The sequence below is a fragment of the Bradyrhizobium sp. WSM4873 genome (assembly GCF_055811355.1).
Map to the genome: position 1 here is coordinate 449045 of NZ_JBVVPS010000002.1, position 57671 is coordinate 506715.

At 65.3% G+C, this 57671-nt stretch carries 48 protein-coding genes (2 of these 48 running past the window's edge); 21 read left to right on the forward strand and 27 right to left on the reverse strand.

Going from position 1 to position 57671, the window contains the following annotated elements; genetic code table 11:
- Positions 1-664, reverse strand: the beginning of a protein-coding gene (locus AC0L21_RS06300; RefSeq protein WP_473259306.1) for a DUF1522 domain-containing protein. Its footprint begins 1616 nt before the window's first position; 664 of the gene's 2280 nt are visible here — the first part of the coding sequence; it begins with the start codon at positions 662-664; its stop codon lies off the left edge, out of view.
- Positions 665-988: 324 nt separating this feature from the next.
- On the opposite strand from AC0L21_RS06300, the gene flbT reads away from it, so the two are divergent.
- Complete coding sequence (gene flbT / locus AC0L21_RS06305; RefSeq protein WP_473259308.1) at positions 989-1429, forward strand: flagellar biosynthesis repressor FlbT; 441 nt, start codon at positions 989-991, stop codon at positions 1427-1429.
- A 121-nt stretch (positions 1430-1550) separates the two neighbouring features.
- Here the strand turns inward: flbT and AC0L21_RS06310 are convergent, their stop codons facing one another.
- The 9 genes from AC0L21_RS06310 to AC0L21_RS06350 form a co-directional block, all read right to left on the reverse strand.
- Positions 1551-3047 (reverse strand): pyridoxal phosphate-dependent decarboxylase family protein, encoded by a 1497-nt coding sequence (locus AC0L21_RS06310; protein ID WP_473259311.1) that lies wholly within the window; start codon positions 3045-3047, stop codon positions 1551-1553.
- Positions 3044-4279, reverse strand: coding sequence for an ATP-grasp domain-containing protein (locus AC0L21_RS06315; protein WP_473259314.1), 1236 nt, complete (start codon positions 4277-4279; stop codon positions 3044-3046). Before AC0L21_RS06315 ends, AC0L21_RS06310 begins: the two co-directional genes overlap by 4 nt.
- A gap of 1 nt (position 4280) precedes the next feature.
- On the reverse strand, positions 4281-5930 hold the full coding sequence (locus tag AC0L21_RS06320) for a hypothetical protein (RefSeq protein WP_473259316.1): 1650 nt from the start codon (positions 5928-5930) through the stop codon (positions 4281-4283).
- Positions 5920-6699, reverse strand: coding sequence for a hypothetical protein (locus AC0L21_RS06325; protein ID WP_473259318.1), 780 nt, complete (start codon positions 6697-6699; stop codon positions 5920-5922). The genes AC0L21_RS06320 and AC0L21_RS06325 overlap by 11 nt, the downstream gene beginning before the upstream one ends.
- Before the next feature lie 71 nt (positions 6700-6770).
- The gene (locus AC0L21_RS06330) at positions 6771-9149 is read right to left on the reverse strand and encodes a flagellar hook associated protein (RefSeq protein ID WP_473259320.1); all 2379 of its coding nucleotides are present in this window, start codon (positions 9147-9149) and stop codon (positions 6771-6773) included.
- A 21-nt stretch (positions 9150-9170) separates the two neighbouring features.
- Positions 9171-11054 (reverse strand): flagellar hook-associated protein FlgK, encoded by a 1884-nt coding sequence (flgK, locus tag AC0L21_RS06335; protein WP_473259323.1) that lies wholly within the window; start codon positions 11052-11054, stop codon positions 9171-9173.
- 35 nt (positions 11055-11089) lie between these two features.
- On the reverse strand, positions 11090-13342 hold the full coding sequence (locus AC0L21_RS06340; RefSeq protein WP_473259325.1) for a flagellar hook-basal body complex protein: 2253 nt from the start codon (positions 13340-13342) through the stop codon (positions 11090-11092).
- Positions 13343-13520: 178 nt separating this feature from the next.
- Positions 13521-14033, reverse strand: a complete 513-nt coding sequence (gene msrB / locus AC0L21_RS06345) for a peptide-methionine (R)-S-oxide reductase MsrB (protein ID WP_026233843.1) — start codon at positions 14031-14033, stop codon at positions 13521-13523.
- A gap of 56 nt (positions 14034-14089) precedes the next feature.
- Entirely contained in the window at positions 14090-15601 is a 1512-nt protein-coding gene (locus AC0L21_RS06350) for an NAD(P)/FAD-dependent oxidoreductase (protein WP_473259328.1), read from the reverse strand.
- A 92-nt stretch (positions 15602-15693) separates the two neighbouring features.
- Between AC0L21_RS06350 and AC0L21_RS06355 the strand changes: the two genes are divergently transcribed.
- The 3 genes from AC0L21_RS06355 (at position 15694) to AC0L21_RS06365 (ending at position 17217) form a co-directional block, all read left to right on the forward strand.
- A complete protein-coding gene (locus tag AC0L21_RS06355) occupies positions 15694-16227 on the forward strand; it encodes a SixA phosphatase family protein (protein ID WP_473259331.1) in 534 nt (177 codons plus the stop codon).
- 87 nt (positions 16228-16314) lie between these two features.
- Positions 16315-16740 (forward strand): universal stress protein, encoded by a 426-nt coding sequence (locus AC0L21_RS06360; protein ID WP_007602088.1) that lies wholly within the window; start codon positions 16315-16317, stop codon positions 16738-16740.
- 81 nt (positions 16741-16821) lie between these two features.
- Positions 16822-17217, forward strand: a complete 396-nt coding sequence (locus AC0L21_RS06365) for a hypothetical protein (protein ID WP_473259333.1) — start codon at positions 16822-16824, stop codon at positions 17215-17217.
- Positions 17218-18115: 898 nt separating this feature from the next.
- Here the strand turns inward: AC0L21_RS06365 and AC0L21_RS06370 are convergent.
- A complete protein-coding gene (locus tag AC0L21_RS06370; protein WP_473259335.1) occupies positions 18116-18352 on the reverse strand; it encodes a DUF1127 domain-containing protein in 237 nt (78 codons plus the stop codon).
- 184 nt (positions 18353-18536) lie between these two features.
- Here AC0L21_RS06370 and AC0L21_RS06375 point away from each other — a divergent pair, with 184 nt between their 5' ends.
- Positions 18537-19880 carry an aminotransferase-like domain-containing protein gene (locus tag AC0L21_RS06375; RefSeq protein WP_473259337.1) on the forward strand — a complete coding sequence of 448 codons (1344 nt, stop codon included), beginning with the start codon at positions 18537-18539 and terminating at the stop codon, positions 19878-19880.
- Positions 19881-19961: 81 nt separating this feature from the next.
- Here AC0L21_RS06375 and AC0L21_RS06380 read toward each other — a convergent pair whose 3' ends face one another.
- Both AC0L21_RS06380 and AC0L21_RS06385 read right to left on the reverse strand, forming a co-directional pair.
- Positions 19962-20561, reverse strand: coding sequence for a YdcF family protein (locus tag AC0L21_RS06380; RefSeq protein WP_473259339.1), 600 nt, complete (start codon positions 20559-20561; stop codon positions 19962-19964).
- Between the two features lie 62 nt (positions 20562-20623).
- Positions 20624-21211, reverse strand: coding sequence for a hypothetical protein (locus tag AC0L21_RS06385; protein ID WP_473259457.1), 588 nt, complete (start codon positions 21209-21211; stop codon positions 20624-20626).
- A gap of 79 nt (positions 21212-21290) precedes the next feature.
- Here AC0L21_RS06385 and AC0L21_RS06390 point away from each other — a divergent pair, with 79 nt between their 5' ends.
- Complete coding sequence (locus AC0L21_RS06390) at positions 21291-21725, forward strand: hypothetical protein (RefSeq protein ID WP_027566871.1); 435 nt, start codon at positions 21291-21293, stop codon at positions 21723-21725.
- 2 nt (positions 21726-21727) lie between these two features.
- Here the strand turns inward: AC0L21_RS06390 and AC0L21_RS06395 are convergent, their stop codons facing one another.
- The 3 genes from AC0L21_RS06395 to AC0L21_RS06405 all read right to left on the reverse strand — a co-directional run bounded on the left by AC0L21_RS06395 (position 21728) and on the right by AC0L21_RS06405 (position 26304).
- Complete coding sequence (locus tag AC0L21_RS06395) at positions 21728-24127, reverse strand: bifunctional diguanylate cyclase/phosphodiesterase (RefSeq protein WP_473259342.1); 2400 nt, start codon at positions 24125-24127, stop codon at positions 21728-21730.
- A gap of 112 nt (positions 24128-24239) precedes the next feature.
- Positions 24240-25643, reverse strand: coding sequence for an MFS transporter (locus AC0L21_RS06400; protein ID WP_473259345.1), 1404 nt, complete (start codon positions 25641-25643; stop codon positions 24240-24242).
- 154 nt (positions 25644-25797) lie between these two features.
- The gene (locus AC0L21_RS06405) at positions 25798-26304 is read right to left on the reverse strand and encodes a YciE/YciF ferroxidase family protein (RefSeq protein WP_007612365.1); all 507 of its coding nucleotides are present in this window, start codon (positions 26302-26304) and stop codon (positions 25798-25800) included.
- A 416-nt stretch (positions 26305-26720) separates the two neighbouring features.
- Between AC0L21_RS06405 and AC0L21_RS06410 the strand changes: the two genes are divergently transcribed.
- From AC0L21_RS06410 to garD, 8 genes are all read left to right on the forward strand, one after another.
- Complete coding sequence (locus AC0L21_RS06410; protein WP_018457547.1) at positions 26721-27803, forward strand: lysylphosphatidylglycerol synthase transmembrane domain-containing protein; 1083 nt, start codon at positions 26721-26723, stop codon at positions 27801-27803.
- Positions 27804-27957: 154 nt separating this feature from the next.
- The gene (locus AC0L21_RS06415) at positions 27958-29910 is read left to right on the forward strand and encodes an SGNH/GDSL hydrolase family protein (protein ID WP_473259348.1); all 1953 of its coding nucleotides are present in this window, start codon (positions 27958-27960) and stop codon (positions 29908-29910) included.
- 270 nt (positions 29911-30180) lie between these two features.
- Entirely contained in the window at positions 30181-31533 is a 1353-nt protein-coding gene (locus AC0L21_RS06420; protein ID WP_473259350.1) for an MFS transporter, read from the forward strand.
- 122 nt (positions 31534-31655) lie between these two features.
- Positions 31656-32561 (forward strand): LysR family transcriptional regulator, encoded by a 906-nt coding sequence (locus tag AC0L21_RS06425; protein WP_007602059.1) that lies wholly within the window; start codon positions 31656-31658, stop codon positions 32559-32561.
- A gap of 124 nt (positions 32562-32685) precedes the next feature.
- Positions 32686-33630, forward strand: coding sequence for a 5-dehydro-4-deoxyglucarate dehydratase (gene kdgD, locus AC0L21_RS06430; RefSeq protein WP_473259352.1), 945 nt, complete (start codon positions 32686-32688; stop codon positions 33628-33630).
- A 25-nt stretch (positions 33631-33655) separates the two neighbouring features.
- Complete coding sequence (gene gudD / locus AC0L21_RS06435) at positions 33656-34999, forward strand: glucarate dehydratase (protein WP_473259354.1); 1344 nt, start codon at positions 33656-33658, stop codon at positions 34997-34999.
- Between the two features lie 17 nt (positions 35000-35016).
- Positions 35017-36465, forward strand: a complete 1449-nt coding sequence (locus tag AC0L21_RS06440) for an aldehyde dehydrogenase family protein (RefSeq protein WP_473259356.1) — start codon at positions 35017-35019, stop codon at positions 36463-36465.
- 124 nt (positions 36466-36589) lie between these two features.
- Entirely contained in the window at positions 36590-38131 is a 1542-nt protein-coding gene (gene garD / locus AC0L21_RS06445; protein ID WP_473259359.1) for a galactarate dehydratase, read from the forward strand.
- A gap of 68 nt (positions 38132-38199) precedes the next feature.
- On the opposite strand, the gene AC0L21_RS06450 is transcribed toward garD, so the two are convergent.
- The 3 genes from AC0L21_RS06450 to AC0L21_RS06460 form a co-directional block, all read right to left on the reverse strand.
- A complete protein-coding gene (locus tag AC0L21_RS06450) occupies positions 38200-38556 on the reverse strand; it encodes a hypothetical protein (RefSeq protein ID WP_473259361.1) in 357 nt (118 codons plus the stop codon).
- Positions 38557-38935: 379 nt separating this feature from the next.
- Positions 38936-39538, reverse strand: a complete 603-nt coding sequence (locus AC0L21_RS06455; RefSeq protein ID WP_473259363.1) for a DUF2147 domain-containing protein — start codon at positions 39536-39538, stop codon at positions 38936-38938.
- Positions 39539-39654: 116 nt separating this feature from the next.
- Entirely contained in the window at positions 39655-40683 is a 1029-nt protein-coding gene (locus tag AC0L21_RS06460; protein ID WP_473259365.1) for an NAD(P)/FAD-dependent oxidoreductase, read from the reverse strand.
- A gap of 180 nt (positions 40684-40863) precedes the next feature.
- Between AC0L21_RS06460 and AC0L21_RS06465 the strand changes: the two genes are divergently transcribed.
- Complete coding sequence (locus AC0L21_RS06465) at positions 40864-41331, forward strand: acyl-CoA thioesterase (protein WP_473259367.1); 468 nt, start codon at positions 40864-40866, stop codon at positions 41329-41331.
- 13 nt (positions 41332-41344) lie between these two features.
- On the opposite strand, the gene AC0L21_RS06470 is transcribed toward AC0L21_RS06465, so the two are convergent.
- A complete protein-coding gene (locus AC0L21_RS06470; protein ID WP_045008721.1) occupies positions 41345-41665 on the reverse strand; it encodes a 2Fe-2S iron-sulfur cluster-binding protein in 321 nt (106 codons plus the stop codon).
- 165 nt (positions 41666-41830) lie between these two features.
- Positions 41831-42205, reverse strand: coding sequence for an Hpt domain-containing protein (locus tag AC0L21_RS06475; protein WP_473259370.1), 375 nt, complete (start codon positions 42203-42205; stop codon positions 41831-41833).
- Here AC0L21_RS06475 and AC0L21_RS06480 point away from each other — a divergent pair.
- On the forward strand, positions 42204-42458 hold the full coding sequence (locus tag AC0L21_RS06480) for a hypothetical protein (RefSeq protein ID WP_473259372.1): 255 nt from the start codon (positions 42204-42206) through the stop codon (positions 42456-42458). The genes AC0L21_RS06475 and AC0L21_RS06480 overlap by 2 nt on opposite strands.
- Positions 42459-42601: 143 nt before the next feature.
- Entirely contained in the window at positions 42602-48244 is a 5643-nt protein-coding gene (locus AC0L21_RS06485; protein ID WP_473259374.1) for an apolipoprotein A-IV repeat region-like domain-containing protein, read from the forward strand.
- Between the two features lie 253 nt (positions 48245-48497).
- Here the strand turns inward: AC0L21_RS06485 and AC0L21_RS06490 are convergent, their stop codons facing one another.
- Genes AC0L21_RS06490 through AC0L21_RS06500 form a run of 3 tightly spaced genes read right to left on the reverse strand, consistent with a single transcriptional unit; the run spans position 48498 to position 51302 of the window.
- Positions 48498-49379 (reverse strand): MlaD family protein, encoded by an 882-nt coding sequence (locus AC0L21_RS06490; protein ID WP_473259376.1) that lies wholly within the window; start codon positions 49377-49379, stop codon positions 48498-48500.
- Between the two features lie 16 nt (positions 49380-49395).
- Positions 49396-50166, reverse strand: coding sequence for an ABC transporter ATP-binding protein (locus AC0L21_RS06495; RefSeq protein WP_473259378.1), 771 nt, complete (start codon positions 50164-50166; stop codon positions 49396-49398).
- 2 nt (positions 50167-50168) lie between these two features.
- Complete coding sequence (locus AC0L21_RS06500) at positions 50169-51302, reverse strand: MlaE family ABC transporter permease (RefSeq protein WP_473259380.1); 1134 nt, start codon at positions 51300-51302, stop codon at positions 50169-50171.
- Positions 51303-51445: 143 nt separating this feature from the next.
- Between AC0L21_RS06500 and dgcA the strand changes: the two genes are divergently transcribed.
- Positions 51446-52441, forward strand: a complete 996-nt coding sequence (dgcA, locus tag AC0L21_RS06505; RefSeq protein WP_473259383.1) for an N-acetyl-D-Glu racemase DgcA — start codon at positions 51446-51448, stop codon at positions 52439-52441.
- Here the strand turns inward: dgcA and AC0L21_RS06510 are convergent.
- The gene (locus AC0L21_RS06510; RefSeq protein WP_473259385.1) at positions 52411-53607 is read right to left on the reverse strand and encodes an MFS transporter; all 1197 of its coding nucleotides are present in this window, start codon (positions 53605-53607) and stop codon (positions 52411-52413) included. The genes dgcA and AC0L21_RS06510 overlap by 31 nt on opposite strands.
- Positions 53608-53682: 75 nt before the next feature.
- Between AC0L21_RS06510 and AC0L21_RS06515 the strand changes: the two genes are divergently transcribed.
- Positions 53683-55074: a hypothetical protein gene (locus tag AC0L21_RS06515; RefSeq protein ID WP_473259387.1), complete on the forward strand. Its 1392-nt coding sequence runs from the start codon at positions 53683-53685 to the stop codon at positions 55072-55074.
- A 219-nt stretch (positions 55075-55293) separates the two neighbouring features.
- Here AC0L21_RS06515 and AC0L21_RS06520 read toward each other — a convergent pair whose 3' ends face one another.
- Complete coding sequence (locus AC0L21_RS06520; protein ID WP_007612410.1) at positions 55294-55653, reverse strand: hypothetical protein; 360 nt, start codon at positions 55651-55653, stop codon at positions 55294-55296.
- A gap of 121 nt (positions 55654-55774) precedes the next feature.
- Between AC0L21_RS06520 and AC0L21_RS06525 the strand changes: the two genes are divergently transcribed.
- Positions 55775-56092 (forward strand): antibiotic biosynthesis monooxygenase family protein, encoded by a 318-nt coding sequence (locus tag AC0L21_RS06525; protein WP_473259389.1) that lies wholly within the window; start codon positions 55775-55777, stop codon positions 56090-56092.
- Between the two features lie 30 nt (positions 56093-56122).
- On the opposite strand, the gene AC0L21_RS06530 is transcribed toward AC0L21_RS06525, so the two are convergent.
- Positions 56123-56566: an RbsD/FucU family protein gene (locus tag AC0L21_RS06530; RefSeq protein ID WP_473259392.1), complete on the reverse strand. Its 444-nt coding sequence runs from the start codon at positions 56564-56566 to the stop codon at positions 56123-56125.
- A gap of 164 nt (positions 56567-56730) precedes the next feature.
- Here AC0L21_RS06530 and AC0L21_RS06535 point away from each other — a divergent pair, with 164 nt between their 5' ends.
- Positions 56731-57671 carry the 5' portion of a caspase family protein gene (locus AC0L21_RS06535; RefSeq protein WP_473259394.1) on the forward strand. Its footprint extends 877 nt past the window's final position, so 941 of the gene's 1818 nt are visible here — the first part of the coding sequence; its start codon is at positions 56731-56733; its stop codon lies beyond the right edge, outside the window.

The window sequence follows — 57671 nt, forward strand, 5'->3', positions numbered from 1 at the left end:
CTGTCTTGAAGGTGATCGAGTGACCGTTGACGGTGAAGCTCGAGCCGTCGGTGAACTGCGTGGCGCCAATCAGGCTCAAACCTCCGGTCGCCGCGCCGGCGCCGTCACCGTAGAGCAGCGTGGTCGCGGAGATTGCAGCGGGTGTACCCTGGTTGTCGTTCACAACGCTGCCGGTGACTGCCCCGATGGTGCCGCCGAGAGTGGTGGTGCCGGTCGCCGCCGTTACGCCGCCAGCCGCGCCGGAGAACAGCACGTTGGAGAGCGCGGTCGCGCTGGAATAGGTCGTGGTGCCACGCAGGTCGCTCGAGGTCGCACCCGCGATCGTGGTCGAGACGTTGGACTTGGTCGAATAGCCGACCGTGGTCTGCAGCGCCTGGTTGGCGATCGACTTGGCGCTGTCGAGCAGCTTCTGGAGCGAGGTGATGCCGGTGTTGGCGGCCTGCAGCACCTGCACGCCGTTGGCAATGCCATCGAGCAGATTGTTGATGTCGCTGGCGCGGTTGTCGAGCGACTGGGCCGTGAAGAAGTTGGTGGGGTTGTCGAGCGCCGAGTTCACCTTCTTGCCAGTCGACAGACGGGACTGGGTGGTGGCGAGCAGATCGGCGGTGGACTGGAGGGAGAGCAGGTTCTGGCGAACCGAAGAGGAGAGAACGATACCGGACATACTGTTACCTTTCTGGTAGCTACGCGTCCTGTCTGATCGAAATTGATCAAACGACCGGCGGACGGTTGCGTCCAAGCCTCTAACAATCCGTGAAATGAAACTCCGGGTTTGTCTGCTTCGCGCCCAAAATGCTCTCCCGCAAACTTTCGAACCGCGTCCTCGTCATTACGCAAGATGCTGAAGTTGTTTCATATTTTGGCGCGGTCGCCAATGTTTACGACCCGTTAACCACATTGCGCAAGGATTGGACCCAAATCGGAGCAGGCAGCCGTCATCGACGGGACACGCGCGCCGCTCTTTACAAAAGGTTGATGGAGAACAGGCATGGCCCTTAAAGTCGAGCTCAGGCCGCACGAACGCATCATCGTCGGCAACTGCGTGATAACCAACACCGACCAGCGCGCTCGCCTTCTGATCGACGGCGACAACGTGCCGATCCTGCGCGAGCGCGACATCCTCACGCCGGAGACCGCCGACTCGCCCGCCAAGCTCGTCTATCTGGCGGTCCAGCTCATGTACATCTCGCCGGATCCGCAGACCCAGCACGGCACCTATTTCAGCCTGGTGCGCGACATCGTCACCGCGGTGCCGAGCTCCTGGCCGATCATCGAAGGCATCAACAACAACATCCTCAACGGCGACCTCTATCGCGCGCTCAAAGATGCTCGCAAGCTGATCGCCTATGAAGAGAAGCTGCGCGGCCAGTTTGAGGCCACCCATCCTAAAGCCGAAGCGGACAAGGACGACGTCAGCACCGCCGCCTGACCCCACGCGTTCGCGGGCCCACGCCGCGCGAACGACCGGGCCGGACGAACGGCCAGGCCTCATAAACGACAACGGCCCCGGATCGCCCCGGGGCCGTTGTCGTTTCAGACATGCATCAATGCTATTGCGCCGCGAGCGGCGGCGCTTCAACCTCGATCACTGCCCCGGTCCGTCGCCCGCCGAATTCCAGCACGGACGCGACCAGCGCGTCGATGTCGGTCTCCTCTGTACGGTGATTGACGATCGCGGCGCGGATCGCAAACCTGCCGTCCAGCGCCGTGCTCGACGGCGCCGCGATACCGGACTCCTGGATGTCGGCGACGATCTCGCGATTGACCTCGTCGGCGGCGCGGTAACGGAAGCAGACGATGTTGAGATTGACCGGTGCCAGCAATTCCAGCCGCGGCTCGGCGAGAACGCGCGTCTCCAGATATTTCGCCAGCGCACAGCTTCGCGCGATCACCGCACCGAGCCGATTTGTGCCGAACGTCTTCAGCGTGAACCATGTCTTTAGTGCACGGAAGCCGCGCGACAGATCGGGGCCGAGATCGCAGGGCCAGACCGCGCCCGCTGCAAGCCCCCTCGCCTCGCGACGCAGATAGGCTGCGGGCTGCGCAAAGGCTCGCCGATGCTGCTCGCCGTCGCGCACCAGCAGGAAGCCGGCGTCGTAAGGCACCTGTCCCCATTTGTGGAAGTCGAGCGCAATGGAATCGGCGAGCTCGATTCCGCCGAGCAGCGGCGCGAGCTCGGGTGAGAGGACCGCGAGCGCACCGAAGGCGCCATCGACGTGAAACCAGATTCCTTCTTCGCGGCACAGTTCTGCAATCGCCTTGAGATCGTCGACCGCGCCGATATCGACCGTGCCCGCGGAGGCAACGACGAGGAAGGGCTTGAAGCCGACCTCGCGATCACTCGCGATCTGCGCGCGCAGCGCCGCGACGTCGATGCGATGATCGGCATCCATGCCGATCTTGCGCAGCGCATCGATGCCAAGTCCGGCCATGTCCATCGCTCGTGAAATGCAGCCATGCGCCGCCTGCGAGGTGTAGGCCGTGAGCAGTGCGCCGTCGTTGCCGATGCCGTGCTGCCGCGCCAGCGTGCCGAGCGCAGCAGTTCGCGCCACCAGCACGGCCATCAGATTGGCCATCGACGTGCCCGTGACGAAGATGCCGCTCGCGCTCTCCGGAAAAGCGAACAGCTCACGCATCCATTCAACGATCTGGCGCTCGACCTCGATCGGCATGTGATCGCGTCCGCCGAGATTGGCGTTGAGGCCGGCTGCGAGCATCTCTGCGAGCATGCCGACGGCGGTGCCGCCGCCGTGCACCCAGCCCATGAAACCCGGATGGACGTTCCCGGTCGCATAGGGCGCGACATGTTTGGAGAAGTCGCGATAGACGTCGGCGAGATCGCTCGCCTCGCGCGGCACGTCGGCCTTGAATGCCGCGCGGACGCCGTCAGGAATCGGCTGCCACACCGGACGCGCGCGAACGTTGGCGATGCCGTCGATCGTCTCGTCAAGCATGCGATGGGCGAGCGCGCGAAACTCGCTCCAGTCCTGCGGATCGAGCGAAGTGTGCGTGACGGAGCTTTGCGCGTTGCGGATGATCTCGTTCATGCTGCACTCCCCTCGCCCGCCTTTGCATGCCGCGACAGCATCGCCGTGAACGCGGCAAAGATCTTGCGCATCTGCGGCGGCTTGTAGGGAAACACGGCGGGCGGATCCATGTTGTGCACGACGGCGGTGTTGTCGGCTTCGAACACCAGCAGTTCGCCGTTGTTGTTTTCGGCACAATCGACGATGAAATAGTCGAGGCCGATGCGCTTGCTCATCTCGTCGAGCGCGCTGCGATGACGCGCAGCGAAAGCGCCGTCGAAGTCGAGCATGAATGCGGCTTCTTCGGCTCGCTTCTCCTCGCTGAACGCCATGTAGGCGTTGAGATACCAGATGTCCCAGCGGTCGGCGATCGCCATATGGCAGGCGTAAGGCTTGCCGGCGACCATGGCGAGGCGATACTTGCGATAGAGCCCATCAGGGCTCGCATAGTCGACGAAGCGCGCGACGAAGAAGTTCTGCTCCTCGCGCTCGGCGAGATAGGCTTTGAGCGCCGCGGCATCGTCGACCTTCGCGAGCCCGACGCCGGCATGCGTGCCACGTGGCCGCACGATCATCGGAAAGCGCAGCTCCCCCGTGATGCTCTCGCAGGCGATCTTCCCTTGCGAAAGCTCCAACAATTGCGCGCGCGTCGCGTGTGCGGTCACGGGAATGTCCAGACCGGGGATGCCCGCCAGCAACCGGAACAGTTTGTCGCGATCGAGATTGCCGATCAGCTCTGGACGATTGAGCAGTGGCCGCGGCCAGCGCGGCGCGGCCTGCTCGATGGCGGCGAGTGTCTCACGGCATTCCTCGGAATCGGAGGCGACCACGATGGCGACGTCGTGCTCGGGCAACGTCTCGGGAAGACCGACGCCCTTGATGACGTAGAGCGTCAGCAGCTCGATATCGGAGCCTTCGAGCAGGAATTCGATCGGGGTATTGCCGCCCATGTCGATGTCAGCCGCGAGCGCGAGCACCCGCAGGCGGGGCTTCGGAACCGCGCAAGGAGTACGAAACAATTGATGGAAGGAGAGCACCTCGCTCTGGATCACCAGCCCGGCCTCCTTCTCGCCGAGGAGCTGGGCGATCAGCGACAGATCCAGGCCCTCGCCGGCCTCGGCCGTCCCCTCCGCGATCCGCGCCAGAAGATGTTCGCGTAGCGGATGCAAATCGCCGCCCTCGAAGGCCCGGCGCGTCAACTGCGCAAAGCCGATGCGGTCGGAATAGTTCGGCGTGGAAACGGAATGCTGCATCTCAAACCTCGAACGCGGATTTTTCCCGCATGGCCGCAGCCGCGGCACGGTCAAGCAGCAGTTCGATCTTCGCCAGGACGTGAGCGATACGATCGAGAATGTGCTGCAAATTGTGTTGCGCCTGTGCGGCGTCGGCGGACCAGGCTTCGGTGACGAGCCGCGCGCCCACACAGAGGCGCAGCACGGCCTGCGGCGCATCGTCCGGCCGCTCCAGCCTGACCGGCTGGCCGATCAGACAACGTTGCGCGGCGACCTGCTGGTCCGCCGCGCTGCCGCCGATCTCCTGGTTCATGTCGCGCTCGAGCGCGCGATGAATGGCGCCGGTCTCGGCGATCGAGACAGGCTTGCCCTCGCGCAGCAGCGTGAATGGAAAGATCGTACGTTGCGCGAACTCCTCGTCGTCCGCGGCGCTCGTCTCGATTGCGCTTGGAACGGCACGAAGCGACGGCGACAGCGCGATCATGCTGTCGATGCCGGCTGCAAGCTCGGCCAGCATCCTGGCGCGGAAAGCCCCGGGCACGGCGTAGTAGCTGCCGATCTCCGCAAGCGCCGCCTCCCAGCGCAGCCATTGACCGAAATTCGGCCGGCGCTCGAAGCGCGAGCGCAGTGCCGTCCAGGCCATCGGCCAGTCGCAGCGGCCGGCATAGTCGAAGATGCCGGGCGCAATCGTGCCGATCCGGCCGAGTGACCGCGACAGACCTTTCGGCACCAGCAGCGCACCGCTGAAGGCCGGCCCGCCGAAAAACTTCGAGCCGGTCATCAGCACCATAAAGCCGCGATCGAGATAACAGCGCAGCCGGCGGCGGCCGAGCCGCGCCTGGCAGGCATCGACCACCACCTGAACCTTGCGCGGCCAGCGCCGCGCGATCTCATCGAGGCAGGCAGCACTCGGCGCGCGCCAGCCGAGTTTTGACGAATCCATGATCTGCAACAGAACGCGGCGGCCTTGCGCGAGGCTGTTCTCGACGGCACGCATGACCGCAGCATCTGCATCGGCGTGCATCGCGAGGCCGGACGCGACATCGAGCAGCGGCACCGCGATGCTGTCGCCGGCGAGGCCCGCGACGGCGGCATCCTTGCGCACGACAATGCCATTTGCCGTCATCGCGCTGAAATGATGTCCGCGCGCGGTATGGACCGTGCCGCTGCCGGTCTGGTCGGCGCCGACCACGATCGTCACCGGCGGGGCGCCAAGCACCGCACGCGCCAGGAACAACGCGTGGAGCTGGGAATCCGTACCGGAGGGCGAAAACACGATATCGACACGCGGCGCGAGCTGGAGATGGCTGCGCAATTCCTCGCGCATGTCCTCGCAGCGCGCGTCGAACGCGATCTCGACCTCGTCGAAAAGGCACCTGTGCATCAGTTCTTCGCGTGCCAGAGCGGCGCGGTCATAGGCGGCTTGCGAGATGGTCGAGGCGGTCGAGGAGGCGAAATTCCAGATCTCCGGCTTCGGCGAGGCCGCACAGCCATAGGCGTTGACGCGATCCCTCGGGTCGAGCGCCAGCCGCAGGTCTCCACCAGAGATCAGCAACGTATCCAGCGGCGTGAAGAGATCGCGCAGGCGATAGCGCGAGCCGCCGTCGAAAGCGCGCTCCGTGCCTGACACACAGGAGGCGCCGACGCTCATCCCGGAGGGCTCACGCCGCATCGGCCGCCGCCGGCGCGGCTGCGAATTGCGAAGCGACGTCGCCGCGGAACACCGACGGCCCGACGTGATCGAGCGAGCTCTGGATGTCGGCCCAGATATCGCCGCCGATATCGGTCCAGCGCTTGCAGAAGGCGAAGTCCTCGGAAAGATAGGTGCCAGTGGCGGGGTCGATCATACACTCGAACAGCGCGAAGCGGTTGCGGCTCCCCGCCAGGGTATCGTGAGAATGCTCGCGGAAGAATTGCAGGGCCGCATAGTCCGGATGACGGCACATCGTTTCCAGCACGTGGCGACGGATCATCAGGAAACCGGTCCCGGCGTAGCGAACGCGGGTAAAACCGTTGACCACCACGATGCGGTCGGGGTCCTCGATCTCGAGCACATAGTCGAGCGAGGCGGCCGGCACATCGGCCCGGCCGGCCTCGATCGCCCGCTTCGCCTTGTCCCAGTTGACCCGCTTGATCGGATAGCAGCCGGCAACGACGTCGGCTCCGCACTCGATCAGCCGGAACACCTGCTCGGGCTTGAACCCGATATCGGCGTCGATGAACAGAAAATGCGTCGCCTTGGGATCGTCCAGGAACATCGCGGCCAGATTGGCCCGCGCGCGCGTGATCAGCGCGTCTCCATCGCGCAGCAGCACCGTGAGCTCGAGATTGGGCACGCCATGCACGGCGCGCTGGAGCGCGAAGATCGAGCTCGCATAGATGCTCGACACCTGCCCGCCGAAACAGGGCGTCGCCACCACCAGCTGCATCGTGTCCGACATTGACGGCTCCGCCCCGCTCCAATCCTCACCAAGAGGTAAAGAGGCATGGTTAACGGCGCCTTAACGCATCCTTACAGGAACTTGACGAGCGAGAGCTGCGAGAGGTTCGAAGTCACCTGGTAGGACGCCTGGAGGGCATTCTGGAGCGACAGGATCTCGCTCGCGACTTGGTCCGGCGAGGCCGATTCCGCCTGGTCGATGATGGTCTGGAGCTGCGCCTTGGCCTGGGTCTGGCGCGTGCCTGCGTCCTTCATCGTGTTCTGGGCCATCGCGAGGTCGGTCTGGATGTCCTCGATGCGCTGCTGGCCGGTCTGCTTCGTCAGGGCCTGCGTCACCCGCAGGCTCAGTGCGGCGACCTGCCCGCCCGAATACTGCCCGGTCGGCGAGGTCGAGAACGTCCCGAACACGGCGACCGCCTGCAGCTCCTTGCGGATGGCGTCCTCGTTCGCCTGTGCGCCATACTGCACCGTGACGGAATCGTCGACCCGTGCCATCGCGGTGGAGCGCGGCGAGCCGGGCCCGTCATTGCCCAGGTACCATTGCACGGTGGTGGCCGAGCCGTTCACCAGCGTCGTCGCCGAGCCGAGGGGCGAAGAGCCGACGCGTAGCGGAGCCTTTGCCGCCGTAACCGGGGAGGTCGTGAAGCCGAGCGCCGCGAACGCCGTGCTGTTCGAGCTCGTGATGTTGAGGCTCCCGGGATCGTCCGTGTTGATCGTGATCACGCCGCCATGGATGGTCGACGGCTTCGTGGTGCCGGTGATCTGATCGATCTTGCCAAGGAGAGCTGTGATGTTGTCGGTAATGTTGATCTGGTTTGGGCCATTGGCGCCCGAGGCGACAAAAGTCAGTGTCTGACCGTTCACCGTGATCGTATCGGGGTTAACGACAGGCGGACCCGCCGACCCCGCCTGGAACGCCGCTGAGAGCACTTCCGGGCCGCCAGTGGTCGCAGTGCCGCTCAGCACAGTTGAACCGGTGATCTGAGGCGTCGACGCCACGCTGCCGCGCGTCACGCTGCTGAGACCGAGCGCCGTGGCCGCCGCGCCGCCGGTGACCGCCACGTCGGTGCCCGTGCCGGTCGCGATCTGGATATTGCCGCCGGCGCTCAGAGTCACGTTGGCGGCGGGGATGCCGGCGGCCGTCGCGATTGCATTCAAGATATCAGACACGTTCGCGGCGCTGCCCGAAGCCAATCCGATCGTGGTATTGCCGCTGGCCGTCGCGACCGTGGTGACGGTAGGGTCGAAGGTAATGGTATGGGCGCCGCTCGCGCCGGTGATGGTCAGGGTGGTACCGGTCGGAGCGTTGGCGAGCGCGGTGAGAATGGCTCCATTGAGATGGGGTGTCGCCGAAGGATCGAGCGACGTGGTCGTCGACGCAGCCGCCGGCGCGCTGTCCTGCAACGCGACCGAGCCCGTCCCGGTCGTCGAGGTATAGGAGCGCAGATTGCCGGTGGCCGCCCCATTCGCGGTGGCGGATCCCGCCGTATTGAAGAAGTTGTCGCCGGCGGTGACGGCGGAGGCCGCCACCAGCGAGGTGCCGGCAAGCTTCTTGATCGCGGTGTTTAGCGCGGTATTGAGGTTGGTCGCGGTGTTGTTCGGGTTGACCGGGACGCTTGCATCGATCGCAAAGCTGCCGACGGGCGTCGGCGTCGCGGAGGACGCCGTCAGGTCGATCTGCTCGGTCGAGCCGTCGGGCAGCGTGAACTGCACGCTGAGCTTGTCGCCGTTTTTCGGATTGACGCCGTTGAGGTCGACCGAGAACGACACCGGCGAGCCGCTCGGGCCGGTGACCGTCGCGCCGGTCAACGTCGAGGAGACCGCGGCGATCTTCAGGCCGAACGGCGATACCGCGGCGTCCTCGGAGACCATCACCGAGCTCGGCGTCGGCTGTGGCGTCGCCAGCACCAGCCGGCCCATGCCGTTGGCGCCGAGGTCGGCGGCCTGCCGCTCCGCCATGACGGTCTTGAAGCCCGCCTGCGTCGTGGTGCCGTTGATGATGTCGCCGGCATTCGCGACGGACGGCGTGTTGAACGCGGTTCCGGAGAACAGATAGCGGTTGCCGGACTGCGTGTTGAGAACGCCGATCATCGAGCCGAATTGCGCGGCTGCGGTGTTCTGCGCGACCGTCTGGCCGTTGACGTTGAGATCCTGCGCGGTGTTGGCCGAGCCCGTCTGCACCGTGTTGCGGATCGTGGTCAGCGACTGCAACGCAGTATTGGCGAGGTTGATGCTGACGTTGACGTTGGTCATCGTGTCGGTATAGGCGCCAATGTTGGAGAGCTGCGCGCGCCCGGCGATCGCAAAGCCCTCGTTGGTGCCCATCCCGGAATAGTTCTGCGACAGCTTTCCGGTCGAGAGCTGCGTCGACAGGTCGGTGAGCTGCTGGTTGATGTTGCGGATCTGCGAGCCGAGAACCGACGAAGAATAGTTGATGCTGCTGATCGACATGTTTCAGAGCCCTGTTACTTGTTACACTTGAGCCTGGATCAACGTATTCATCATGCTCTGCACCACCGACATGACATGAGCGTTGGCGGCATAGGCATTCTGGAGCTGGATCAGGTTCGACATCTCCGAGTCCAGATTGACGCTGGCGGTCGAGTTGAACTTGGCCTGCAGCGTCGAGACCACGACGCTCTGGCCCTGCTGGAGCTGGGTCGCCTGGGTCGCGGCATTGCCCTGAACGCTCAGGAACTGCTGGAGATAGTTCGAGACGCTGCCGGTGAAGGGCTGGCTCGCCGAGCCCAGACCGGATTGCGGTGAATAGGAGAACACCGCCGAGGTGAGCTGCGAATAGAGATAGTCCGAGCGCGTGGTGTCGCCGGTGGGCGTCACCGGCGAGGTGTTGTAGACCGACAGCCTGGTCGGGTCGGTGGTGAGCTGCGTGTTCACGGCGATGCGTCCGGCAAGGCCGGTCATCTGCGAACCTGAGGCCGTGATCGCGCCGGTGTAGAGCGCCTGCCCACCATCGGTGAACAGCGGCAGTTGCGGATTGCCCGAGGTCAGCGACGAGATCGTCTTGGTGATCGAGGCCGAATTGACCTTGGCGAGGCCGCTGTTGTCGTCGGTCACCCGCAACGTGGTGGCCGTCGCCGGCGACGGGGCGGCAGCGAATGACAGATGCGAGCCCGAAAGCGCGGTGTTGAGCGCCGAGGCGATCGCGCCCATGCCGCCGGAGAAGTTCACCCCGATCTGCATCGGATTGGCGTTGGTGGGGTTCTGGAGCGGCAGCGCCGCCGGATCGGTCACGTTGACCAGCGTGACCTGTCGCATCGTGTTGGTGGTCGTGTCGGTGTAGCTGAAGTTGACGCTGTTGCCCGGCGCCGCCCCGGCAAGGTCGAGATCGAAGCCGGCCGGCGGGCCGGTCACCGTGCTGCCGGCCGTGGTCTTGTCCGACAACGCGCTCGACATCGTCGCGGCGAGCTGGTCGATCTGGTTCTGCGCCTGCACCAGCGTCTGGTCCCGCAGCTTCAGATCGGCCGCGATCTGGCCCGACGACACCACGTTGTTGGCGACGACGTCGACCGACGATCCGTTCGGGAGCTTGATGTTGAACGCGCCGACGCCGGATTTGGCCGGATCGATGTTGTAGAGCGAGGTCGCCGATAGCGCGCCGGCGGACGCAAAGGTGAATTGCGAGGCCAGCCCGGCGCCGACCAGCTGGATGCCGGTGGTGGTGTAGATGTTGGCCTGGTTGGACCCGTCGGTGGTGACGTGGACGTCGACATATTTCGACAGATTGTTGATGGCCTGGTCGCGCTGGTCCATCAGCGTCGCAGCCGAGGGGTCGTGTTCCGACAGGCCCTGGAGCCTGGAGTTGATGTCGGCGACTTGCTGCATCGCCGCGTTGGCCTGCTGCGCCGAGGTGCTGAGATCCTGCTCCACGTTGGAGCGCAGCGACTGGATGCCCTTGGTGGTGAGGTTGAGCTGCTGCGCCAGCGTCTGCGCGGCGCCGAGCGCAACCGTTTGCGCCGACGACGAGCCCGCGTTGGTCGACAGCGCCTGCAGTGCCGTCGTGAAACTGTTCAGCGCTGTCTCGAGCGTACCGCTGTTGCCGGGCGTGCCATAGACATTCTGAAGCTGCTTCAGGATGTTGGCCATCTGGTCGGCGTAGCCGCTGCCGCCGGTCTCGGTGCGCAGCTGTTTCTGCACATAGGTGTCGAGCTCGCGGCTGACGCCGGTCGTCGTCACCGTCGAGCCGAAGTCGCCGGTGGTGACCTCGATCTGGTTCGGCGTCTGGACGACGTAACCCGGCGTCTGCGAGTTGGCGACGTTCGAGGAAACGATCGAGAGCGCAGCCTGATTGGCACGCAGACCGCTCATCGCACTGGCGAGGGCTGAACTCAAACCCATGTTGACTTGCCGCCTCTGGTTACGTCACGCCCCAATCAGCGCAACACGTTCAAGAGATCCTGAACCATCGTATTCGCCGTCGTGATCACCTTGGTGTTGGCCGAATAGGCCTGCTGGGTCACGATCAGCTTGGTGAATTCGTCGGCGATGTCGGTGTTCGAGCCTTCCAGCGACGAGCCGCTGATCGAACCGGAGGCACCGTCGATGGCAGGGCCGGACTGTTCAGTCGCGGCGTAGGCGCCGCCGTCCTGCGCCTTCAGGTAGTTGGTGCCGTTGAAGTGCGACAACGAGACCTGTGCGAGGTCGAGGTTCTGACCGTTGGAGAAGGTGCCGACCACGAGGCCGTTGTTGTTGACCGCGACCGAGCGGAGCTGACCGGCGGCGTAGCCGTTCTGGGTGATGGTGTTGATGGTGACGGCGCCGCTGGTGCTGGCATATTGCGTCAGTCCGCCCGAGGAGATGTTGAAGGAGACCGAGCCCAGCGACTGGCCGCTGACACTGACGTTGTTGATGGTGATGCCCGAGCCGCTCGGCGAGGTCAGCGAGCCGTCGGCGGCAAAGGTGAAGGCCTGGCCGGTATTGACCCAGCCGACCGTCGTGCCGGTCGCATTCGGATCGGTCTGGTAGAACATGTTCCAGGTATCGGCATGGCCCGCGCCCAGCGAGGCACTGTCGGTCTTGGCCCAGCGTAATTGCAGATTCACCGGCGTGCCGGCCGCGTTGTAGGCGGTCACCGCGCCACCGCTGATCGATTCCTTGGTGAAGGTGGCGATGTCGTTGCCGATCACGCCGCCGGTGCCGGCAACGCCACCACCGTCACGATTCTTGGTGATGGTCGAGGTGAACCCGAGCGCGGCGAAGGCGGCGCTGTTGGAGCTCGCCACCGACAGGTTGGAAGCTGTGCCGGTGTTCAGCGTGATCACGCCGCTGCTGCTGACCGACGACCCCGTTGCACCGGAGAGCGCGTCGATCTTGCCGAGCAGCATCGTGATGTTGTCGGTGACGTTGATTTGGTTCGGGCCTGACGCGCCGGAGGCCATGAAGGTCAGCGGCTGACCATTGACCGTGATGATGTCGCCGGCGGAGAAGCCCGATGTGATCACCTCGGCGCCGCCGGCCGCCGCCGCGCCGCTCAGCACCGTGGCGCCCGAGATCGCGGGCGAGGACAGCACGTTGCCGCCTCGCGTCACGCTGCTGATGCCGAGCGCCGTGGCCGCCTGACCGCTACCGACTGCTACGTCGGTGGTGGTGCCGCTGGAGATCACGATGTTGCCGCTGGCGCTGAGCGTTGCGGTGACGCCGGCACCGCCGGCGGTCTGGATCGCGCTCAGGATGCTGGCCACCGTGGCCGTGGTGCCCGCGCCGAGACCGATCGTGGTGTTGTTGCCGGCGGTCACGACAGTGGTGCCGCCGTTGAAAGTGACCGTGTTGCCGTTGATGGTCAGCACCTGGCCGCTGAGCGCGGTGAGGGTGGTTGAGGCGAGATGCGTACCCACGGAGTTGTCGAGCGAAGTGGTGGTCGATGCCACCGCCGCAGAGTTGTTCTGGAGCGCCGTTGTGCCGGTCGCAGTGGTCGACGAGTATGGCGAGCGGATATTGCCGGTCGCGGCAGCGCCGGACGTTGTGGCGTTTGCATACGGCGGAGGCGGCGTGCCGACCGGCAGCGGGTTGGCCGCGAAGTCCGACGGGTTCAGTCCGCCGGCCGCCAGCAGCGTCTTAGTCGCCGCCGTCGTGCTCGCCACGGTGTTCGGCTGGGTCGGCAGGTTCGCCGCGTACTGGATCGAGGTGGTCGCCTGCGCCGGAATGAAGTTGTTCTGGAATTTCAGGACTGTCGCGACGTTGCCTTGCGGGTTGCCGGTTTTCGGGTCGACCGTGACGCCCATCAGGTAGTAGCCGGCGCCGTTGACCAGATTGCCGTTGGCATTGAGCTGGAAGTCGCCACGCCGCGTGTAATAGGTGACGCCGCTGAACACCGGTGCGTTGTCGACGACGCCCGTCGCCTTCTGGATCGAGAAGAAGCCGTCACCGGTGATCGCCATGTTGGTGGCGACGCTGGAGCCCGAGATCGTGCCCTGCGTGGTGATCGTGGCCTTGGCGTTGGCCGTCACGCCGCCCGCGACCTGCTTGCTCGGGACCGATGAGTCGGGAATGAGATCGACGAAACTGGTGCCGATGCCCTTGTACGCGGTGGTGGATGAGTTCGCGATGTTGCCGGAAATGTTCTGCAGCGCGTAGGACTGCGCCTGCAGGCCACCCACCGAGGTGTTCATTGCATCGAAGATACCCATAACTTTGTCTCCAGATCCGATCTCGGCGGCCGGTCGACCATGGCCGCAGTCGGAGGAGACTGTCGCAAGGGCTATGCCAATGCGGTTTTTGTCATGAAATCAATGACTTAATGAAAAAGCCCCGGTCTGATGACCGGGGCACAATTGCCGGGACCGGCAACAATTGCCGGGACGAAAGCTAGGTTGCGGACGCCGCCGCGGGATGGAAGACCAGCCCGAAACCGTCGATGCAGTAGCGCAATCCGGTCGGCTTGGGACCGTCGTCGAAGACGTGGCCGAGATGGCCGCCGCAGCGCCGGCAATGCACCTCGGTGCGGAGCATGCCGTAGGTCCGGTCCTCGGTCTTGCCGACATTGCCCTCGATCGGCTGGTAGAAGCTCGGCCAGCCCGTGCCGCTCTCGAATTTGGTATCGGAGGCGAACAGCGGCAGGTCGCAGCCGGCGCAGGCGAAGACGCCCTTGCGGTGCTCCTTGAGCAGCGGGCTGGAGCCCGGCCGCTCGGTGCCCTCCTTGCGCAGGATCTCATACTGCTGCGGCGTGAGCTGGGCACGCCATTCGGCGTCCGTCTTCTCGATCTCGAATTTCTGCGCGGCTTTCTCTCCAGCCTCCGCGGGCGATGCTCTGAGCCAGCGGAAGGCCGCAAGGCCGAACAGGCCGGCGACGGTCGTCAACAGGATGCGGCGGTCAAACATCTCATTCTCCATGCGGGAGCGTCTACGCCCTGAGATACGGGCCCTAACGGCTGACGTTACACTTCCGGGCGGGATTTTTCTCGGGTCTCTTGCGCGACGCGGTCCTCGCGCGAGACCGGTTCCGAGGCTGGTTCTGAGGCTCGTTCCGTGCCTTCGGACGCAGTTTTCGGCGGCTGGGCAAGCCGAGGCCTGACGCCTGACGGCGGACGGCGCGGACCGGTGCCGGCGGCCCGGTTGGCTTCGGCGAGGCGCGTCTCGCGCTCTCTGTCCTTGATCCTGGCACGTTCACGATAGCGGGCAAGCGAGCCTGCGGCTGCGGAACTCGCCCTGCCCCAGATTCCGACCAGTTGGCCGGCAACCCGCCCCGTCGTTCCCCCCGCCCAGACCAGCTCGAACGGTGAGAACAGCTTCCAGCGCTCGTCGCCCCACAGGATGCTGCGGGCGATCATCTGCCCGGCCATTGCCGAGGTGTTCATGCCCTGGCGGCCGAACCCGCTGGCCACCCACAGGCCTTTGCGCAACTGGCCGATCTGCGGCATGCCATGCACGGTCTGGCCGGTGGCGCCACCGAACGTATCGGTGATTTCGACATTGCCGAGCTGGGGGAAGATCGACCGGATCCGCCGCCTGACAGCGCCCGCAAAGCGTTGCGGGCGCGCCGCCCAGGTTGTCTCCGGGCTCTCCCACATCAGGCGGTCGCCATCGACGATCCGGAAATGATCGACGCCGTCGGAATCCATCACTGATCCCTTGAAGGCGACGATCTCGTGCACGCGCTCGCCGAGCGGCGCGGTGATGCCGGCATAGCGCCAGACCGGCAGCAGCGTTTCCGACAGGCGCCGCAGGGGCGCACCGAGATGGATGTTGCCTGCGAGCACGATATGGGTGGCGCGCAGCCGCGCCGAGGGCGTGACGATCCGCTTGCGGATGCCGGAATGATCGATGCTGACGACCGGCGTATCCTCGAAGATGCGGGCGCCTGCGCGCCGCGCCAGCGCCGCAAGGCCATGCACATATTTGCGGCCGTCGACCTGGAACGCTCTCGGATAATACACGCCGTGGAAGTAGTGATCGGTCTTGAGCACCTCGCGAACGCGATCGACCTGCCAGCCCTCGGCCTCGGTGTCGAAATCCTCGTTCAGCATCTGCAAGCGGCTGATCAGCCGGTCGCCGGCATCGACGTTGGAGACCTCGAGCACGCCGTCGGTCGGGCCAATTCCGGGCATGTTCTCCTCGGTGGCGTTGGCCCGGACGAACTCGGCGCCCTCTTTCGACAGCGTCCACAATTCCCGCGCGTCCTCGAAGCCGATTCGCTCGATCAGCTCGGCGAGCGGCAGCGCGAAGCCCGGCATCACGGTGCCGAGTTGATTGCCGGAAGCGTTCCAGCCGATGTGGCGGCCCTCGAGCACCGCGACGCTGGCCCCCAGCCGGGCCGCCTCGAGCGCGATGGACAGTCCGGCAAGCCCGGCCCCGATGACGCAGATATCGGCATCGAGGTCGAACGACAGCCGCGCCCGGTCGCGAAATCCGGCTTCTTCCTGGGACACGCTTGTGAAAGTCTCGCTCATGTCGTTTCTTAAAGGACTGAGCGGCCGCTTGTCACCTTGTCCTCGACCGGCGCCTGTAGATTATCCTGGTCGTGTAACGATTCGAGAATGCCATGCGCCGTTTGCTGCTGCTGCGTCACGCCAAGACCGAGACCGACGCGCCGAGCGGCCGTGACCAGGACCGCCGGCTCGACGATCGCGGCCACAAGGATGCCGCCGAGATCGGCGACTGGATGGCCGCCCATCCCCCCTTTCCCGAGGCCGTACTGGTATCGCATGCCGTCCGGGCCCGGCAGACCTGGGACATTGCGTGGGAGACCATGAAGGACCGCGTCGCCGCGCCGCAGGTGGAGGTCCTGCCGGAACTCTACGCCGCCGATCCCGCCCAGATCCTGGAATCCATTCGCACTGCAACCATTCCGGCTGATCCGAAGCAATTGCTGCTGGTCGGCCACAATCCGGGCATGCACGAGATCGCCCTGATGCTGACGGGCAGCGGCGATCCGGCCGCCGCCAAGGCGCTCGCCGACAACCTGCCCACCTCGGGGCTTGCGATCTTCGACTTTGACGTCAAGGATTGGGGTGACGTGGCTTACCGCCGCGGCAAGCTGGTGCTGTTCGTCAGTCCAAGGCTGCTTCGAAGTTAAGGCTGCTTCGAAGTCAAGGCTGCTTCGATCGGGTTGATCGCGCGACGTGCCGGCAAGACGTCCTGACTGGAAGATTTGGAGGCGCAGATGTTCAAGTCCATCCTGGTGCCCATCGACCTCGCCGACACCGACCTGGCCAAGCCGGCGATCGCGACCGCGGCAACGCTGTCGCAGACCTGGAGCGGCGTGGTGCGCCTGCTCAACGTGCTGCCGATGACGCCGGTGATGCTGGCCGAATACGTGCCGGCCGATTTCGACGAACAGCAGCGCCAGACCTCGGAAGAAGCCCTCGCCATCGTCGCGCGCGAGTCCGGCATCGAGCCTTCCCGCATCTCAAGCGTGGTGCGCCAGGGCGGCATCTATCACGAGATCCTGGAGGAAGCGGTGCACATGAAGGCCGAGCTGATCGTGATGACCTCGCACCGGCCGGCGATGCGCACCTATTTCCTCGGCTCCAATGCCGGACATGTCGTGCGCTACGCAAAATGCTCGGTGCTGGTGGTGAGGCACTGAAGGTCGGAGCAATGTCGTGAGCAATGGTGGCGGAGATGGACGTACGAGATCCCGCTCGCGATCGGCGATGACTTATGGGAGGTGCTGGTCGTGCAACTGGCCGCCCTGCTGGACAGGCTGACGGTGCGGAAGGTAATCGCCTTCATCCCTGTCGTGATCCTCATACTGGCTTACTACCACAGGATCCCAATCCCGCCGGAATTGATGCTGGTCGGCGACTTCCTCGCTTATATCGACATCTTCTCGGTGCTGATCCTGGTCGGCGTGCTTAGCCGCGTCACGACGATGCTGTTCGTCGTTAAACAGGCCGTCGCACGTATCGCCAAGTTCGCCGGCAACGTCGCTGCACATTTGCCGCGCCGGGATGTCCGGCATCGGCGCCAACGCGGCGCAGCGACACGACCTCACCGCAAGCCCGAGCGCTCCGAAGACGATCGAGTTCTCGGCGGTGTTTGGGACCAGGCCGCCTTCGCCTGAGCCATATACAAGCTCGTAGCCCGGGTGAGCGAAGCGATACCCGGGACAGCTCGTGTCACAATTCCCGGATTGCGCCTCGCTCCAGCCGGGCTACGAGATCTTGCGTTGCCCGACAGGCAAAACACGCGAGCGATGGGTCAACGCAAAGCGCCTAAAATATTCCACTTTACCGAATTTCGGAAACGGCGTATGTGTCGCCGCAACCCGGCCCAAGGAAGAGGGGCGTATCGCGATCGTCACGAACGCGGGCCGGACAGCGGCGGACGCTGGGCCACACCGGCGCGAACGGCTTCGCAGGGCGGGCAACCGTGAGCGAAGGCGTCGCGCACACGACCGGTGAGGCTCGCGTACGGCAAAACCGTGTCGTCCTGACGCCCGGGGTCTGTGCGTCAAGTCTTGTGGTGATGTGGCGGCCCGACCGGGCACGCAGCATCAGCGATCCATGAGGCGACGGGGGCAATAGTGCATCGCTCCCCGGGGAGAGCACGGCATAAGCCGTCAAACCGCTGCGCAGGGAAGGCCGGACGTTTTGGCTTCACCTGTATGCCGCTGTGCAGATTTTCTTACTGCAACCTCGCACAGTGGACCGCGGGTGCCAGCCGGCGCCCGGTCTTCCCTGCGCCCTCTTTCATTTGGGGGCAAGGCGATGAAGCAAAGCTCGGGCGAAACAAGCCGCGAGGATGCGAAGGTGCGTCTACGATAAAAGCGCAAGCTGAAGGAGCGACAGTGCTACCCACAAACGCCGTCATTGCGAGCGCAGCGAAGCAATCCAGAGTCTTTCCGCGGAGGGATTCTGGATTTGCTTCGCTGCGCTCGCAATGACGATGTCGAAACAGGTGTGCCTGAAAACTCAGTCTGGTGCCCCGGACGCAGCGCGTCCGGGACAAGAGCGAAGCACTTACAGATACCGCGTCAGCTCTGCTTTGGCCTGACCGTAGACCGCGTCCTCGATCTGGCTGCGCGTGATCCCGATGTCGCGCAAGGCGCGGTCATCGAGGTCGTTCAGCGTCTTGACGGCGGAGCGGCGCTCCAGGTGGTCGAACAGCGCATAGGCGCCGTTGGCCAGCTTGCGGAAAAATCCGTCCGACGAGGATGAGCGTAAACTCCGCCCGGCGGTCTGCGAGATCGTGGTCATTGTCCTTCTCCGGCCTGTTGTCCACGCGGCGATGCGGATGCCGTTGGCGCAAGCGCCCGAGCGCCTGCACCTCATTTGCCGTCGGATTGCTCTCGCTCTCCTCGGCTCAATCGTGAAGCTTGATGGAACTTAAATGCTCCAGTACACTACTCGGAGCAAGTAAAACATTGCTCTCGGTGCAATAATGTCCAAGTTCGAATACGTGAAGCTTGCCGATGCCATTGCTCTCGATATCTCTAACGGCACGTTAAGGCCGGGCGATCGGCTGCCGCCGCAGCGCAATTTTGCCTATGACCGTGGCATCGCGGTCTCGACCGCGAGCCGGGTTTATACGGAGTTGCTCCGCCGCGGCCTCGTCGTCGGCGAGGTCGGCCGCGGCACTTTCATCTCCGGCGCCATCAGGCGCGAGGTCGAGGCGCTGAGCGAGCCGCGCGACGCGCGGATCGATTTCGAGGTCAATTATCCGTTATTGCCGCAGCAATGGGCGATGATCGCCAAGAGCCTTGCAGGGCTCGAGCGCGTTGACGCGCTCGAATCCGCACTGCGCGTCTCCACCAGCACCGGCACCAAGAGCGCGCGCAATGCAGCCGCCGCCTATCTCGCGCGCAAAGATTTCGCGCCGCAGGCCGAGCAGATCATCTTCACCGCCAACGGCAAGCAGTCGCTCGCGGCAGCCCTCGCGGCCCTCGTTCCCACCGGCGGCCGCTGCGGCGTCGAGGCGCTGACCTATCCTTACGTCAAGAGCATCGCCGCGCGGCTCGGCGTGACGCTGGTCCCGATACCGATCGACGAATTTGGCGCGCGCCCAGACGCCATCCAGAAGGCGCATCGCGAGGCGCATCTGTCGGCGCTGTATCTCCAGCCCATCATCCAGAACCCGCTCGGCGTCACCATGAACGCGACGCGGCGCGCCGACATCATGCGCGTCGCCGAGAAGCTCGATCTCACCATCATCGAGGATGCCGTCTACGGCTTCCTGGCCGACGACACGCCGCTGGCCGCGCTCGGCCCCGACCGCTGCATCGTGATCGACAGCCTGTCCAAGAAGGTTGCGCCGGGCCTCGCGCTCGGCATCCTGGTCGCGCCGCCGCGATTGCGCGAGGGCGTGATGAGCGCGGTGCGCACCGGCGGCTGGATCGCGTCCGGCCATGCGCTGGCATCCGGACAGCGGCTGATGGCCGACGGCACCGTCGCCGAGCTGACGCGGCTGAAACGCATCGATGCCGCGCGCCGCCAGCAGACTGCGGCAAGGCTGCTCGCCGGCTACCAGCTCTCCGCCGACCCGCGCTCCTATCACCTCTGGCTCATGCTACCGGCACACTGGCGCTCGCAGACCTTCGTCGCCGCGGCAGCCCGGCGCGGCATCGCGCTGACACCGTCCTCGACCTTCGCGATCGCCCATGGCCACGCACCGAACGCAGTGCGGCTCGCACTCGCCCCGCCTTCGTTCGAGCAGCTCGATTCCGGCCTGCGCACGCTCGTGTCGCTGCTCGGCACCAAGGAAGAGGATTTCGACTCGACGGAGTAGCTAAAGCGTTTTCGAGCGAAGTGGATACCGGTTCGCGTCAAGAAAACGCGTCAAACAAGAATCTGATGCCGTTTCCCCCGCTCAGGCCTCCGGCCATTCCGCGATGAAGCCCTTTGCCTTGTAGGGCTCGATCTTGTCCCATTCGTGCAGCATGCGGCGGCAAAATTCGGGATCGGTGTGCCAGAGCGCGCGCGGCGTCGCAAAGCTGTCGACCGTGAGCAGCATCTTCTCGACCTCCGGCCAGTGCCGGTGCAGCGTCATCGGATAACGCCGCGCGGTCCAGGTGTTGCCGAGGCAGATCACATTGCGAACATTGTGCAGCCCGAGCGCCGCGTCAATGATCGGCAGCGAGAGGATCACGTTCTCGCCGGTGTTTTGGGCATGATGTTCCTCGATAATTCGGTCGGCCGGAATGCCCGCCGCGACCATCGCCGCCTTGATGATGGTGCACTCGGATTGCTCCGAGCCCGGCGTCACGCCGCCGCTGACAATCGACCAGCGGAACAAGCCCTCGCGCCACAGCCTCGCGGCAGTATCGGCGCGCAAGCTGACGTCCTCGCGGGTGCCGAACATGAACAGCAGGTCGGCCGGCCGCAGCGGCGTGTCGATCAGATGCGTACGGTTGATCTCGGCGATCTCATCTGCCGAAGGCCTACGCGTGCTGCGATCCATGGCTGACATAACCGCAAGATGCGACACCGACGCAGGGGCGCGAAGTCACATTTGGTTGCCGCCCATTGCAGCTAGGGCAGCAACGCTCCCGGCAGGCGATCGAAGCTGTAGCTCCGCGGCTGGTTACGCCGGACGAAGCCGCCGATCTGCCAGGCGAACAGCGCGGCAAAACCGATGATGAACAGCGCGCCGGCGAATTCGCCGATCGCGAGCGCGCGGACCAGGAGCCCCGTCATCGCCACCGCAAGCACCGCAAGAAAAGCCAGCATTGTCGCGTAGGTCCTGCGGCCAAGGCCCGCGATCAACTCGGCGCGGCCGCCGGCCTGCGCCATGCGCGCGTGCAGCGCGACGATGAAATTGCGAAAGCCATTGTCCTGCGGCGCCATCAAGGCCGCGGTCTGCCAGCTCGTCGACAGGATCGCGATGCGGCCGCCGCCAGTATGGCTGACATCGGCGCGAAAGCGGTGCTGCTGCATCGAGACGGGGCGGAACGACAGCCGGATTGCACCGATCTCGTCGTAACGCCACAGGCCCGAACGGCCGCCGATGTGCCATGACAGCCCCTCCTCCGTCAGCTCGAAGCGATGCGCCGAGCCGATCAGCGACGCCTTGTAGGCATAGCTCGCGCCCGCGGCCGCTTGAGCTCCCGAATCCTGCATCTTCACAAACAATCCGATCCGGGCGATCCAGTCTGCGATCCGCTTGCGTGAGCGCCCTGCCCCATCCTACAAGCGAGACATGGCTGAGACGATTTTTTTTCCGCGGCGCCTGATTCTCGGCGCCGCCGTGATCTCCGGCGTGCTGCTCGCGCTCGCCGTGCACATGCTGGGCGCGCGTTACGGCCTCGACCTCGGCGGCCTCTGGCACTCGGACACGCACGAGTTCATACCGGCGGGCGCGGCGATTGCCTGGTGGCTGATCGCCTCCGTCGGCTTCTCCGGCGGCTATTTCACGGCAACATTGATGCAGAGCGCCGTCTCGGGCCAGATCCCGCAACGGATGCGGCAGTTCCTGATCGCGGTCGGCGTGCTGCTGCTTGCGGGTGCGGGCCAGGTGGCCTCGGCGCCGAGCCCGGTCCCGACGGTCTCGGGCGTGCTGGCGGGGATTGCCGCGCTGGGCCTCGGTGCCGTGATGGCGTTCTGCGGCGCGCATTTCGCACTGCGCCGCGGCTAACCTCAGGCGGTCGCGCGCAACGGCGGTCGGTCCAGCATGATCGCGACATCGGAAGCGGGCCGCGGCTTGCTGAACAGATAGCCCTGCGCCTGGGTGCAGCCTTCGCGCCGGAGCAGCTCGAGTTGCCCGTCGTTCTCGACCCCCTCTGCCGTGGTGACGATGCCGAGGCTGCGCCCGAGGCCGGTCACGGCCCGGATGATCGCCATCGAATCCTCGCGCGTCGCCAGCTCCGACACGAAGGAGCGGTCGATCTTGATCTTGTCGAACGGGAAGCTGCGCAGATAACTTAGCGACGAATAGCCGGTGCCGAAATCGTCGAGCGAGATGCGCACGCCCATTGCGCGCAGCTCGTGCAGGGTGGTCAGCGTCGCCTCGCTGTTCTGCAGCAGCACGGATTCGGTGATCTCGAGTTCGAGGCGGCGCGCGTCGAGGCCCGACAACGCCAACGCCTCGGTCACGGATGCGATCAGATTTGGGTTCCTGAACTGCACGGGCGACAGGTTGACCGCGACGTCGACATCGTCAGGCCAGGTGGCGGCGTCGATGCAGGCGGAGCGTAGCACGAAATCGCCGAGCTGGATGATGAGCCCGGTCTCCTCGGCCAATGGAATGAAGCTGAGGGGCGCGATCAGGCCGCGCTGCGGATGATTCCAGCGCAGCAGCGCCTCGAACGCGACGACGCGACCGCTGGCGACGTCGCGGATCGGCTGGTAGTACGGCTGGAACTCGTCACGTTGCAGCGCCGCGCGCATGTCCATCTCCAGCAGACGCCGTGCTTGTGCGCGAGCATCCATGCCGGTCTCGAAGAAGCGATAGGTGCCGCGGCCGTCCGCCTTGGCGCGGTACAGTGCGAGGTCGGCGTTCTTCAGCAGTTCATCGGGATTGTCGCCGTCCTGCGGCGACAGCGAGATGCCGATAGAGACACCGATGATGATCTGATGGTCGTCGATCTCGTAAGGCGCCGAGATCACCTCGACCAGGCGGCCGGCAAGGGATCGTGCCGCGGTTTCCTCGGAACATCCGATCTGGACCACGGCGAATTCGTCGCCACCGAGCCGCGCCACGGTGTCGCTCTCGCCGACGGTGGCCTTCAGCCTGCGCCCGACCTCCTTGAGCAGCGCATCGCCGATGGGGTGGCCGAGCGAGTCGTTGATGTCCTTGAAGTGGTCGAGATCGAGACAAAGCACCGCGAGCTGGTCGCCCGATCCGGTCCGGCGCAGTCCCTGCACGAGCTGCTCGTGGAACAGCACGCGGTTCGGCAGGCTGGTCAGCGCGTCATGGCGGGCCATGTGCGAGATCTTGGCCTGGGCCTCCAGCCATTCGGTGATGTCCTCGAAGGTCGCGACCCAGCCGCCACCATGCATCGGCTGGTTCACAACCCGGATGGAGCGGCCGAACCTGGTCACGACGTCGGTCGTGGTGCGGCTCTCGCGCGCGTCGGCGACGAGGCGGGCGAAGAATTCGCCGGCATCGCCCTGCCACTGACCCTTCGCCTGCTCCTCCCGCAGCACGTCGACCAGCAGTCGGCCGGTGAGCAGGATGTCGGTGCGGCCAAGCATCGCAGCATAACGCTCGTTGAACAGGATGATCTTGCCGTCCGCATCGAACATGCACAGTCCCTGCGACATATTCTCGAGCGCGGTATCCAGCACGACCTGCTGGCGGCCCAGTTCGCCCTTGGCGCGGCGATCGAGCAGCGCGGCCACCAGCGCAATCGCGATGATCGCAACTGCGGCACCCGCGGTAAGAAAGGACAACGAGGCCGGCGGGATCGATAACCCGCTGATCGCGAGCGTCGGATCCGGCGTCAGAACGACAGCGCCCATTGCGGTGAAATGATGTGCGACGATGGCGACCGTCAGCAGTGTGCTCGCGGTCAGCGCGTGGAAGAGGTCGTCGCGCCGCGCAGCGACGAACAGCGCGAGCGCCGCGAAAACAATTCCGAACAGCACCGAGGCGGCAACCGTGCTCCGGATCCAGTCGACCCGTGCCGGCATCTCCAGCGCCGCCATTCCGGTATATTGCATCGTCGCGACCGCGGCGCCGACGATGGCGCCGCCGAGCACGATCCACGGCGCGCGCACGGAGGATGCCGCAAGACTCAAGCCCACGAAGGTTAAGGAGATCGCGAAGATCAGGGAAAGGATCGTCACCGGGATGTTGTAGGCGCCGGCACCGCCCGGCCCGTAGGCGAGCATCGCAATGAAATGCGTCGCCCAGATGCCGCATCCGCTGACGGCGGCATCCAGGGCGATCCAGACCAGGCGCCCGGAGCCGTGCGTCGCGCGCGCCCGGTGAAACAGGCTGATCGCCGCCGCGCTTGCGAGCAGGCACACCGCGCCGCCAAGCGCGACGAGCCGCCAGTCGTGCTCCTCGGTGAGACAGTAGAGAACTTGATGCATTGCGGGCCCCTATCGACCCACACATGAACCGACAGAGATGGACAGTCGGTAACCGGCTACGTGCCTGTTTCGGGGATGGTGAACGGAATCTGTGTTCAATCGCTCGGATTGTTCATCCGCGCGAAGGCGCGGCGAGGCCGATCACGGCGGCGGCGAGCAGCAGCACGGCCGCCGACACGACCAGCGACAGGTGCAGGCCAGTCATAAACGACCCCTCCGAGGCCACCAGCGAACCGAACAGCGCAACGCCGAGCACGCTGCCTGTCTGCCGCGTCGCGTTCAGGACGCCCGCCGCGATGCCGGAGCGTGCCTTCTCGACGCTGCCCAGCAAGGTCGAGGTCAGCGGCGGCACCAGCAGCCCAAGTCCGCTGCTGATCGCGATCATCTGCGCAAAGATCGCCCAATAGCTCGTGCCGGCTTCGATCCAGAGCAGGCCGACGCAACCGAGCGCCGAGACGCAGGCACCGACGACGATGGTCGGGCACGGGCCGATACGCTCGGCGAGGCGCGGCGCCAGCAGATTGACCGGCAGCACCACCGCCATCATCGGCACGAAGGCGAGACCGGTCCACCATGCCGACAGCCCGTTGATCCTCTGGAAATACAGGCTGAGCACGAAGATCAGGCCGTAGATCGCGATGTTTACGAGCAGGCCGACGAGCGAGGTCAGCGCGAACAGCCGGTGGCCGAACAGCGACAGCGGCAACATCGGCTGCGCCGCACGGCTCTCGCGCCAGACGAAGAGCACGGCGAGAACTGCAGCTGCGACGAAGGCCGCGACCACGGCTGGGTGGTCCCAGCCAAGCGCGCCGCCTTCGATGATCGCGCCGGCGAGTGCTCCCAGCGCGCCGATCGCGGTAAGCTGACCGGGCAGATCGATCTCGCGCGAGCGCGCCCGCGTGGTTTCGCTGGCGTAACGCCAGCTCAACCACAGGCCAACGAGCCCGACCGGCAGATTGACCAGGAAGATCGCGCGCCAGCCGACCAGCGTGATCAGCGCGCCGCCGACGAAGGGGCCCGCGGTGAGCGCGAGGCTCGCACCGGCGGCCCAGATCGCAACGGCGCGGCCGCGCTCGCGGTCGTCCGGATAGGCATGATTGAGCAGGGCAAGAGAATTCGGCACCAGAATCGCCGCTGCCAGGCCCTGTACCAGCCGCGCCCCAATCAGCACGCTCGCATTGGGCGACAACGCACAGGCGAGCGATGCCGCGGTGAAGATGGCGAAGCCCGCCATGAAGACGCGCTTGGCGCCAATGCGGTCGCCGAGCGCGCCGGCCGTCAGGATGAAGGCGGCAAAGGCAATGGTGTAGGCGCTGACCACCCATTGCAGCTCGGCGACGCCGCCGCCGAGCGTCCTGCCCATCGCGTCGAGCGCGGTGTTGACGATGGTGACGTCAAGCTGCACCACGCCATAACCAAGGCTCATCGCGGCAAGGGTAAGGGATGTCGCAAGGCGCGAGCCGGCAGGCGGCGCGGCGGCTCCGAAGGCGTCGTATCTGGCGGTGCTTACTCGCATGCTGCCATCTCGGTTGCAGCCCCATGCGAACGATACGCTTCCCGCTCGCCGCCATGTTACGACAACGATCGAATGATGAATGCGTGACGGATGTGTCATGTTAGAGCGTCGTGCGGATGGCCGCGCGACGCTCTACCCTGGCTACGCTTGGCCCTCAGCTCGCAGCGCGCAGATTCACCTTGCTCTCGGCGATCGTGGTCAGCTTCTTGTCGGTGGCCTTCTCCTCCTCGAGTGTCTTGGCGAGCACGCTGGCGCAGTCGTTGCGGCCGAGTTGCTTGGCCCAGGCGATCAGGCTGCCGTAGCGGACGATCTCGTAATGCTCCGCCGCCTGTGCCGCGTTGATCAGCGCGGCGTCGAGCACCGCCTTGTCGGCGACTTCGCCGGCGGTCTCGTCGGCTTCCTCGATGATGCCGTCGATCGCCGGGCAATCGACCGCCTTCACCTGCGCACCGTGCATCTTGAACACTTCCTCGAGGCGCTTGACGTGCTCCCTGGTTTCTTCGAGGTGCGTCAAAAAGCCCTGCTTCAGCTGCGGATCGGTCGCCTTATCCGCCATTTTCGGCAGAGCCTTGGTGAGCTGCTGCTCGGCGTAATAGATGTCCTGGAGCTGATGCACGAACAGGTCGTTCATGGTTTTGATGTCTTTTGTGAACAATCCCATCGGTCCGATCCTCTCGGGTTGTGGGAACACGGAGGCACCGGCTTTCAGGAGAAGCCGGTTATTCCGCCATGTTCGATTGCTGATGCGGCATTAACCAGCGCACGGCATCGTCGTTCCAAAAAAGCCCGCATCCCTTGCGCTGGAACAATGCCGGCCGTGCAGGATCTGAAATCATGTCACGGACGGACGCGACCGGTCCCACGACTCATATGCTTAACGCGCGTCCGATGTGAACCGCGTATGACAAAGTGGCCGGTCCAAGTCAGAACCTATCCTTGTCAAGGGCTGCACAAGTCACTGTTTTTGCCTTAAATGAGCTACATCATGCCTAGCGATCCAAGCCCACATCGGGCACTGATCGCATCCGATCGGCCAATGTCTGGCCTGGTCGGTCTTGCCCCCCGCCGGGAGGATGAATGCACGGACTGCTGACCGCGCTGAAGCGCGGCTTCAAGAGATGGATCGGCTGGCGGCGACTCGGCGTTGCGGCGAGCGTCTTTATCATTGCGTTCGCGATCACCACGCTGGTACGGACGCTCAAGGGCATCGACACCGGGGTCATCCTGACCGCGTTGACCGAGATCCCCCGCGGCAATATCGGACTGGCAGCGATCTGCGTATGCTTCGCGTTCTGTACGCTGACCTTCTACGACTTTTTTGCACTGCGAACGATCGGCAAGAAGCACGTGCCCTATCGCATCGCAGCGCTCTCCAGCTTCACATCGTATTCGATCGGCCACAATATCGGCGCCACCGTCTTCACCGGGGGAGCGATCCGCTTCCGGATCTATTCGGATTACGGGCTGAACGCGATCGACGTCGCAAAAATCTGCTTCCTGTCCGGCCTGACCTTTTGGCTCGGTAACATCTTCGTGCTCTCGATCGGCATGGCCATCCATCCGGATGCCGCCTCCTACATGGATCAGCTGCCGTCGTCGATTAACCGGTTGATTGCGATCGGCGGCCTCGCCTCGATCGGCGCCTATCTAGTCTGGCTGTGCATGGGCGAGAAGCGCCGCGAGCTTGGCCAGAAGGGCTGGAAGGTGGTGCTGCCGTCAGCGCCGCTGACGCTGGTGCAGATCCTGATCGGTGTCGTCGATCTCGGATTCTGCGCGCTGGCGATGTACCTTCTGGTGCCGGCCACTCCGCAGATCGACTTCCTCTCGCTCTCCGTGGTGTTCATTTTGGCGACTTTGCTCGGCTTCGCCAGCCACGCCCCCGGCTCGCTCGGCGTGTTCGACGCCGCCATGCTGGTGGCGCTGCCCGAATTCGGCCGCGAGCAGCTTCTTGCCACGCTCCTTGTCTTCCGCATCCTCTATTTCGTGATCCCGTTCGGTCTGGCCATCTCCATCATGGGCGCACGCGAGCTCTGGATGAATGTGGTGGAGCCCTGGCAGGAGCGCCGAAGGCTGGCGGAGGCCTGCGCGCAGGCCAACCTGCCCAAGCAGGTGGCGGCGATGGAGCGCGAGCGGTCGCTGCGGCAGGCGAGCAAACGCTGAGCATGATCCGGAAAAGTGCGAAGCGGTTTTCCGAAAAGATCATGCTCCAACGATAGTCCGCTAGACGACGGCCGGCAAAACCGTCAGACCAACGTTGCAGGCGGAGAGCAGCTCTCTTATTTCCGCCTCAACTTTGCCGTTGAAGACGCGGGCCATGATCCCTGTATTCCTTCGCCGTTTCCTCGCCGGTGCCCTGCTGCTCGCCGGGCTCCTCACCGCCTTGCCGCCGGAGCGGGCGGCCGCGCAGGACGCGGGCGCCATGCAGATCAGCTGGGAGGTGCGCAACCGCTTCCGGCTGTTCCGTGAGGAGCGCGACTTCCTGCTGCATGTCGAGAACGCGCGGAACCGCAGCATCCTCGCCGCCGAGCAATCGCTGGAGCTCCAGAGCGAGGGCCGCGGCTGGGCCCGCAACATGGTCAACCGGCTCTGCATCGACCTCCAGGGCCGGGTCAACCAGCCCTGCACCCGCGACAACACGAAGGAAAATTACCTCACCCCCCTCGATCATCCCGTCACCGTGCGCCTGGCCGGGGCGGTGCCGGTCGGCGCCACCTGCGCCTGGTCGTTCGACGACGGCGACGGGCCGCAACAATCCACCTTCGACTGCGCCGAACCGGTCAATCTGCGGGTCCGCTACGGCAAGCAGACGGTTGCGAGCGTCGACGTCTCCTCCGGCTCCGATCCGACCCAGCGGGTCCAGACCGAGATCGAGGTCCGCGACATCTTCGTCGCTGGCCTCGGTGACAGCATCGCCTCCGGCGAAGGCAATCCGGACCGGCCGCTGGCGCTGTCGGACGAAGGTTTTTGCTTCCGCTCCTATCTGGGCACCGCCGGCGCGCAGTATTACCGGCCGAGCCGCGCCGGCTTCAAGGGCGGCCGCGCCTGCGAAGCGCCCGATACGCTTGCCAACTGGCAGCGCTACAGCGCGCTGTGGTTCAACTCGCCCTGCCACCGCTCGCTCTACAGCTACCAGGCCCGGACCGCGCTGGCGCTTGCGGTGCGCTACACCCACGTCGCGGTGACCTTTCTGCCGCTCGCCTGCACCGGCGCCAGCATCAGCGACGGGCTGCTCGGCTCGCAGCGCGCCCGCGAATGCCCGCCCGGCAAGACCGGCGTCTGCAACATCAGCGTGAACGCGCAGGTCGCCGAGCTGCGCGAGGCGCTGACCGCCGCCAAGAAGCGCCAGCCCGAGCGCACGCTCGACCTCGTGCTGCTCTCGGTCGGCGCCAACGACGTCTATTTCTCCGGCCTCGTCGCCGACGTGATCGTCGAGACCGCAACCGAGCGCGCGATATTCCGCCGCTCCGGCGTGATGGCGAGCGTCGATGATTCCCGCGATGCGCTGGCGCGCGAGCTGCCGCAGAATTTCGTCAAGCTGCGCGAGGCGCTGAAGCCGCTGGTCGGCGGCGACCTCTCGCATGTGGTCTACGTCTCCTACGCCAACCCGGCGCTCGCCGATGGCGGCGTGCCCTGCCGCGGCGGCCGCGCCGGCTTCGACATTCATCCGTCCTTCAACGCCGATCCGCAGCGCCTCGCCCGAGTCTCGACCTTCGTCGACACCGAATTCCTGCCGCAACTAAAGGGGCTCGCCACCTGCACTCGCGGCGCGCTGTGCCGCGATCCCGAAGCCGACCGCATGACCTTCGTGGATTCGCATCAGGCGGCGTTCGCCGATCACGGCTTCTGCGCCCATTCGGGCAACGATCCCGAATTCGACCGCACCTGCTTTGCCGAGAACGGCCAGAGCTTCAATCCCGACATCGTGAGCGCGGCGAGCCAGCCGATGCTGTGCGGCCGCGGTGCCTCCGAATTCCGCGCCTATTTGCCGCGCGCACGCTGGATCCGCGACGCCAATGACAGCTATTTCGCTGCGATGACCTATCCGCAAGGCCTGCCGGCAGCGAGCCAGCCGACCGACATCCACGACGCGACCTGGGGCGTGCTCTCCGCCGTCTATGGCGGCGCCGTGCATCCGAGCGCCGAAGGCCACGCCGCGATGGCGGATGCGGCGCTGCCGGCCGCAAGCGCCGTGCTGGGGCTGGATGCGGCACCGCCGGGGGTGACACGCGGGCTGCTCGCACCGCTGCTGCCGGGCGCGCAACAGTAAAGCTAGAACGAGCTCTCACCACACCGTCATTGCGAGCGCAGCGAAGCAATCCAGAGTCCTTCCGCGGTGGGATTCTGGATTGCTTCGCTGCGCTCGCGATGACGGGATTGGGCTCACGTCTCGGCACTCTCTCACGATCGTTCCCCCCACCTGCCGTTCCATCAATCCAAAAGCAGCATCGATCGATACTGCCTTGAACTTGGACACTTTGCCGCGCGCACCTCTAGGAGTCGCAGTGGGGAAACGTTTCGAGTTCTAAGGAGGCGCGCAATGAGCGCAGTGATGTCCGCAGCGGACGTGAGAAGGTCTCGCGTCAGGCTGTTCATCGTGACCATGTTGTTCCTGGTCACGACCGTCAATTATGCCGACCGCGCTACGCTGTCGATCGCGGGCCCCGCGCTCTCCAAGGAGCTGCATCTCGATCCCGTCGCAATGGGCTACATCTTCTCGGCGTTCGGATGGTCCTATGTGATCGCGCAGGTGCCGGGCGGCTGGCTGCTCGACCGCTACGGCTCCCGCCTCGTCTATGCCTTCAGCATCATCGTCTGGTCGCTGTTCACGACGCTGCAGGGCTGGGTCGGATTCTTCAGCGCCGGCACCGCGATCACCGTGCTGTTCGGCCTGCGCTTCCTCGTCGGTATCGCCGAAGCGCCGTCTTTCCCCGCCAATGCACGCATCGTCGCGGCCTGGTTTCCGAGCAGCGAGCGCGGCACCGCGTCCGCGTTCTTCAATTCCGGGCAGTATTTCGCCACCGTGATCTTCGCGCCGCTGATGGGCTGGATCGCGCATGATTACGGCTGGCGCTACGTGTTCTTCGTGATGGGCGCGCTCGGAATCATCATGGGCCTGGTCTGGATCAAGACCGTCTACGGGCCGAAAGAGCACCCCGGCATCAACGAGGCTGAATTCGACTACATCAAGGACGGCGGCGCGCTGGTCGATCTCGACGCGCCCAAAGACGATCTGAAGCAAGAGCGCGCGCCCGAGGCCGGCTCCGGATGGGACCACATCCGCCAGCTGCTTTCCAACCGCATGATGCTCGGCGTCTATCTCGGCCAGTACTGCATCAACACGCTGACCTATTTCTTCCTGACCTGGTTCCCGGTCTACCTCGTCAAGGAGCGTGGCCTGTCGATCCTGCAAGCCGGCTTCGTCGCGACGCTGCCGGCGCTGTGCGGCTTCATCGGCGGCGTGCTCGGCGGCGTCATTTCCGACGCGATCCTGCGCAAGACCGGCTCGTTGACGATGGCGCGCAAGATCCCGATCGTCGGCGGCATGCTGCTGTCGATGTCGATCATCGCCTGCAACTATGTCGACGGCCAGGCACTGGTGGTCGGCTTCATGGCGCTCGCCTTCTTCGGCAAGGGCATCGGCGCGCTCGGCTGGGCTGTCGTCTCCGACACGTCGCCGAAGGAAGCCGGCGGCGTCTCGGGCGGCCTGTTCAACACCTTCGGCAATCTGTCCTCGATCAGCACCCCGATCGTGATCGGCTACATCCTGGCCGCGACCGGCTCGTTCAACGGTGCGCTGATATTCGTCGGCGCCAATGCGCTGGTGGCCGCATTCGCCTATCTCGTGGTCGTCGGCAAGATCGAGCGAGTGGTGCTCAAACGTTCCTCCTGAGGGCTCCCATGGGAGCTTGACCAGGCAACTTAACGGCGGCTTCACGGCCGCCGTCTTTGTTTTGGGAGTAATCGATGCTAGAAGCGCCGGGGAAACGCCTTATCCATCTAAGGCATGTATCGATGTTCGACCTCAACCAGCTCCGCTGTTTCGTCACCGTGGCGGAGGAATTGCATTTCGGCCGCGCGGCCGCGCGGCTGAACATGACCCAGCCGCCGCTGTCCCGGCAGATCCAGGTGCTCGAGCACATCATCGATGCGCCGCTGCTGGAGCGTACCAGCCGCTCGGTACGCCTGACGCCCGCCGGGCGCAGCTTCCTGCCGGAAGCGCGGCGCATCCTGAAGCTTGCGGAAAGCGCCTCGCAGGTTGCCCGCCGTATCGCGCTCGGCAAGTCCGGCTCGCTGAAGATCGGCTTCACCGCGGCCGCCGCCTACGGCTTCCTCCCCGAGCTCGTCGCCGCCTGCCGCGCCAAGCTGCCCGAGGTGGACTTCTCACTGAAGGAGATGGTGTCGGGCGACCAGTTCGAGGCGCTGACATCGGGCCAGATCGATGCCGGCCTGCTCAGGCCGCCGATCGCGCGCCCCGAAATCGCCAGCCGCCGCGTCGTCGCCGAGCCCCTGCTCGCCGCGATCCCGAAAAAGCATCCGCTGGCGAATGCCGAGAGCGTCACGATCAAGGATTTCGACAACCAGCCCTTCGTGATGTATTCGCCCTATGAGAGCCGCTACTTTCACGACGTGCTGGTGGCGCTGTTCACCCGCGCCGACATCCTGCCGCGCTATGTCCAGCACCTGAGCCAGATCCACTCGATCCTCGCCATGGTGCGCGCCGGCCTCGGCCTCGCCATCGTGCCGGCGGCGGCAGCGAGCCTGAAGATCGCGGATGTCCGCCTGCGGCCGCTGAAGCTGCGCACCCGCGTTCCGGTCGAGCTGTTCATGGTCTGGCGCCGCGACGACGAGAATCCGCTGCTGTCGGCGCTCGTCAAAATCGCGAGCGAATTGTCATCGGCGGAGGTGATGGAAGATTGATGCTGATTTCGCATCGGTCGATATAGGCTTTGGCTTGGACCCGCATCGAACGGTCTCCTAAACCACGGCGCATGGACGCGCAGCCTCTGCGTCCTCCACAACACGAGACCAGGGAGCAGCGCCCATGAGCAAGATGACCCCGCAGGAAATGGCCCAGAAGATCGGATCCGGCCTCCTGTCTTTCCCCGTCACCCCGTTCAAGGCGGATTACTCATTCGACGAGGCGACCTACCGCGCCAATATGGATTGGCTCTGCGGCTATGACGTCGCCGGCCTGTTCGCCGCCGGCGGCACCGGCGAGTTCTTCTCGCTGACGGCAGCCGAGGTTCCGCAGATCGTCAAGATCGCCGTGGACGAGACCAAGGGCCGCGTGCCCGTGCTCGCCGGCACCGGCTACGGCACCGCCACCGCGCGCGAGATCGCGATCGGCGCTGAGAAGGCCGGCGCCGACGGCCTGCTTCTGCTGCCGCCCTATCTCACCCATGCCGAGCAGGAGGGCCTTGCCGCCCACGTGGAAGCGATCTGCGCCTCTGTGAAGATCGGCGTCATCGTCTACAACCGCGACAACGCCATCCTCCAGCCCGATACGCTCGCCCGCCTCGCCGAACGCTGCCCCAACCTCGTCGGCTACAAGGACGGCATCGGCGACATCGAGCTGATGACCCGCGTCTACACCAAGCTCGGCGACCGCCTGACCTATATCGGCGGCCTGCCGACGGCGGAGACCTTCGCGCTGCCCTATCTCGACATGGGCGTGACCACCTACTCCTCGGCCGTGTTCAACTTCGTTCCGGAATTCGCCACCAACTTCTACGCCGCCGTGCGCAAGCGCGACCACGCGCAGATCCACGCCGGCCTGAAGGACTTCATCCTGCCGCTGATCGCGATCCGCAACCGCAAGAAGGGCTATGCGGTCTCGATCATCAAGGCCGGCATGAAGGTGATCGGCCGCGATTCCGGCCCCGTCCGCCCGCCGCTGACCGATCTCACCGAGCAGGAGATCGCGGAGGTCGCGGCGCTGGTGAAGAACCTGCCCGCCATCCGATCGTCACAACAGGCTGCAGAATAACGGACGACACAGGGAGGAGCCTGCGATGGCCAAGACCGAGATCACCGGCGCACCGGTCGTCACCGCGATGCAGGTGATCCCGGTCGCAGGCCGTGACAGCATGCTCCTCAATCTGAGCGGCGCGCATGCGCCGTTCTTCACCCGCAATATTGTCATCCTCACCGACAATGCCGGCCACACCGGCGTCGGCGAGGTCCCCGGCGGACAGAAGATCTGGCAGACGCTGCAGGACGCCCGTGATCTCGTGATCGGCAAGACCGTCGGCGCGATGAACAACATCCTTGCCGATGTCAGGACCGCCTTCGCCGATCGCGATGCCGGCGGCCGCGGCAAGCAGACTTTCGATCTCCGCGTCATGATCCACGCCGTTACGGCCGTGGAGTCGGCGCTGCTCGATTTGCTCGGTCAACATCTCAACCTGCCGGTCGCAGCTCTGCTCGGCGAGGGTCAGCAGCGCAACAGCGTCGAGACACTGGGCTATCTCTTCTTCGTCGGCGACATCAGCAAAAGCAAGCTCGACTATGTCGGCGGCGAGAGCGGCAAGCCCGAATGGTTCAACCTCCGCCATCAGCAGGCGATGACGCCGGAAACCGTGGTGCGGCTTGCGGAAGCTACCCACGACCACTACGGCTTCGCCGATTTCAAGCTCAAGGGCGGCGTGTTGCGCGGCGAGCAGGAGATTGAGGCCGTCACCGCGATCGCCAAGCGCTTTCCGAATGCGCGGGTGACCCTGGATCCGAACGGCGCATGGTCGCTCGACGAGGCTGTCAGCCTCTGCAAGGACATGCACGGCATCCTCGCCTATGCCGAGGACCCCTGCGGGGCCGAAGGCGGCTTCTCCGGCCGCGAGATCATGGCCGAGTTCCGCCGTGCAACGGGCCTGCCGACCGCGACCAACATGATCGCGACCGATTGGCGGCAATTGTCCCATGCGCTGCGCCTCGGCGCGGTGGACATTCCGCTGGCCGATCCCCATTTCTGGACCATGCAAGGCTCGGTGCGCGTGGCCCAGACTTGCCGCGACAACGGCTTGACCTGGGGTTCGCACTCCAACAACCATTTCGACATCTCGCTCGCCATGTTCACCCATGTCGGCGCCGCCGCCCCAGGCAAGGTCACCGCGATCGACACGCACTGGATCTGGCAGGACGGCCAGGCCCTGACCAAGGAGCCACTCCAGATCAAGGGCGGCAAGATCGCCGTGCCTGAGAGGCCGGGCCTAGGTATCGAAATCGACAGGGCCGCCATCGACGCCGCGCATGACCTTTACAAGCAGCATGGACTCGGCGCCCGCGATGACGCTATTGCCATGCAGGACCTGATCCCCGGCTGGACCTTCGACGACAAGCGTCCCTGCCTGGTTCGTTAAAAACTCTGGAGGAAGCTATGACTGCGATCCTGAAGAATTTCATCGGCGGCGAATGGGTCGACGGCTCCGGCGTCACCAAGAACATCAATCCCTCCAACACCAATGATCTCGTCGGCGAATACGCCAAGGCCGACAAGGCGCAGACCGAAAAGGCGATCGCAGCCGCCAAGGCCGCTTTTCCCGCCTGGGCGCAGTCGACGCCGCAGGCGCGCTACGACGCGCTGAACAAGATTTCGCTCGAGATCATCGCCCGCAAGGAAGAGCTTGGCCGCCTGCTCGCCCGCGAGGAAGGCAAGACCCTCCCCGAAGGCATCGGCGAGGTCGCGCGCGCAGGCCAGATCTTTGCGTTCTTCGCCGGCGAGGCGCTGCGCATGATCGGCGAAAAGGGCGCCTCGGTGCGTCCCGGCATCGACGTCGAGCTCACCCGTGAGCCGATGGGCGTCGTCGGCATGATCACGCCCTGGAATTTCCCGATCGCGATCCCCGCCTGGAAGATCGCGCCGGCACTCTGCTATGGCAACACCGTGGTGTTCAAGCCTGCCGAGCTGGTGCCGGGCTCGGCGCATGCGCTGTCCGAGATCATCACCCGTTCCGGCATTCCCGCCGGCGTGTTCAACCTCGTGGTCGGCTCGGGCTCCGTTGTCGGCCAGACCCTGATCGAGCATCCCGACGTCGCCGCGATCACCTTCACCGGTTCGGTGCAAACGGGGCGCAAGATCGCGCAGGCCTGCGTGACCTCGAGCAACATGAAGAAATTCCAGCTCGAGATGGGCGGCAAGAACCCGCTGGTGGTGCTCGACGACGCCGATCTCAAGACCGCGGTCGAAGTCGCCGTCAACGGCGCCTATTTCTCCACCGGCCAGCGCTGCACCGCCTCGTCCCGCCTCATCGTCACCGAAGGTATTCACGACCGTTTCGTTGCGGCGGTGACCGAGCGCCTGAAAGGCCTCACGGTGGACGACGCGCTCAAGGCCGGCGTGCATATCGGCCCGGTGGTCGACCAGAGCCAGCTCGACCAGGACCTGCGCTATATCAAGATCGGCCAGGACGAGGGTGCCAAGCTCGCCTGGGGCGGCGAGTTGCTCAAGCGCGAAACGCCCGGCCACTACCTCCAGCCCGCGCTGTTCACCGAGGCCAACAACAACATGCGCATTTCGCGCGAGGAGGTCTTCGGCCCCGTCGCCGCCGTCATTCGCGCCAAGAACTACGAGGAGGCGCTCGCGATCTCCAACGACACCGAATTCGGCCTTGCCTCCGGCATCTGCACCAGCAGCCTGAAATGCGCCTCGCACTACAAGCGCAACAGCGAGTCCGGCATGGTGATGGTCAATCTGCCGACCGCCGGCGTCGATTATCACGTGCCGTTCGGTGGCCGGAAGGGTTCGAGCTACGGCGCCCGCGAGCAGGGCTCCTATGCCCGCGAGTTCTACACGACGGTGAAGACCGCCTATACCTTTCCCGGCTAACCACGGGCAAGATATCGTAGGGTGGGCAAAGCGAAGCGTGCCCACCGCCTTACGTTCTGTGTGAAGATTGTGGGCACGGCGCCTTGCGCCTTTGCCCACCCTACGGCTTCGGAGGCAAGCGCAGATGGACCAATCAGTCGCAGCGAAAGAGCAGCCCCGCTATATCAAGCTCAACGATCGCGACAACGTCGCGATCGTTGTCAATGATTTCGGGCTTCCTGCCGGCTCCCGCTTCGCCAGCGGGCTGACGCTGCGCGCCTTCGTGCCGCAGGGACACAAGACGGCGCTGGTCGACATCCCGCAGGACGCCCCGATCGTCCGCTACGGCGAAGTGATCGGCCATGCGCTGGCGCCGATCCTGGCCGGCGAATGGGTGGACGAAGCGCGCATCCGCATGCCGGAGGCCCCTGCCCTCGACAAGCTGGAAATCTCCACCGCCGTTCCCGCGCCGCTGCCGCCGCTGGAAGGTTTCACGTTCGAAGGCTTTCGCAATTCCGACGGCTCGGTCGGCACCAAGAACATCCTCGGCATCTCCTCCTCGGTGCAATGCGTCAAGGGAACGATGGAATATGCTGTGAAGCGCATCCGCGCCGAGCTGCTGCCGAAATACCCGAATGTCGACGACGTCGTGCCGCTGACGCATGCCTATGGCTGTGGCGTCGCCATCAACGCGCCTGATGCCGTGATTCCGATCCGCACGCTGCAAAACATCGCGCAGAACCCGAATTTCGGGGGCGAGATCCTGGTCATCAGCCTCGGCTGTGAAAAGTTGGCGCCCGAGCGTCTGGTGCCGGAAGGCGTCAGCGATGCCATCGTCCGGATGCAGGACGAAGCCTTCGACGGTTTTGGCGCGATCGTCGACGCCATCATGACCCAGGCCGAAGCCCGCCTGAAGATCCTCAACGAGCGCACTCGTGAGACCTGCCCGGCCGCCGATCTCGTCATCGGCCTGCAATGCGGTGGCAGCGACGCCTTCTCCGGCGTCACCGCGAATCCCGCGGTCGGCTTCGCCGCCGACCTTCTGGTGCGCGCCGGCGCCACGGTGATGTTCTCGGAAGTCACCGAGGTGCGCGACGCGATCCAGCTGCTCACTCGACGCGCCATCAACGAGGACGTCGGCCGCGCTTTGGTCCGCGAGATGGCCTGGTACGATTCCTATCTCGCCCGCGGCGGCGCGGACCGCAGCGCCAACACCACGCCCGGCAACAAGAAGGGCGGCTTGGCGAACATCGTCGAGAAATCGCTCGGCTCGATCGTCAAGTCCGGATCGTCCGCGATCACCGGCGTGCTCTCGCCCGGCGAGAAGGCGACGCAGAAGGGCATGCTGTTTGCGGCGACGCCGGCATCCGACTTCATCTGCGGCACGCTCCAGCTCGCCTCCGGCATGACGCTGCAGGTGTTCACCACCGGCCGCGGCACGCCCTACGGCCTTGCGGCTGCGCCCGTGATCAAGGTCGCGACCCGCAGCGAACTCGCGCGACGCTGGAAGGACCTGATCGATTTCGATGCCGGAGGCATCGCAACCGGCGAGAAGACCATCGAGGAAACCGGCTGGGACCTGTTCCGCCTGATCCTCGACGTCGCCAGCGGCCGCACACAACCCTGGTCGGATCGCTGGGGCATCCACAACGATTTGACGCTGTTCAATCCGGCGCCGGTGACCTGAGCGCCGCGCGGATGCATTGGTGCGAGTCCCGTTTCGACGCTGCGCATCGGCCGGGATGACGCTTCAATCTACGTCATGCTGCCCGGCATGAAGCAGCGCACGCGGGGATGGCCGTCGATGTAGTGCTTCCACACCATGGTGCGGCCGATCTTGTTCGGCTCGGTGATGACGGCGCCGTCGGGAACGACCACCCATTCGCCCTCGAGATGCACGCGATAGCGGCCCTTGTCGGATTCCCAGTCGACATCGGCGACCACATAGCCGTCGGCATCCGAGCAGCATTGGCCGTATTCGCTGTGCAGGCTCTCGAACCAGGGTTTTAACGGCGAGTTGGCGTAGCGCCCGTCGTCACGCGCCATCGTCGGGGCGGTCAGCAGCACCGTCAGGACCAGCAGCATGGCGGCACGGGATATTGCACGTCTCATGTCGTCTCCGCGGATCGAGGTGATCGCCGCGGGGCGATAGTTGCCGTTCGCCTTTCGCGACTCGGCGAAGGCGTCAGGGACGGCGACTCATTCCCCCAGCAGCTTTGCGGATAGCTATGCAAATCCGGCGCCACCGCGCATTCCGGGGAACTACTGGCGCGCGTCCGGCAGGCGTTCGTCTTTCGACGGGTATGACCGCTACTCGCGCCGGCATCTCCGCTGTCGTCGCCGGTCGTATGCGCGATTGCGCACGGGCGCCACGGACGCCGCGCAAGAACGCGGAGAGGCTGGCGGCGTACTGAAGTCCCCGCCTTGGCGGGCAATGACGGCGGTGTGTGGAGCTACGGAAGTTCGGGCGCCATAGCGCGCGACGTAGACCCTACTGCTTTGGTGCCGGCGCCATCATCGCGCCGCCTTTCTTCGCCGCGGGCACGGGCACGGGCTTGGTCGCGGCGGTTGCTTGCGCCGGGAGATATTTCGCGACGATGGCGGGATCGACCTGCGCGATATTGGCGTCGGGAAGACGCGTCCAGGTCTCGTCCTTGCCGAACAGGGAAATGCCGAGGAAACCGCGCATCGTCAGGGTCTGCCCATCCGGGCTGACCGTCATCTTGGCCTTCCAGATGTTGCCGTCGCGCGGATTGACCACGTTGCCGCCGTCATACTTCAAGCCGTCGCGCTTCATGTCGCGGATGAAGGAGAGCCCGAGCACCGGCGCGTTCTTGCGATCGTCCGTGCATTTCGCGCAGATCTCGTTCGGGTCGTCACCGGGCCGCGGGAAGGTTTTTGCGATGACGCCTTCGAAGATGCCGTTGTGGTCGATGAAGAGAAACCAACCCACCGTCTTGCCGTCTTCGACCTTCTGCCAGAGGCCCGCGGCGGTCGGCTGCTGCACTTGCGCCACAACCGGGCTCACCGCACCGAGCGACATCGCGAGCGCGAGGAGCGAGAACAGCCGAAAGCTGGAAAAGAGAGTCCGCATTATCATCACCTTGCTGAGCCAATCGCCTTGCTAAGCCGCCAACTGCAATGGCCGCAGACTACGGCGATTTCGCGAACTGTTCCAGCACCAGAAACATGGGGCATCGCCCGCCGCCGTCAGTTGACGCCGAGCTTCTTTTGCAGGCTGGAGGACGAGGTCGTGTACTGGAACACGAGCCGCTTCTCCGGATAGACGTAGCGATGGGCTTTTTGCGACATCAGCGCGCCCTCGTGGAAACCGCACAGGATCAGCTTGATCTTGCCGGGATAGGTGTTGATGTCGCCGATCGCGAAGATGCCTGGCACGTTGGTCTCGAACGCGGATGTCTCGACCGGCACCAGATTGTTCTCCAGCGCGATGCCCCAGTTCGCGACCGGACCGAGCTTCATGGTCAGGCCGAAGAACGGCAGCATGGTGTCGCAGGTAATTTCGCTCACACTGTTGTCGTTGCCCTTGACGGTGGCGCCGCTCAGCTTGCCCTCGTTGCCTGACAGCGCGGTGACCTGGCCGAGCCGCAGATCCATCTTGCCGGCAGCGACCAGCGCGCGCATCTGCTCGACGCTGTGGGGGGCGGCGCGAAAATCGTCGCGACGATGCAAGAGCGTGATGCGCTTGGCGATCGGATGCAGATTGAGCGTCCAGTCGAGCGCGGAATCGCCGCCGCCCACGATCAGCACGTTCCTGTCGCGGAACGTCTCCATCTTGCGCACGGCGTAATGCACCGAGCTTCCTTCATAGGCTTCGATCCCCGGCACCGGTGGCCGCTTGGGCTGGAACGAGCCGCCGCCGGCAGCGATCACCAGCACCTTGCATTCGAACACCTTCCCGGCGTCCGTGGTGCAGCGAAACAGCGGATCGCCGATCTTCTCGACGGTCTCGATCATCTCGCCGAGATGGAAGGTCGGATGGAACGGCTTGATCTGCTCCATCAGCGCGTCGGTGAGGCCCTGCCCCGAAACCTGCGGAATGCCGGGAATGTCGTAGATCGGCTTTTCCGGATAGAGCTCTGCGCACTGGCCGCCGACCTTGTCGAGGATGTCGACGAAATGCGTCTTCATGTCGAGAAGGCCCAACTCGAAGGCGGCGAACAGACCGCAGGGGCCGGCGCCAATAATCAACACATCGGTTTTGATCGCGTCGCTCATGTCGTCTCTTTATCGGTCGTTCGGTGGGACGGCGCCCTTTGGGCCGAGGTGACCCTGTCTGTCTAGCCAACGGGGATGGATCAGGGAAGGCATAAAAGCGGGAGCGCCCCGCAGCCGGCCCCACTTGCCGGGTCAGGATAACTGGGCTGTAACGAGCAACGCTATGACGGAGATCAATCGGTGAACGCACCAAGCCGCCTCGATACGACGCCGCGCCTGGAGGACTACCCTTTTCGCCTCAGCGACAACGTCCGCTTCGGCGATCTCGACCCCAACCAGCACGTCAACAACGCGGTCTACGCCACCTATTTCGAGACCGGCCGTGTCACGCTGATGAAGCTTCCGGAATACGGCCTGACGCCGCCGGGACTTGCCTGGATCATGGTGCGGCTCGACATCCATTTTCGTGCGGAGCTGCACTGGCCGAACACGATCGAGCTCGGTCTCGGCGTCGTGAAGCTGGGACGAACGTCGGTGACGTTCGAGCAGGTGGTGTTTTCGGAAGGGAAGTGCATTGCATCGGCGACATCGGTCGCCGTGATGATCGACGAAGCGTCGCGCCGGCCAACGCCGCTGATCGCGGAAGTGCTCGAGAAGCTCAGGCCCTGGCACAAGCGCGGCATCGAGCTCGCGCCGCCGAGCACATGAATAGCTAACAGGGTTAGGCCTGGCGTTCCGGTGTCGCCACCACGAGGCCGTCGAGCTCGTCGGAGACCTTGATCTGGCAGGACAGGCGCGAGTTCGGGCGCACGTCGAAGCCGAAGTCGAGCATGTCCTCTTCCATCGGCGTCGGGCTGCCGACCTTCTCGCGCCACGCTTCGTCGACATAGACATGGCAGGTGGCGCAGGCGCAGGCGCCGCCGCATTCGGCCTCGATGCCGGGAATGCTGTTGCGGATGGCGGCTTCCATCACAGTCGCGCCGTTCTCGACGTCCACCGTACGGGTTTCGCCCTTGTGATCGACAAAGTGAATTTTGGCCATGTGTGCTCGTGCTGCCGCGATCTAGGGAATGAAGGAGGGTCCGGGCTGTCCTATAACGGGTCGATCAGCCCGGCGCCATAGCGTTTTGATTCAGTCGCGAATACCGTTGCGCGGGAAGAAAACCCGTCAAAACAAAGACTAGAGCACGGGTCTGGCCCTGTCGGCCTAAGGGTTGAGGATTGCCTCGATGGCGACGCGAGCCTCGGTCACCGCCTCTTTCAGCGCGGCGAAGGCGTGAGGCCGGCCTTGTCCGGTCTGAATCGCGGTCTCCAGGCTGGCTGCGGCATCCGCCACCGCAAACGCGCCGATCCCGCGCGCCGAGCCCTTGAGCTTGTGGGCGAGTGCGCCGGCCTCGGACGGGAGCGCGGCCATCGCCGCGATCAGGCGCACCGCCTGCTCGGCAAACATCGCCAGCACTTCCTGTTCCAGCTCGGAATCACCGAGCGTCATGCGGGAGAGATGATCGAGGTCGAGCGGGCTGTCGATGGGTGCAAGCGGGGGCGAGGGCATCCAGTCCATCCGTTGCAGTTCAGGAGTCATGGCGCAGGCCCCGGCATCGCGCGATGTCCGCCGGTCCGGCGGTCAAGTTCCCTCCACCCAAGCACGGAAATGGTTAATGAAATGTTCCAGCCGTTTTGCGCAAATCTGCCTGTTTATTGACGAAAAGTTGCCGCAATCCGGCGAGTCCGGTGGAGAATTGCATTTATTGCTAAGGCCTTACGGCGCGATCCTGTTAACGATGATTAAGAATGTCTTAATCGCGGGCATTTCATTCGCGACGCTCTGCCAATAGGATGTTGGAGAAATTGGCGGACAAGCCGTCCGGGTGGGGATGGCTCGGAGATCCGCGCAAGCGGCATGATCCGGACTGTGGGCTTGCGTAGCGCGCAGAGCTCGCGGGGGGACGCGTACAAGTAACGAGGGCTCGGACTGAACATGGCAAACACTCCGAAAAAGGTCAAAGACCCCACAGAAGATGCGCTTTCTGCAATCCAGGAAGCCCTGAACATTAGCGACACGGCGGCGGACACCAGCCGCAACGCCTCGATGCGCAGCGAAACGCCGCCTCCGGTCGCCCCACCGGCTCCCCCGATGTTCGACGAACCGAGCTTCGATCCGCGTCCTGCCGCGAACGAACGCGCGATGTTCGACCAGGTCGAGGAGCCGCGCTCCTCGCGCCGCGCCGCCAATGACGACCGTGCGACCATCGGCCAGCTGTTGCAGACGTTGCAGACGGGACGCCCGACCCGCAACATCTACACCGGCGCGACAATCTTCACCGTCGTCTGGCTGGCGGCTTGCGCCGCGCTGACGGTCGGCTTCCTGCCTTCGATCCAGGCGGCGATGGGCCAGAGCGGCGGCGTGTTGGCCATTGCCGGCCTCGTCACGATGTTCTTCGCGCCGATCATGCTGTTCTTCTTCCTGGCGAGCCTCGTCTGGCGCGGCCAGCAAATGAGCTCGGTCGCGCAGGCTATGGCCCAGGTTGCCATCCGCTTCTCCGAGCCGGAAGGCTCGGCCTCCGATTCGATGGTGACCGTCGGCCAGGCCATCCGCCGCGAGGTTGCGGCGATGGGCGACGGCATCGAGCGCGCCATCGCGCGCGCCGGCGAGCTCGAGACGCTGGTCGCCAACGAGGTCGCGGCGCTCGAACGCGCCTATTCCGACAACGAAGTGCGCATCCGCGCCCTGCTCCAGGACATCGCACATCAGCGCGACAATCTGGTCGGCCAGGCCGAGCAGGTCCGCAGCGCCATCTCCGGCGTGCAGATCGATTTGCGCCACGACATCGCGCTGATCTCGGACGCGATCGCCTCGCGCGTCGACGAGGTCGCAAAGTCCATCACCGGCGCGCTCGAAGAGCGCGGCGCCCACATCACCGGTGCGCTCAGCAACGCCGGCGACAACATGATCCTCGCGCTCGGCGAGCGCGGAGGCGACCTGCTCGACCGGCTCGAGGAGGCCAGCAACGAGACCACGCGCGCCGTGCTCGACGCCAGCGAGCGGTTGACCACCAGCCTCAATTTCAAGACCGGCCACGTTCACGACGAGTTCGTCGACCTCGCCGACCGCGTCCACGAAATGCTGAACGAGCGTATTGACCGCATCACCGGCGAGTTCGAGCAGCGCTCCGCCGCGATCGTCGACGGTATCTCCGAGCGCACCGAGCAGGTGCACGACAGCCTGAAGAATTCGTCGGACTCGCTGCTGCTAGAGCTCGAGCTGCGCTCCAACGACCTCTCCGCCAAGATTGACGACGCCGGCAACCGCCTCGCCGGCCACATCATGACCTCCGGCGACAAGGCGAGCGAAGCACTCGACGCCACCGTCAATACGCTGGTCGCCAAGGTCGTCAGCCAGACCGAGACCGCGCACGACTCGCTGTCGCTCCAGATGAGCGCCTTCGACGAGCTGGTGAAGAACCAGGGCACCGAGTTGGTCGAGAAATTCGCCCGCGACTCCGGCACGCTGGGCGCGCTGATCACCCGCCACATCTCCGAATTCGACCGCACCGTGAAGACCTTCGGCGGCGAGATCGTCGATCGGATGGGCCAGCGTACCCAGGACATCCATGAATCGCTGAAGACCTATGTCGACAATTTCGACACCCGCTTCACCTCCAACGGCGGCGCGATCACGGCTGTGCTCGACCAGCGCCTGGTGCAGTTCGAGACCACGATCGGCGAACGCGTCAGCAACCTCGACGCCTCGCTGAACGGCAAGATCTCCAGCCTCGACTCCACGATCGACGGTCATATCAAGACCTTCGACGAGCAGCTCGTCGGCCGCGTCGCCGCGCTCGAAGAATCGTTCGATACCCGTGCGAAGTCGGTCACCGAGACCATCGACGGACGGCTCAACACGCTCGCCTCGTCGCTGACCGACGGTGCGGCGCAGGCGATCCAGTCGATCGACTCCCGCCTCACCCACCTCACTTCGTCGCTGACCGATGGCGCGTCGCAGACCATCCAGTCGATCGACACGCGCCTCACGCATCTGACGACCACCCTCACCGGCGGCGCTTCGCAGGCGCTCGAATCCATCGACACGCGCCTCACCTACCTGACCACCGCGGTGACGAACGGCGCCTCGCAGGCCGTGCAGTCGATCGACACCCGCCTCACCCTCCTGACCTCGACACTCACGGACGGCACCGCGCAGGCAATCGAGGCGGTCGACCGCCGCATCACCGGCGTCACCGAGATCATCGACGGCCGCAGCATGCATCTGACCGACACGGTCACGGCGCGCTTCCAGGACATCCAGCAGGCCATCGAGACCAAGGTCGGCTCGGTCGCCAGCGACATCGACGTGCGCGTGGCGCAGTTCGAGGACCTGCTCGGCTCGCGTGTCGAGGCCGTCGCCGGCCGCATCGAAAGCAGCGGACGCCAGGCCAGCGAGGATATGATGTCCCGCGCCGAGATGATCTCGACCGCGATCCGCTCGCATGTCGAGGACGCCGAGCGCTCGCTCACCAACCTCGTGGTCAACACCAGCGAGACCATCCAGACCGGTGCGCGCACCGCGCAGCAGTCGCTGATGACCGTCTCCTCCGACGTCAACGCCCAGCTCAAGATGACCTCCGCCGAGGTCGAGCGCGCGTTGACTGCTGTCGGCACCGGTGCCGCGAACTCGATCCTGACCAGCGCCCGCGAAGCGCAGTCGACGCTGGTCGCAGCATCCGGCGATGCCTCCAACCAGATCAAGGGGCTCGCGGCCGACGTCGAACGCACGCTGTCGTCGGCAGGCTCGGCGACCGCCGCCTCGATCCTGGCCGGTGCCCGCGAGGTGCAGACCACGCTCGTCACGGCGTCCTCGGACGCGGCCAACCACGTCAAGACCCTCACCGCCGACGTGCAGCGTTCGCTGTCGATGGCCGGCACCAGCACGGCGGAATCGATCACCGCCGGCGCCCGCGATGCGCAGAGCGCGCTGATCGCGGCCTCGAGCGAGACCGCCAACCAGATCAAGGCGCTGTCCTCGGACGTGCAGCGCTCGCTCTCGATGGCCGGCACCGCGACGGCAGAGACCATCATGACGGGCGCCCGCGAAGCCCAGAGCACGCTCGTCAACGCGTCCTCGGATGCGGCGAGCCAGGTCAAGTCTCTCGCCGCCGAAGTGCATCGGTCGCTCTCGCAGGTCGGCCAGTCGACCGCCGAGACGATCACGACCAGCGCCCGCGACGCCCAGAGCACCCTGCTGGCGGTCTCCGCCGAACAGACCGGCCAGGTTCGTTCGCTGGCGGCCGAGATGCAGCGCGCGCTGGCGACCGCCGGCGGCGCCACCATCGAGGCGCTCACCAGCGGCGTACGCGAGGCCCAGGGCACGCTGATCTCCGCCTCGACGGACGCAGCAGGCCAGATCAAGTCGCTGACCACGGACATCGAGCGCACGCTGACCTCGGTCGGCGCCGACACCGCCTCGACCATCCTCAACAGCGCGCGTGAGGCGCAGACCTCGCTGGTCTCGACCTCGGCGGATGCCGCAAGCCAGATCCGCACGATCTCGAGCGAGATCGAGCGTACGCTGAGCACGGCCACCGCGAACGCGACCAGCGACATCCAGACCAGCGCGCTCAACGCCCAGAACGCGTTGATCAACGCCTCCAACGAGGCAAGCTCGCGGGTCAAGTCGAGTTCGGCGGACGTCGAGCGCTCGGTGCTCGCCGCCAGCAGCAGCTTCGGCCAGGCCATGACCGGAAAGACCGACGAAATCGTCACCTACGTGCAGCAGCAGTCGGACCGTCTCGCCAACATGATCGACGCCAAGCGCGGCTCGCTCGTGGACGCGATCGGCTCGAAAACCAGCCAGCTCACGCTCGACATCGACCGCGTCACATCCGACGCGCTGAAGTCGATCGAAACGCGCGGCCACGCGTTCTCGCAGACCATGATGGGCAACGGCTCCGAGGTGGCGCGAACCATCAACTCGGCGAGCGAGATGGCGACGGGTGCCGTCAACAAGTCGCTCAAGGACCTCGAGCAGGCCTCGCGCGCGGCGATCGACCAGTCGCGCCAGGTCTCGATCGCGGCCGTCACCGAGATGCAGGAGACCAGCAAGATCCTGCGCACCGATACGGTCGCCCTGTTCGAGCGCCTGCGCGAAGGCAACATCCTGCTCCAGGAGGTGCTGACCGGTGCGCACGACAACCTCAACTCGCTCGAGCGTGCGCTGGTGACGCGTGTGGCCGACTTCGTCTCGGCCATGAACGACGTCACCTCGCGCAACGGCGCTGCGACGCAGAACCTGGAAGACCAGCTCAACGTCTTCAACAGCAAGACCACGCGGGCGCTCCAGGATCTCGGCGAGCTGTCGACCCAGTTCGACGCGCACGGCAAGGCACTGGTCGAGGCCGCGCAGGTGGTGGAACAGAGCAATAAGAATACCACCGCCTCGCTCGCCGAACGAAAGGAGGCGCTGGAATCGCTCGTCACCACCATCGACCTGCGCACCGCCGATCTCGACCAGCGCCTGTCTCGCTTCACCGGCCTGCTCGATGAATCGCTGGCGGCCGCCGAAGAGCGCGCCCGCGACATCGCCCGCGTCGTCGCGGAGACCGCCGGCGCCGGTTCCGCCGCGATCACCCGCCAGTTCGAGGCGGTGCGGTCGGCCTCCGAAGAGGAGCACCGGCAGACCGTCGAGGCCATGCACGACATCTACCGCCAGACCACCGACGAGGCGGATGCGATGTTCAAGCAGTCGACGGAGAAGTTCACCAACCTCGTCTCCAGCATGAAGCAGATGGCGTTCGAGATGCACAACGAGCTCGAAGCCACCCGCAACGAGCTGCGCCGCGGCGTGCTCGAGATGCCGCAGGAGGCGGCCGAGAGCACTGCGCAGATGCGCAAGGTGATCGTCGACCAGATCGAGGCCCTCGCCGAGCTCAACCGCATCGTGGCCCAGCACGGCCGCGGCCTCGACGTCTCCACGACCGGCCGCGCCAGCGTGCAGCGCCAGGAAGAGCCGATGCTGGCGGCCGTCGGCGCGCGCAGCACCGAGACGCGCATGCGCGAGAGCGCCAGCGCCTCGACGCTGCCGCCGCCGGACCTCGGCATGCCCGCGTCCTCGCGCCGCACCGAAGCGCCGCCGGTCGCGCCGGCCGGAAACGACCAGGGCCGTGACGGCTGGCTGTCGGACCTCTTGAGCCGCACGGACGCCAACCAGGGTGCGTCCACCGGACGTGAGCCCCAGCGCGGCCGCCAGGCTGCACCGGCGCCGCAGCCGCAGGCTCCTCAAGGTGGCGGCAATCCGCTGGAATCCTTGTCGCTCGACATTGGCCGGCTGATGGACCGCAACCTCGCGTCCGAGATGTGGGACCGCTACCAGCGCGGCGAGAACAAGGCCTTCACCAAGCGCCTCTACACGCCCGCCGGCCAGAAGGCCTTCGACGAGGTCGCCCGCAAGTATCGCTCCGACCGCAACTTCAAGGCCACGGTCGACCGCTATGTCGCCGAGTTCGAACGCCTGCTCGACGAGGTCGCCCGCGACGGCCGCGGCCCGCAGGAGCTGCGCAACCACCTGACCTCCGAGACGGGCCTGGTGTACACCCTGCTCGCGCACGCAGCGGGCCGGCTGGGGTGAGCGGCCAGCTCGCAAATGACGAATAAGGAAACGGAGGCCTCGCGGCCTCCGTTTTTGTTTTGGGTGTCATTAGGAACGAAGCGATCGACAAACACTCGATGTCGTCCTGGCGAAAGCCAGGACCCATACCGCGAAGTCTGTCGATTGCCGCCGGTGGAAGTACCGAGCGACTGCTCTTCGCCAAACTCCTCCTTGGGGTAATGGGTCCTGGCTTTCGCCAGGACGACGCCGGAGAAGCACGAGGGCGATCCCCCTACTGCCGCCGGCGCTCCGGCGCGGGGGGTTTCGGCGGCTCGGGCGGCGGTGGCGGAGCGGCCGGCGGCGCGCTGTTGCTGGCGCCGAACAGGACGCGGGTCGGGTTGCGGTCGAAATTGTTGACGGCACGGCTGATGTCGCCGAGCGTGCGGCGGCCGTCGGTCATCAATGCGCCGGAGCGCTTGTCGAAATCGTCGGCCAGTTCGCGGATCGATTTCACCGCCTGGAACAGCTCGCCGCCATCCTTGCCGCCGGCGAGCGTGTTGAGGCCAAGCATGAGGCTATCAGCCTTGAGCATGACGCCGTCGACCTTGGCCATCACGCCGTCGATCTTCTCGGAGTTGCGGGCGAGCGAGTTGGTGAAGGTCTCGAGATTCTTCAGCGAGTTCTTCACCGACTCCTGATTGTCGGCGACGATCTTGTTGATGTTCTGGAGCGTGCCGCGGATCGCCTCGGTGACGTCCTGGAGCTTGTTGGGATCCGCCGTCAGCGTGGGGATGCCGTCCTCGTCGAGCGGCGGCGAAGGTGCGGCCTCCTCGCCGCCCTTCAGCGAGATCGCGGCGACGCCGGTCAGGCCCTGGAATTCGAGGCCGACCAGGGTGTCCTTGCGGATCGGGGCGTTGTTCTCGACCATGGCGAGTGCGACAACCCGCCGCGGGTTGTCGAGCTTCACTGAAACCACCTCGCCTACCCGAATACCGTTGAAATTGACGCTGCCGCCGTTGCGCAGGCCCGCGGCCGGGCCCTCGAACACGACGCGCAGGGGGCTGCGCTGCTTGGTGGTGTGCAACGACTGAAACCACAGCACGAAGCCGATCGCGGCGGCGATCACCGCCAGCGTGAACGACCCGATCAGCACGTAATTTGCGCGCGTTTCCATCAGCTACTCCGGCACCTCAGCCCATCACCGCGCGAGCGCGCTTGCCATGGAAATATTGCCTCAGCCACGGATGCTGCGAGGCCTGCATGTCGGCGATCGACCCTGCCGCAATGATCTTACCGTTGCCTAAAACGGCGATGCGGTCACATGCTGTGTAAAGGCTATCGAGGTCGTGGGTTACCATGAAAACGGTCAGCCCCAAAGTACGCTGCAGCGTCCTGACCAGCTCGTCGAAGTCGCCGGCGCCGATCGGATCCAGGCCCGAGGTCGGCTCGTCCAGAAAGACGAGATCGGGGTCGAGCGACAGCGCGCGCGCCAGCGCCACGCGCTTGATCATGCCGCCCGACAGTTCCGAGGGAAAGCGATCGGCCACTTCGGGCTTGAGACCCACCATGGTGAGCTTGGCGATGGTGATCTCGTCCATCAGCCGCTGCGACACCCGCAGATATTCGCGCATCGGGAACTGGATGTTCTGGCGCACCGTGAGCGAGGAGAACAGCGCGCCCTGCTGAAACAGCACGCCCCAGCGCCGCTCCACGTTGCGACGCTGCAACGTGTTGGAGGCATCGAGGTCGACGCCGAATACCTCGATGCTGCCTGCGACCTTCGGCACCAGGCCGATGATGGTGCGCGTCAGCACGGACTTGCCCGCGCCGGAAGGGCCGACGAAGCCCAAAATCTCGCCGCGCTTGACGTCGAGGTCGAGCCCGTCGAGCACGCGCGTCGCGCCGAACTGCACGGTGATGTCGCGGACGCGGATGATGGGGTTCTGGATCTCGCCCACCATCGTCACATCCCGATCGCGGCGAAGAAGATGGCGAACACGCCGTCCATGACGATGACGAAAAAAATGCCTTTCACGACAGACGACGTCGTGTGCTGCCCGAGCGATTCCGCGCTGCCCTGCACCGCGAGCCCCTCGACGCAGGCGACGATGCCGATCACCGCGGCCATGACAGGTGCCTTGACGATGCCAACGATGAAATGGTCGATCGAGATGGCGTCGCGCAGCCGCAGCAGGAAAGCCTCGGGCTGCACGCCCCCATAGAGCCAGGCGACGAGGCCGCCGCCATAGAGCGCGGCCATCGCGCCGAGGAAGGCCAGGATCGGCAGCGCCAGCACCAGCGCGAGCATGCGCGGCAGCACCAGCACCTCGATCGGGTCGAACCCCATGGTGCGTAGCGCGTCGATCTCCTCGCGCATCTTCATCGAGCCAAGTTCGGCGGTGTAGGCGCTGCCCGAGCGGCCCGCAACCATGATCGCGACCAGCAGCACGCCGATCTCGCGCAGCACCAGCACGCCGAGCATGTCGACGACGAACAGGTCGGCGCCGAACCTGCGGAAGTGAAAGATGCCTTGCTGGGCGATGATGCAGCCAATCAGGAAGGTGATCAGCACGACGATCGGCACCGCGCGCCAGCAGACCTGCTCGAGATGATGCACGGTCGAGGTCAGACGGAACGAGCGCGGATGAATCAGGGTGCGCGCGACCGCCGCGAGGACCGCGCCGAGCATGTCGATCAGGCCTGCAACCGTGCCGGCAACACCGGCCACGGCCCGGCCGATCTGCTCCAGCATGCCGGTGATGGTGATCGTGCTGGTGTCGATGACGGGCGTCGCCCTGACCCGTCGCACCTCGTCCACCAGGCTCGAATAATTGGCGGAAAGGCCGGCGATCTGCGCCTCGACGGCGCCCTGCGTCAGGCTGCGGCGCAGCCGCTCGATCAGCCAGGCGCCGAAGGTGTCGAGCTTGGCGACCTCGGACACGTCGATGAAGATGCTTTGCGGGCCGCCGGCGAGCTTCTCGGCGTCGGCCACCATCCGCTCCAGGACCGGCGCGAAGCTCGCGGTCCAGGTTCCGGTGGCGCAGAGTGCCAGCGCATTGCCCTTCGCAATCCGTTCCAGCTTCGGATCGCCGCTCAAGATGTCCGCTCCCGTGCCGAGGCGCGAGAAACGGATGAAATCAGATGGTTGCGCACGCGCCCTTACCCGGAGAAGGTATCCCCAACTGGTTAACCTTAGTTGCTAGAGGTAACCAGCAGGTTCAGATTTCGCCAGAGTTCAAAATGACTTCCAGCAAAGTTCCTGTCCTCGCTGCGCGAATCGAGCGCTTTCCCATCGCTGGCAGTTTCACCATCAGCCGGGGCGCCAAGACCGAGGCCGTGACCGTTGTGGCCGAGGTCAGCCGGGACGGCCTGACTGGCCGCGGCGAATGCGTGCCCTATCCCCGCTATGGCGAGACGCCCGAGGCGACCCTTGCCGCCATCCAGGCCATGCGGGAGGCCGTGGCCGGCGGCCTCACCCGCCAGGCCCTGCAAGCCGCCATGCCGCCCGGGGCGGCCCGCAATGCCCTGGATTGCGCCCTGATCGATCTGGAAGCCAAGGCGGCGGGCCTGCGGGCCTGGAGCCTGCTCGACCGCCCGTCGCCGGGCGAGCGCACCACGGCCTACACCATCTCGCTGGGCACGTCCGAGGCCATGGCGGCGGCGACCGCCAAAGCGGCGCACCGGCCGCTGCTCAAGATCAAGCTCGGCGGCGACGGCGATCCGGAGCGGATCACGGCGGTGCGCGAGGCGGCGCCCGAATCCGAACTGATCGTGGATGCCAACGAGGCCTGGACCGAGGCCAATCTGGCGCACAATCTTGCGGCCTGCGAGGCCGTCGGCGTCACCCTGGTCGAGCAGCCGCTGCCGGCCGGAAAGGACGACGCGCTGGCGCGGATCAAGCGGCCACTGGTGGTCTGCGCCGACGAAAGCGTGCACGACCGCTCTTCGCTGGCGTCGCTCCGTGAGCGCTACGACGCCGTGAACATCAAGCTCGACAAGACCGGCGGCCTCACCGAGGCGCTGGCGATGGCCGATGCTGCGCAGGCGCTCGGCTTCGAGATCATGATCGGCTGCATGGTCGCAACCTCGCTGTCGATGGCGCCGGCGATGCTGGTGACGCCGCAGGCGCGCTTCGTCGATCTCGATGGCCCGCTGCTGCTGACGCGCGACCGCGATCATGGCCTTCGCTACGACGACAGCCTGGTTTATCCGCCTGATGCCTCGCTGTGGGGATGAGCTTTCAGCCGGTGCCGCGCCGACCAGATCACGAGCGCACCGGCAGCGGCCATCGCGGCCATGACGTAATACAGGCCGTCGCCGATGCGGGCGTAGATCGCGCCTGACGCGATCGAGGTGGTCGCACCCAGCAGCCCGTTGCACGCGGCGTAGTAGCCCTGTCCCCGCGCGATCTGATGCGACGGCACGCGTTGCACCAGCAGACTCATGGTGCCGAGAATGGTCATCCCGAAGGTCAGGCCGTGGCCGAGCTGCACGACCGCGAGCAGCACGAGCGGCGGATCGTATGCAGTGACGACCCAGCGCACGACCGCGCTCGCGCCCCCGATCGCCATGAGCGAGGACGGGTGCAGCGAGAAGCGCGGCGACAGCGCGAACACGATGATCTCGGCGATCACGCCCAATGTCCAGAGGCCCGCGATCGTCAACCCGCCGAGACCCTGGGCCTGCCAGTTGATGGCCGAGAACGTATAATACGCGACATGACTGCCCTGGATCAGTGCGGCCGAAACGATGATGGCCCAGAAGCCGGCATCACGCAGCAGCGCCTTGCTGGCGTGCGTCACTGTCGTCCTTCGCCTGACATCGTCGAGGGGCTGCAGCAGCATGCCGGCGGCGACCGCAACAACAGCCCAGGCGACGATGACCCAGATCAGATCGCGCGCCGCGATGCGGTCCACGAGATAGCCGCAGGCGAGCGAGCCGGCCGCGAAGGCTGCCGAGCCCCACAGCCGCACCGGCCCGTAATCGAGGCCGTAGCGGGCGACACCACGCAGCGCGTAGGCGTCGGTCAGCGGCATGGTCGGCGTCCACATCATGCAGGTCAGCGCATAGATCAGGAACAGCGCCAGCGGCTGCTGCTGCAAGCCGACCGCCGTGAACCCGATCGCCGTCGCCAGCACGGACACCGTCATGCCGGCGCGAATCGCATGTCGCTTTTCGGCAAAGGCGGTGATCTGCGGCAGCGTGGTGAAGCGCGTGATCGCCGGCAGCGCGTTGATGAGGCCGATCCAGGCCGCGTCGATGCCGATCGCCTTCAGCCAGACCGGAAAGAACGGCAGATGCGTTCCCGAGACCGCGAACACGGCCGAATAGAACAGCGCGAGGCTCACGGCGAATCGCCGCTTCCGAGCTGCTGCGATGGGGATTTGTGATTCGGGCGCCATCAAACCAATTGCGATTCGGTCGATATCGTGATGATCGTTACTGTAACGCGCGGTGATTTGCGCGACGAGATTGACATGGCCAACGAAGCATTCGCCCTCTCGCCTATGTCTGCCCGCGCGGCCGAGCCGAACGAGCAGGATTACGACGCGATCCGCGAAGCCTTCCTGGAGACCGCGCGCGGCCGCTGGTTCCTCGGCGAATACGCCAAGCGCAACCGCAACGCCGACACCCGCATGGTGCTCGATGCGGTCGCGAAAATCGAAGAAACCCTTGCGGCGCAGCGCCATCCCGTCGTCGAGGACCGCCTGCCGGAGGCGCTAATCGCGATCCGCCACGCGATCCGCGAAGCCGAGACGATTGCGATCGCGGCGTTCGATCCCGGGGCGATCGAGGCGAGCCTCGCACCGATTCCCCGCGGCTTGCGCATCATCAAGGAGATCTCCTGGCGCTGGCGCGAGATCGGCGCCGACGGGCGAATCTGCGACCTGATTGATTCGCAGCTGGCCTCCATCGAGGCGGCCTGCGCGCAGGTTTCGACCATCGACCCCCGCGCAGATCTCAAGGCCGCATTCGATCTGCTCAAGGACCGGATCGACCAGACAGACGCTGACGCAACGCCGCAGGCCGCGCGCCCGTCGCCGGCTCCAGTGCAGGAGGCACCGTCGTCCGCTGCGGAAGCTCCGCCTGCGGAGGCCGCGCCTGCGGTGATGGCCAGCGAAGCCGCCGTGGCTCTTACGGAGCCGCAGGACATCGCAGAGGCGATCGAGCCCGAAGCCGCCGTGGAGACGGCTGGCGTCGCTGACGCCTTCTCTGTTGCCGAGCACGCGACGGACGCCGCCCTGGAGCAGGCGCCCCTCGCCGAGAGCCGGATCGCGCCTGAAGACATCGCTTTTGAAGAGCCGGCCACTAAGGCCTTCGCGGAGGTGACGGACGAATTTTCGCTCGATGCCGCAGCGGAAGCCGAGGACGAAGCTATACTCGACGCGATCGCGCTGGAGATGGCCGCGCCCGATCCGGAATTCGACGAGATCATCGAACCGGTCGAGATGGAAGCGACGGTTCCGGAGGCGGTGGTTGCGGAGGCCGCAGCGCCCATCGCAGCCGAGATACCGGAGCCGATGGCACCAGAGCCGCTCAGACCCGAGCCAATCGCCGCCGCAGCGATCGTGGAGGAGCCTGTAGAGGAAGCGCCGATCGCGATGGACTCGCTGGCGGGCCTCACCAACGCCATTGCGGAAGCCGCCGCCGAAGTGATGGAGCAGCCAGCGCCGGTCATGGCCGCCACCGCGACATTCGGCGCGGCGCAGGCCACGACGCTGCCGATGCCCTCGCCGGTTCCGGAAGCCTCGCTCGGCGCCACCATCCTCGCCAGCGGTATCCTGCAAAAGCCCCGCGCCGCCGCCAACGATCCCATGGCGCCCATCCGCCGCATGACCCAGGCCGAGAAGATCGCATTCTTCTCGTAAGGGGGACGCATACTCCCTCCGTGTCCCGGACAAGCAAAGCGCAGATCCGGGATCCAGGAGCCACAGCTTCCGTAGCAGCATGGGCCCCGGCACTGCAGCGCACCGTCGAAGAGACGCTGCGCGGTGTCCGGGGCACGAGAGCGGAGTGAGGAAAACACTCTCTCCTCAACGTCATTGCGAGCGCAACGCGCTACGCTCGCAATGTCGGAGCTCAGTCCATCACCCGCAATTCCAGACCGCGCCGATCGGCGTCCGCGTCCAGCACGGACCAAAACTGCCGCCATTGTAGCGGCCGCCGCCGAAGCCGGGCCGGCCGAAATAGCGCCACTCACCGTCCCAGCCGTAATATTGGGGGACCGGATCGATGTACCAATGGCGCCGGTCGCTAGGCGACATCCGCCGCATCGCCTCCTTCTGCTTGTAGAGCGGAATGCTGTTGCTCAGCGGCTGGCGATAGCCCGGCAGGAAGCCGTAGCCATGCCAGGCTTGCTTGGGACGCTTTTGGATTGAGGCAGCCGGCGCGACAGCCGGCAGCAGCGATAGGACGATAGCGACAGATAGGCACATAAGGCGCGACATGGACCGACCATAAACAGTCGGATGCCGGCAGGCCATTCAAATTCGGGGGGGCGATGTAACAAAGCCTTCGCGAAACCGAAGAGATCGGGAACGGATATCCATCACCGAGGGTCAAGGAAACATGATTGGCGAAGTGATTGTCATTGGCGATCTGCAATTGCGTGACGGCGCCTCTGTCGACGAACACGACCGGCTCGGCGCGCGCATGTACGACATCGTCAGCCGTCTTCCCGGCTTCGTGTCGGTCAAGTCGTTCAAGGCCGACGACGGCGAGGAGCTCACCGTGTTCCGTTTTGCCTCGGAGCAAGCGCTCGAAGCCTGGCGCACCCATCCCGAACATGTCGAGACGATGAAGCGGGGACATGCCGAGTTCTACGCCAGCGGCTTCCTGCAGATCTGCAAGGTGATCCGCGAGGTCGGACCGTTCGAGCACGCGTGACGCAGTACCGCATCGTTCGTTCGTGCGCTTCTAGTTGATCACACCCTTCCTGATCAGGAAGCATCCGTACCCCCGGCTGTCGCCGACCTGCACGATTCCAAAACTCGCCGCCGCCGCGCGATAAAAATCCGGCCGGGAGAGTTTTCCGGGCGTAACGGGGCGGCCGGCGGCGCGTTCGATCTCCGCGAGCACCGCGCGCTGCACGTCGGGGACGCCGTCGGGATCGTCGACCGGCATCATCACGCGCACCGGATCGGGATCGAAATCGTCGAGCGGATAGACCGACATGATGGCGCGGATCGCGATCTCCATGCTCATGCCGGGCAACTGGATCAGGCGCCGCGAATGCGTGCTCTGCGCGATGCGTGCCGCCGGGTGATTGGCATCGACGAAAACGAGGTCGTCGCCATGGCCCATGGACGCCAGCAGCCAGAGCAGGTCGGGCGTGAGGATCGGATCGATCGATTTCAGCATGTGACGGACTGTCCTCCCATCGTGCACCCACCTTGGCAGGTTCCAAGCGTGATTCAGATCACGCAGCCTACCATGGTGATGGCGATCACGGACCTCAAACTCGAACGCGGCCAAGCTCCCCGGCAACCAATCTCGTATCGAGATCAGTGCCAAAGGAGCACGCCATGTTCCGCCTAAAACCTTTCCTGATGACGGCCAGCCTGCTGGGAAGCCTGTTCGGCTTCGCCTGCGGCCCGGTTTCCGCGCAAGTCGCCCCGGTGGAGCCCGCCCCCACCGCGCTGCAAGGCCCGGAGCAGCGCGTCGCGCTGGTGATCGGCAATTCGAACTACCAGAACGCGCCGCAGCTCGCCAACCCCGACAATGACGCGGAGTCCATGGCGAAATTCCTGAATTCGGCCGGGTTCGAAGTGGTCGCCGCGACCGACCTGACCCAGAACGACATGCTTCGCGTGGTGCAGGACTTCTCCGCCAAAGTGTCAGCGCGCGGTCCGAACACGGTGGCGATGGTCTACTACGCCGGTCACGGCGTGCAGCTCGCCGGCGAGAACTACCTCGTTCCCGTCGACGCCAAGGTCTCCAGCCAGACCGAGCTCGTCAACAACTCCGTCCGCCTGGTCGACGTGATGTCGACGCTGGAGACGATCCCGAGCCGCATGCGCATCGTGATCCTTGATGCCTGCCGCAACAACCCGTTCCCGAACGTGAATGATGCCGGCCGTGGCTTGGCCATCGTCGATGCGCCGAACGGTTCGATCGTCGGCTATTCCACCGCTCCGGGCGCGGAAGCGCAGGACGGCACCGGCGGCCACAGCCCCTACACGCAAGCTTTCCTGAACGTCGCGCGCGAGCCCAACGTCCCGATCGAGCAGCTGTTCAAGCGCGTGCGCCTCGAAGTGAACCAGACCACCAGCGGCGCGCAGATCCCGTGGGAGAGCTCGTCGCTGACATCCGACTTCACCTTTTTCGGCGACACCGCTGTTGCCGCCAGCCGCGCGCCGGTGAATGCGCCTGTGGTGCAGATGGCCTCCAACCTGCCGAGCCGCTCGACCCGCCAGGCCTATGACTACGTCGTGTCCGAAGCCCGGCCGGAGTACTATCAAGAGTT

Excerpts from the sequence above, each read along its gene's own strand:
- flbT (WP_473259308.1), top strand. The coding sequence starts at position 989 with ATGGCCCTTAAAGTCGAGCTCAGGCCGCACGAACGCATCATCGTCGGC.
- AC0L21_RS06310 (WP_473259311.1), bottom strand. The coding sequence starts at position 3,047 with ATGAACGAGATCATCCGCAACGCGCAAAGCTCCGTCACGCACACTTCG.
- AC0L21_RS06315 (WP_473259314.1), bottom strand. The coding sequence starts at position 4,279 with ATGCAGCATTCCGTTTCCACGCCGAACTATTCCGACCGCATCGGCTTT.
- AC0L21_RS06320 (WP_473259316.1), bottom strand. The coding sequence starts at position 5,930 with ATGCGGCGTGAGCCCTCCGGGATGAGCGTCGGCGCCTCCTGTGTGTCA.
- AC0L21_RS06325 (WP_473259318.1), bottom strand. The coding sequence starts at position 6,699 with ATGTCGGACACGATGCAGCTGGTGGTGGCGACGCCCTGTTTCGGCGGG.
- AC0L21_RS06330 (WP_473259320.1), bottom strand. The coding sequence starts at position 9,149 with ATGTCGATCAGCAGCATCAACTATTCTTCGTCGGTTCTCGGCTCGCAG.
- flgK (WP_473259323.1), bottom strand. The coding sequence starts at position 11,054 with ATGGGTTTGAGTTCAGCCCTCGCCAGTGCGATGAGCGGTCTGCGTGCC.
- AC0L21_RS06340 (WP_473259325.1), bottom strand. The coding sequence starts at position 13,342 with ATGGGTATCTTCGATGCAATGAACACCTCGGTGGGTGGCCTGCAGGCG.
- msrB (WP_026233843.1), bottom strand. The coding sequence starts at position 14,033 with ATGTTTGACCGCCGCATCCTGTTGACGACCGTCGCCGGCCTGTTCGGC.
- AC0L21_RS06350 (WP_473259328.1), bottom strand. The coding sequence starts at position 15,601 with ATGAGCGAGACTTTCACAAGCGTGTCCCAGGAAGAAGCCGGATTTCGC.
- AC0L21_RS06355 (WP_473259331.1), top strand. The coding sequence starts at position 15,694 with ATGCGCCGTTTGCTGCTGCTGCGTCACGCCAAGACCGAGACCGACGCG.
- AC0L21_RS06360 (WP_007602088.1), top strand. The coding sequence starts at position 16,315 with ATGTTCAAGTCCATCCTGGTGCCCATCGACCTCGCCGACACCGACCTG.
- AC0L21_RS06370 (WP_473259335.1), bottom strand. The coding sequence starts at position 18,352 with ATGACCACGATCTCGCAGACCGCCGGGCGGAGTTTACGCTCATCCTCG.
- AC0L21_RS06375 (WP_473259337.1), top strand. The coding sequence starts at position 18,537 with ATGTCCAAGTTCGAATACGTGAAGCTTGCCGATGCCATTGCTCTCGAT.
- AC0L21_RS06380 (WP_473259339.1), bottom strand. The coding sequence starts at position 20,561 with ATGTCAGCCATGGATCGCAGCACGCGTAGGCCTTCGGCAGATGAGATC.
- AC0L21_RS06385 (WP_473259457.1), bottom strand. The coding sequence starts at position 21,211 with ATGCAGGATTCGGGAGCTCAAGCGGCCGCGGGCGCGAGCTATGCCTAC.
- AC0L21_RS06390 (WP_027566871.1), top strand. The coding sequence starts at position 21,291 with ATGGCTGAGACGATTTTTTTTCCGCGGCGCCTGATTCTCGGCGCCGCC.
- AC0L21_RS06395 (WP_473259342.1), bottom strand. The coding sequence starts at position 24,127 with ATGCATCAAGTTCTCTACTGTCTCACCGAGGAGCACGACTGGCGGCTC.
- AC0L21_RS06400 (WP_473259345.1), bottom strand. The coding sequence starts at position 25,643 with ATGCGAGTAAGCACCGCCAGATACGACGCCTTCGGAGCCGCCGCGCCG.
- AC0L21_RS06405 (WP_007612365.1), bottom strand. The coding sequence starts at position 26,304 with ATGGGATTGTTCACAAAAGACATCAAAACCATGAACGACCTGTTCGTG.
- AC0L21_RS06410 (WP_018457547.1), top strand. The coding sequence starts at position 26,721 with ATGCACGGACTGCTGACCGCGCTGAAGCGCGGCTTCAAGAGATGGATC.
- AC0L21_RS06415 (WP_473259348.1), top strand. The coding sequence starts at position 27,958 with ATGATCCCTGTATTCCTTCGCCGTTTCCTCGCCGGTGCCCTGCTGCTC.
- AC0L21_RS06420 (WP_473259350.1), top strand. The coding sequence starts at position 30,181 with ATGAGCGCAGTGATGTCCGCAGCGGACGTGAGAAGGTCTCGCGTCAGG.
- AC0L21_RS06425 (WP_007602059.1), top strand. The coding sequence starts at position 31,656 with ATGTTCGACCTCAACCAGCTCCGCTGTTTCGTCACCGTGGCGGAGGAA.
- kdgD (WP_473259352.1), top strand. The coding sequence starts at position 32,686 with ATGAGCAAGATGACCCCGCAGGAAATGGCCCAGAAGATCGGATCCGGC.
- gudD (WP_473259354.1), top strand. The coding sequence starts at position 33,656 with ATGGCCAAGACCGAGATCACCGGCGCACCGGTCGTCACCGCGATGCAG.
- AC0L21_RS06440 (WP_473259356.1), top strand. The coding sequence starts at position 35,017 with ATGACTGCGATCCTGAAGAATTTCATCGGCGGCGAATGGGTCGACGGC.
- garD (WP_473259359.1), top strand. The coding sequence starts at position 36,590 with ATGGACCAATCAGTCGCAGCGAAAGAGCAGCCCCGCTATATCAAGCTC.
- AC0L21_RS06450 (WP_473259361.1), bottom strand. The coding sequence starts at position 38,556 with ATGAGACGTGCAATATCCCGTGCCGCCATGCTGCTGGTCCTGACGGTG.
- AC0L21_RS06455 (WP_473259363.1), bottom strand. The coding sequence starts at position 39,538 with ATGCGGACTCTCTTTTCCAGCTTTCGGCTGTTCTCGCTCCTCGCGCTC.
- AC0L21_RS06460 (WP_473259365.1), bottom strand. The coding sequence starts at position 40,683 with ATGAGCGACGCGATCAAAACCGATGTGTTGATTATTGGCGCCGGCCCC.
- AC0L21_RS06470 (WP_045008721.1), bottom strand. The coding sequence starts at position 41,665 with ATGGCCAAAATTCACTTTGTCGATCACAAGGGCGAAACCCGTACGGTG.
- AC0L21_RS06480 (WP_473259372.1), top strand. The coding sequence starts at position 42,204 with ATGGCGCAGGCCCCGGCATCGCGCGATGTCCGCCGGTCCGGCGGTCAA.
- AC0L21_RS06475 (WP_473259370.1), bottom strand. The coding sequence starts at position 42,205 with ATGACTCCTGAACTGCAACGGATGGACTGGATGCCCTCGCCCCCGCTT.
- AC0L21_RS06485 (WP_473259374.1), top strand. The coding sequence starts at position 42,602 with ATGGCAAACACTCCGAAAAAGGTCAAAGACCCCACAGAAGATGCGCTT.
- AC0L21_RS06490 (WP_473259376.1), bottom strand. The coding sequence starts at position 49,379 with ATGGAAACGCGCGCAAATTACGTGCTGATCGGGTCGTTCACGCTGGCG.
- AC0L21_RS06495 (WP_473259378.1), bottom strand. The coding sequence starts at position 50,166 with ATGGTGGGCGAGATCCAGAACCCCATCATCCGCGTCCGCGACATCACC.
- dgcA (WP_473259383.1), top strand. The coding sequence starts at position 51,446 with ATGACTTCCAGCAAAGTTCCTGTCCTCGCTGCGCGAATCGAGCGCTTT.
- AC0L21_RS06510 (WP_473259385.1), bottom strand. The coding sequence starts at position 53,607 with ATGGCGCCCGAATCACAAATCCCCATCGCAGCAGCTCGGAAGCGGCGA.
- AC0L21_RS06515 (WP_473259387.1), top strand. The coding sequence starts at position 53,683 with ATGGCCAACGAAGCATTCGCCCTCTCGCCTATGTCTGCCCGCGCGGCC.
- AC0L21_RS06520 (WP_007612410.1), bottom strand. The coding sequence starts at position 55,653 with ATGTCGCGCCTTATGTGCCTATCTGTCGCTATCGTCCTATCGCTGCTG.
- AC0L21_RS06525 (WP_473259389.1), top strand. The coding sequence starts at position 55,775 with ATGATTGGCGAAGTGATTGTCATTGGCGATCTGCAATTGCGTGACGGC.
- AC0L21_RS06530 (WP_473259392.1), bottom strand. The coding sequence starts at position 56,566 with ATGCTGAAATCGATCGATCCGATCCTCACGCCCGACCTGCTCTGGCTG.